Consider the following 53,135-nt stretch of genomic DNA (forward strand, 5'->3'; position numbering starts at 1 on the left):
ACGAGGAACTGCCCTGGTTTAACCTGGTTAATATGAACGGGCGCTTGTACGACCCAACTGTTGGCCGCTTTTTAAGTGCCGACCCGGTAGTACAATCACCCACCAATACCCAGAACTTTAACCGTTACTCTTATTGTTTAAATAATCCTTTAAAGTATACTGATCCGAGTGGTTATAGGATTGAAAAATTTATGCGAGAGGATAGCGAGGATGATATGTATGATGAGACACAAGACGGAGGAGGCTTGTGGTCGAGGTATCATAATAACACATATGGAGGAGGTAGCAGTGGAGGGAACTCCTCAGGGTATACATATAATTGGTTAACAGGAAGATACTATGATGCTAGTGGTTATGAGGTTTCATATAATGAAGTTCATTATAATTACGTGTTACCAAATGCAAGAGCATATTATGTAGGTAAAGATGCACAAGTTCAATTTAAATTAAAGAATAATCTTCCATTAGTGGCATATGCTGTTATGGATGGAATTTTAATGTCCGGTGAATTTAAGGGGAAAACCAGTTCAAAAAAGTCACCTAAGATAATCTATCAAGAAGCTTACTATCAGATAAAGCCAGGATTTACGTATGCAGCCGATGCAGATTCAGACATTGGAGCCGATGCAACTGCGAGTCGATATTATTCTGGATTTATTTCAGTCAAGCAAAACCAAAAAGGAAAATGGTATGCAGAAGGATTTGTGCAAACATTCCCCAAAAATAACTCTAATTTAATTAATGCCAATATGAGATTGATTCATAATGGAAATGAAATAGGGTATCAAAGATTGTCAATGAATAATGAAATAGGTGCACACTTTTATGATTCCAAATGGCAGCAAGATGGATATGCAAGGTTCTTATTACCAGAAAATGGAAATGTTAAATTAATTATTAATATTGTTGTATTTCAAAATAGATGGTGGGGTGGTTCAACAGGACATCTTATTTATCAAGGTTATGTAGAGTTTTAAAAAAAAAGAATATGAAAAGAATAGTATTTGTAATTGTAGTAATGGTTGGTGTTTATGCGTGCATCAGTAAAGATGATAATGAGGCTAGGTCAATTAAGTTAAACGATAAAGCGAACAATATTTATATGAGGATTGGCATTCCAACTAATAGCAATGATTCTGTATTGATAGGTGATGCATTAATGTTATTGGACAGCGCGATACAACTTGATTCACTTAATAAAAGTGCCTATGTCAATAAGATGAATATACTAACATCAACAAAAGAGTATGGTCAAGCTATTAGTGTTATAAGATCGTTACAATTATTAGATTCCCATAATTATTACTATTTCTTCTTGGAAGGGTGTGCGTTATATAAATCTGAGGATTCTAAAAAGGCATTTGATAAATTCACAATTTCATTAAATAAATTTGATTCAAAATATGCCAATACAACAAGTGAGAATATTATAATTCGAAGAGCTGTTTTAATCGCCTTTTTACAAGGCAAAGAATCAGCTATTGAGTATGTCAAATCTTCTCTTGATAGTTCAAATGAATTGAATTTAAATGTTTTCATTGAGAGTGTTCTTGAAAGTTTTGAAATAGAAAGTTTTATTGACAACAGCATCTTTACAAGGTCTGAGCAATTAAAATAATTGTTCTATTGAAACCCGCTACTCTTATTGTTTAAATAATCCTCTAAAGTATACTGACCCGAGTGGTTATCGGATTGCAAAATTTATGCGAGAGGATAGCGAGGATGATATGTATGATGAGACACAAGACGGAGGAGGGTTATGGTCGAAATATGATGCCAGTACATTCGGAGGAGGTGGTGGAGGTAACTCCTCAGGATATACATATAATTGGTTAACAGGGAGGTACTATGATGCTAGCGGTTATGTGGTTTCATATACAGAAGTTTATTATAACTATGCATTACCAAACGCGAGGACAGTATCCGAAGGTAAAGATGCACAAGTTCAATTTAAACTATTGGCAGGTATTCCTTTGGTTGCTTATGGTATAATGGATATGCCTTTACTACCAGGTGTATTTAAAGTGAAAAATAATCAAATCCTAAACCTAAGGGGGTGGAATAGTTATATCGCACCTATGGATAATACGAGAGTTGTTCCCGGTTATTATGGAACGGGTGGAGATCCTACACAAAAGGCTGTTAGATATAACCAAAATGGAGGATTAATTATTTTAGGAAATTCCAATTGGCAGCCAAGAGAGAAAGCACGACATGTTGATGGACGTCCCATTGATATGAGTTATTCTCCTCCATTTCAATATACGTTTGCAGGTTGGTTTAAAGGATTAATGAAACCTCAATCTAACCCTCAGAATTGGAATGATGGAGACACTATTATTTTGAATTGGAATTATCGAGTGGCTCCTGCTTTAACAATAATGAATATCAATAATGTAGATACCACATTTATGCCAATTAGAGATGGAGTAACACCTCCATACTGGTATAAACCTCCAACTTCTTATGATTATTATAAAAGAATAAAATAAAACAAATTGTAATATGAAATTATTTTTTAATATTGTAATTATACTGATAAGTACTTTAGTTTTTCAATCTTGTAACATAGAAAGGGTATCATCCCTTAATGATGGGAGTACTGATTTTGTGTGGTCAGAAGAGCGACTAAGTGATAGTTTAGTGATTCAGCGTTATTTATTTGGAGGTAATTATAAAGAGGTTAAGAAAAGTACTGCCGTATATGGCAAGGTTAATGAAGAATATACTTATTATTATAGGAACGGTAATGTCATGAGTTATAAGTTATATAACGAAGGAGCATTGAGATATTATCGCAATTACGACAGCAAAGGTGTGACAAAGAGTTATGAAGGAAGTGGAGTATTATATGAAGATTCTGTTGTGTATGATACGATTTTTACTGGTGTTCAATACAAAAGAGATATGAAGTTTGTGAATCCTCCAAATACTGAAGTTACCGTAATGATTGGTGACTATATAGAGGATGAGGAAAGTAGAGATTTAAAACAATATCCATTATATTTTTATCCTATAGTAAATTCAAAAGCTTCATATCAAGTAAATTACAGAAATAAAGGTATTAGAAGAGTTGTTGCATACTGGGCTATTGAAGACTTAAAAAGTAAAGACATGCAAAAAGGCCGAATAATCCATCAGTATACAGTCATTCCATCAACTCACTCCAAACTAAAATAAACTGTCAAACCATATAGAAAAAGTCCAGCAAGTCTGGATTTTTTTCAATTATAACGTAGCAATATCTTCATTAAAGAAGTCTTTAAATTTTTTCTTGGTCAGAAAGATATCAATCATTTTAAATACAATGTTTTTTTCTGGGTAGTGAAATAGGTTTACTGTTCAAGTGTTAACCGAAAACTTTATTAGTGTCATCTATGAGCATACCGAATATATCGATGACAGCTATCCGGATAATTTTTATCTTTATGGAGCTAACAGTTTAATAGAAATTAACTTTGTGAGCAGCTCAAGCAACAATATTGCATATGCACTTACTGGTGTGCAAGACTCAATAATAGTCGAGGTTGATGCTGTCGGTACAACTTTATCGCAAGAGTACAGCTTTGATGCCTGGGGCCGCCGGCGAGACAAAGACACCTGGCAATATACTTTAAGTGGCGAACCCGATCTGTTGGCCGGACGCGGTTTTACCGCCCACGAGGAACTGCCCTGGTTTAACCTGGTTAATATGAACGGGCGCTTGTACGACCCCACTGTTGGCCGCTTTTTAAGTGCCGATCCTGTAGTACAATCACCCGCCAATACCCAAAACTTTAACCGTTACTCTTATTGTTTAAATAATCCTTTAAAATATACAGACCCTAGTGGTTATCGGATTGCAAAATTTATGCGAGAGGATAGTGAGGATGATATGTATGATGAGACACAAGACGGAGGGGGATTATGGTCGAAATATGATGCTAGTACATTCGGAGGTAGAGGAGGCAGAATAACAGGCTTAAGTATAGGAGGAGGCTATAAACCTCCTGGATTTGGTATGAACGGAAAAGGATATGGAGGAATGTATTACGACTGGTATTCTAACACCTACCGTTCAACAGATGTTGGAAATGATATTGTTAGCCTTGGTACAGTTCTTAACAGGCTTGATTCATACAGCTTAAAACCATGGGGCTATCGAGTAATTGACTCTAAAACTGGTAAAGTTTTAAAAAATGTTGTGCGGGGGTATAAAAGTGACGCAAATAGTCGGGTGACTCCTTGGATGTTGGCGTAGAGTGGTTGACTGGAACGGGGCCAAGACATCGTGATTTTACTAATGGAGATGTTTTTACAGAAATGCTAAGAGAACATGGTCATGTATTAACTACAAAAGAATCAATCCCAGGTATGATTGCGAATGGAAAGATGAGAGGGAATGCGCCATATGACTTAAGCGGAATCCTGGGTGTTGGTAAGTACATAAAGGATTATTCAACCTTGGCAACCTTTGGTGTAACTGGTAATCTAGCAGTTACATATTTAGGATCATATAATTTGGAGTGGCGAGTAACTGCTGTAAATGGGAGTTCAGCAACAATTCAATTCATGGTAGAGAATTCGTCAACAATGCAATCTGCAATGAGACCTCCAATAATCGGTTATTGGCCAATTTGGCAGAGGACAGCTGGTGCCTGGATTAATGAAACTTTTTCGTCTGGTCCAGGTTCTAAAACATCACAAAAATTTATTTGGACAGATACAATAATATGGTAATGAAAACAATAAATATATTAAGCCTTTCAATAATGATGTTATTATTTATAGGCTGCAAGTCAGAAAATCCTACTACTGATAGTATAGTCGGTAAATGGATTGCAAATGATGGTGCTATTTTTCAATTTAACAAAGAAGGAACTTTTTCTACCCAAGATTTACCAAAAGATAAGTTTCTACCATTTTCGGAAGATTTTGCAGAATCACTATTTAGTGAAACTGGAAATTGGGAAATGAAATATGAACAGGGCAGATGGATTGTGTCTTTGTATTTTGAAAATAGTGAGAGTTTACCAGGAGGATGCGTAACACAAATATATATAGCAGGTAGTAAGGGGATTATGGAAAACCAACCACCATGGTATTTGTTTTTTTGGGAAGAAGAAATTGGAGGTGCAAGATATAAGTTTACTAAACAAGAATGATTTAATAAAGCCCGGTGATCGGGCTTTTCTGGAGGTTATCCTCTATACGAAATATAAGGTGAATTGAATCCTAATTCAGATTTTTGGAAACACCAATAAACGTAGTATGGATAAATTTCTAAGTCGGGTTATTTTAATATTAACCTTGTTTTTAATAATTAATATTGAAACTTATTCACAAAATGAGTATCAACCTATTTTGCATATAAATAAGTTATTAAAAATCGATACAATCGCTTGCAAAACAATCAACATTGGTAAAATCCAAATAACATCAGGTAAAGTAGTAGCATGTGACCCATTAAGTAAGCCAGATTGCTTACCATTTTATTACAATTTTCCAAAAGGAATTTATCCTGTGGAAATTGTAATAGCGGACTTGGAGTATGACCAAAGGATTATAATGGCTAGTATACTATTTTCAAATGATTCCATTGATAATTGGAAGTATTTAGGATATACAAACCCTAAAGAAAGTAGTGAAAACTTAGGTTATTTTGTAGAGTCAGGGGTTGGTAGTTTTATGGATTTAGATGTATGTAATAAAATCGATACACATTATCAATATAATGAAAAGTTTTATGATTATTTAATGAACGAAATGCGTAAAAACTATAAGCATACTCGAGAATGGTGTGTTATATCAGTTGATAAACAAAATATTGCCATCTTCTCTGCTGGATATGGAGATGGGATGTATAGGTCTTATATTGGGTTTAATAAAGATGGTAATATGTGTCGCCTGTCAACATCTTTTTTGGAATAACTAATCAAAAAGATTGAGAAATCGAGCTTTTGCTTTTAAAGCGATACAATATTTTTATTAAAGAAACCCTTAAACTTGGCTTTGGTAAGCATGTATCAACAATATTAAAAAACATGTTTCCTTCTTCTGGTTAGCGAATAGGATTAAACCATTCAACTTTGGTAGTTATAAGCATACCAAAAGTTTGAACATTAACTATCCTTCAGGGTGGGAAACAGAATAGCTTTCTTTATAAGATGGGTAAACACTGTGGTGATATAGTAACTAGTTATTCCAACACAAGAGCAGATATCTATAATATGGAAAATCTTTTACCCGCTAATATATGCATGGTTGAAAGAACATCAGTTTCAATATACAATGGGATGTCTGTGCATTTTACAACTCAAACTTTTTATAAGCCTAATGGCATAGAATTTATGAATATTATTAATATAGTAATGAAAAACATATTAAATACAAAAAAAGCGAGTACAATAATTATTCTAATTTGTTTCGGATGTGTACCTTTTATGAATAAGCAAATGAGGGATATATATGAAGAAAATATTCAAATAGAATTTTGGTGGGGATTATTTGTTATTTGTTCACTAACTTTTTTTCTGAATAACTTAAAACCTAAAGGATTATTTCCATTAGGTGGTATGCTTTTGTTTTTTATTATTCAATTTTCAGCATATAAGTTCCCCAATGTTCACTCTTTTATCTACCTATTGTTTAATTGATTAGTGCATGGGCACTTCAAGCAACAATATTGGATATACACTTACCGATGAGCAAGCCTCAATAATAGTCGTGGTTGAGGCTGCCGGTACTGCTTTATCGGAAGAGTATTGTTACGGTGCCTGGGGCCGCCGGCGCGACAAAGACACCTGGCAGTATACTTTAAGTGGCGAACCCGATCTGTTGGCCGGACGCTGTTTTACCGCCCACGAGGAACTGCCCTGGTTTAATCTGGTTAATATGAACGGGCGTTTGTACGACCCCACTGTTGGCCGCTTTTTAAGTGCCGACCCGGTAGTACAATCACCCACCAATACCCAAAACTTTAACCGTTACTCTTATTGTTTAAATAACCCTTTAAAGTATACTGACCCGAGTGGTTATCGGATTGCAAAATTTATGCGAAAGGATAGTGGGGATGATATGTATGATGAGACAGAATAACAGGCTTACGTATAGGAGGAGGCTATAAACCTCCAGGATTTGGGATGAATGGAAAAGGATATGGAGGAATGTATTACGACTGGTATTCAAATACCTATCGTTCAACAGATGTTGGAAATGAAATAATTGGAACTGCACAAGCAGGAAGAATATTAGATTCAACTCCCTGATTTTCTAAAAGCAACATCTGAATCACCAGGAATTAATCAAGTATTTAAATAGTTTATTTTTATATATACGGGCAGAATTTATAACCTGATCATCGTAATCAACACCAATGACTCACTGCGCAGGGCATAGTTTTTAACTACGTCATTTGTAAACGTTAGTTTACAACCAATAAGGAGAATTAGGAGCGTGTAAAAACCTATAGAAAATCCAGGGAGTAAGGTGGGATTTTTTTATAGTCAAAGCCAAAGAAACAGAGAGTAAATACCAACTTAATTTGGAAAGCTCACGGATCGGATCTTTATATACAAAAACACAAATAAAGATCCGATCCATCTCACATAAAATGATTTTCCCGCTTCCCGAAGAGTAGGGATACGTGGCGAAGGGGGGAGTAAGTAAGCTATTCAAATGGAAATGTTGTTTTGGTTTATTTAAACAACTGCTATTGTATGCCTGACCTCAGTAAGGTAGATGGGGTACCCACTTGATGAAGCGCAGCTAGAAAGAGGTTTGATACCAAGCTGCATATCATTTAATTATTGCGATTAATGAATGCAGTATCAAACTTGTTTGAATAATGCTGAATGGAGCAATAATCATGTAATAAATCTCTTGCGAAGCAAATCATTAGTGGGTCATCGAGTGGTGAAGTCTTGATTCTTTTGTTTACTTTACTCATCAAGGAGAAAAGTAAAGACTTGTTTCGTGTCAAAACGAAAGCCCGTCCGGCTAGAGGACTAAGAAAAAGGAGAGACGTAGTAATCCCCAACTTAATTTGGAAAGTTTACGGATCGTATCTTTAATTACTTATAGCAAATAAAGATACGATCCGTTTCGCCAATCTTCCCTCTACATTCAACATCCCACCAAAAAAACTCAAAAAAAATCACAGGATAAAAATATTGAATATGATCAACTAAAACCTATTTGTAATCAGTGAATTACGTATGCGACTTCTGCATGTAGTTAAATAACGGTTTTTGTGTAATAGCATAATAATATGTGATAATTGATTTGTATATAAAATTTCAATCAATTATATTCATGTTTATGTAATTAGATGACATCACTATTGACTTGATATATTTTCAATACATAAACATTTAATAAGCATAAACTTTAACCAGCGATAAGCTAAAACGTTAGCATCGTCAATTACAAAGTGTATTTATTGGTATAGAATAATTTGGAAAAGCCCTCGCTATTGCGCGTGTTCTCACGCATGGTAAATAATAGCAGCTATTAAGTGCATTTTTTATTATATGTATATTGGGTGGTCGTTGACACCTCCCAATTGTTATAGTAATAAAAGGCACTTTTCTCTTGGGGAGGCATTATTGATATAAAGAAAGCTTCCCTTTTCATTTGGACAGCCATTCTACATATGTAGAATGCTTCCTTTTTTGCTTGGGCACGTTTTCTTCATATGTAGAAAGCTCCACTTTTTTCTTGGACGGCCATTCTTTATTTGTAGAATGCTTCCTTTTTTATTTGGACAAGCATTCTTCATATGTAGAAAGCTTCCCCTTTTGCTTGGGCAACCATTCTTTATATGAAGAATGGCACCCGGCCAATAAGCAGGCAAGTGACACAAGTAATATTGCTTACTTTCCTTCTGCCTGGATTATACATGTATACACTTTTTGATTCGACAAATGCTTAGCAGCTTAGTTTATGGCCTTAAAACTTAATTACTATGACAAAGTTATTATTTATCAACAGGAGAAGTTACATTACCGAAGTAGGAAACACATCAGTGGTAATTGTAGATGCCTCTAAAGAATCTGACTGGTCGGCTGATGCGTATATTACCCGTTTGCTGAGTGATATTGACAGCAACAAAACATTACTGATCAGCATGACCAATAGCGGTTTAATTAAATCGCTGCTTGAGAAGGAAGATGTGCAGCGCGATGACTGTTCGCGTTCGGTGTTTAAGTTAACCGATGCCTATCTTAGTTTTCCTGACGAGGAAAAGCGAGGTGCAGCTTTGGTGGTCAACGAGGTATTAAGCCGTTTTGGCTTAGAAATGATTAATGAGAGCTATGATAAGGAATCAACACTGGTTGAAGCCTTGCTGGCCGACCTGAGCCAGGAAGCCATTAAAGCGAGTGTTGACCGGTTACCTGGCATGGCCGAAGCCATCAGTAACCTGGAGATAGCTCAGGCTAAATTCCGACAGACATCGGCCGATTACCAGGAAGCAAAAATTAAGAAAGATAAAAAGTTAACAGCCAGCGAGCTTAGAGTCATCCTTATTGAGTTACTTAACAAACTGGTGGTTTACCTCAGGGCGATGAGAGAAGCACAACCCGAAGTATATGGTGCTTTTGCCGACCGCGTGGCACAGGCTATCAAAGAAAACAACGAAAAGGTACGCACACGTAATAACCGTAAGAAAGAAGTAGAAGAAGCTTAAGATAAAGTTATGCAGTAGAAAGGGGAGCGTCTGGTGCAGCAATGTGCCGGGCGCTTTTTTATTACGCGTGTATTGATCACTGCAAAATAACCTGTTCTACTAAGGTGACTCGTTAAATACCGATTATCTCCTTATTTGTTGTTGTTGATCAACAAATGTTATTTACTGATCAAGAAATACAGACGTTTTAATTCAAAAATTCTATTTTAGTATTCGCAATTCGCAAATAACTTATGTCATCGAGTGAGAAGGGAAATTGGGATGAAGGTTGTATAGTAAAAGATAGTAATAATGACGTATAGAAATATTTACCATTATATCTGGTAGGACAAAACCAATTATAAAATAGATTAACCTCATGTACATATCCAATTTAAAACTCTGGAATTTTAGAAAATACGGTTCAATCAATGAAATTGAACTTGATAAGCCAGATTTAAACCTAACATTTAAAAGAGGGCTTAATGTTTTAATCGGTGAAAATGATTCAGGTAAAACAGCAATTATTGATGCTATCAAATTAGTTTTAAAAACCCATAGTTACGATTGGATTAAGGTTACTCATGAGGATTTTAATAATGATACGACACGTTTTAGAATTGAGATAGAGTTTCGGGGGCTAATACCCGATGAAGCTAAGAACTTTACTGAATGGTTAGGGTGGGAAACAGTAACAACAGAATCTGGAGATGAAAAATGTAAACAACCATTTTTACGTTTAATCTACGATGTTTCACGAAATATAAATGATTGGTACATTATACCCTCAGACGTAAGAGCTGGAGTTGATGATACTGGATACCCTTTAACAGCTGAGGCAAGAGAATATCTAAAGGCAACTTATCTAAAACCATTAAGGGATGCACAATCAGAACTTATTCCTAAAAGAAACTCACGTTTAGCTCAAATCCTTCAAGGTCATGAAGCTTTTAAAGGTGAAGAAGATTCTCATATACTTGTAAAACTATTTAACGATTTTAATTTATCCGTAGAGAAATATTTTGAAGGAAAAGATAAAGAAGGTTCACCTCTTGAAGATGGTAATAAAAAAGGTAAAGAATTGAAAGATGACATTGATAAATTCATTCAGGCATTTTATGGTCATGATAAAGAATCAAACTTTGGTGTTGTAGGCAATTCATTGAAAAACATTCTCGAAAAACTCGAATTATCCTTAAAAGATGAAATTAATCCAGGCTTGGGTACATTGAACAGGTTATTTATGTCCTCTGAGCTTCTACACTTGCAAAAAAAGAATTGGAATGGAATACGGCTTGGATTAATTGAAGAACTGGAGGCTCATTTGCATCCTCAGGCTCAAATGAAAATTATTGAGTATCTGCAAAAAGAAGATAACATTCAATTAATTCTAACCACTCATAGTCCCAATCTTGGCTCAAAGGTTAAATTAGAGAATCTTATCATCTGTAACAATAGTTCTGTTTTTCCTATGGGGGCAGAATACACAGAACTTGATTCCTCGGACTACACTCACCTTGAACGCTTTTTAGATGTGACAAAAGCAAATTTATTTTTTGCGAAAGGTGTTGTTTTAGTTGAAGGTTGGGCTGAAGAAATACTTTTACCTTCATTAGCAAGGTACCTTAAGTTACAAGGCATAATTCAAAAGGACTTTACAGAAGCCGGTGTTTCCGTTGTAAATATTGGTAATACAGGTTTCTCTCACTATTCAAAAGTGTTTCTTCGCAAAGATAATGCTAATTCATTAAATATTCCTGTTTCGATTATTACAGATGTTGATGTAGGGGCATATACAAAAACTCGTAAAAAAGATTCTGATGGCGTATACTTAATTAAAGACAATGGTGACCCTATTTATGAATATTTAGCTAAGAACCAGGAGGAAGTAGAGACTGAAACATCTACCAAAATGAACGAAATAATTGATAAACTTCAAGCTCAGGAAGTAGATGTATTTGTTGCTCCGTTTTGGACTTTAGAATATTCCCTGTTCAAATCTTCATCTTTAAATCAGGCTTTTTGTAAGACATTCAAAAAAATCCATCCACAAGTAGATGAACAGAAATATGAAGAGGAGCTTGCAAAGAAGCTCATAAATAAAGGTCTAAAGAAAACAGATTTGGCATATGAGCTTGCGAAAGAATTAGAAAATGACCAAGAAATAAAAATATCAGAATCAGATACTGGTATTAAGTATTTAATTGATGCTATAAAGTATGTGTGCGATAATTGAAGTTACTGATAGAGATATTGAATACAGTGAACAAATTCTTCTGAAAGAAGGTCAATCCTTTGATAATGAAAGAAGAGATTTCATTCGTAATCTTTCAACATTGGATTTACAAGCTGTTCCTGGAAGTGGCAAAACAACAGCATTGTTAGCTAAGCTTCTAATATTGGAAAGGAAAATGCCGTTTAATGATGGTTCAGGTGTGCTTGTCATTTCCCACACAAATGCTGCCGTTGATGAGATTACTGAAAGGATTGGGAAGCATACACCCAAACTATTTCAATATCCAAATTTTATTGGCACCATTCAAAGCTTTGTTGATACATTTCTTGCCATTCCGTTTTATGTAAATCAATACAGTCAGAAGCCATACCGGATTGATAATGAAATTTATTATGAGCAAATAGATAAATTTTATCGGACCACTAATAATTATGGACTTAAAGTGTATTTATCCAATAAGATTAATGGTCTTGAGTTTCTTAAATCAGTGAGAATTTCAAAGGATTTACGTTTACAGTCATATGCAAATGGTTCGCCAGATTGTTTTAAACTTAAAAATCCTAATTCGAATTCCTACAAGTCGATTAAGAAACTCAAATTAGGTTTGTTGAAAAAGGGATATCTACATTTTGATGATGCTTATACATTAGCTGAATTTCAACTTAATAATGTTCCAAAGTATAATGAACTATTACAGCGTAGGTTTAAATATGTCTTTGTAGACGAAATGCAGGATATGGATGTCCATCAAATAAAAATTTTAGAGCAGATTTTCTATGTGGATGGCAATTCTATTTCAAACTTTCAACGTATTGGAGATAAAAATCAGTCAATCTTTAATGGTAGCTCAATTCATATTGAAGAAATCTGGAATCAGCGTGAATTAACTTTGGAAATTAATGGAAGTCATCGAATAAATAGTTTAATGGCCCCTATAGTTAAACGATTAGGCATTGAATTCTTTGAGATAGAGGGACGTTGTAAAAATATTGATGGAACAGCAATAAATATAAAACCACATATTCTGATTTTTGATGATGATTCAATCAAGAATGTAATCTCAAAATATGCTGATGTTATCAGAAAGTTGCAAGAGAATAATGAAATTCCTAATCCTTCTCCAAATAAGTTCATGGCTATTGCTTGGCGTAAGGAAAATGATGACGAAGGTAAGCTTGGGCTTTCGGATTATTGGGATGCTTATTCTCACACTTCTGTAAAGACCCAAATAGATTTTAAAGTATTAAAAGACTACCTCCTTTATTTTGACAAGTCAAATAAAACTTTAGAATCAGTAAGAAAACAAATACTAAATGCATTATTAAAAATAATTCGTTTAGAAAACATCTACGATGAATTTGACAGGGTTTATACCAAAAGGAAGCTTCTCAATCATTTTAGAATAAACCATACTTCAGCATATGAGGTTCTTAAACTTACAATATATGATTGTTCTTTACTATGTATAAATGAAGAAATTGATGAAGCTTACTCGGCTATTAAAAACTATATACCTGAATTTCTATCTGTGTTTGATTCTCAAATCTCTAGTTCTGTCAACTTCATAAATGATGCATCAGAAATAGAAGTTGAGGAAATAAATGAGGTTGAAGAATCAAATCTTTTTAAAGATGGTGAAATAGAGATTGGGATAGGTACTGTACATTCAGCAAAAGGTCAAACACACACAGCAACTCTATATATGGAGAGTTTCTTTCAAACAGATGGAAGAGGTGCTAATGCTAAATCCTATGAATCACAAAGATTATGTTCTCAAATATTAGGTAAGGAAATTGATAATACAACTTTAGGTAAGAGAGTAAAGCAATCGTTAAAAATGACCTATGTTGGTTTCTCCAGACCAACACATTTACTATGTTTTGCAGTTCATAAAGACAGATATAATAATTTCTTACAGGACCTAAACATGGATGAATGGGAAATTATTGACATTACAAAATCTAAGAGAAAGGTTATTTCTACGTATGTCCAATTTCCTAATGCCAATAAACAACCCAAATTGTAATGTATTTGTAAGTTTTAGTTTGAATCTGGTATGAGTAATTTGTCATGTGACCTAACTTTAGGCGCCCAGTTTCCAGGCGTTGCCATCTGTTACAATTAATTTGAGAAGTCAACCTCTATTATTTAATTAAAACTAAAGAATCTATTTAAGTGAGAATGGAAATAGAAATCAGAAAAGCCACACCAAGCGATTTAAATAATTTAGCCGTATTAAAACAGCAAGTCTGGATTTCTACTTATGCGATTGACGGATTGATTGAGGAATTTTCAAGTTATGTATTAGCAGAGTATTCTGTCGAAAATGTCAGAAAGTCCATTACCAATAAAGATAAACTAACATTGATAGCCACGTGTAATGGTTGTTTGGTTGGCTGTGTGGAAATATTATTGTCTCCCAAAAACCCGGTAAAGGAGGTTGAACCTTGTATTGAAATATCGACTTTTTACATCCTTGAACGATTCCAGGGAGCCGGAATAGGTAAGAAGCTTCTTACGGAATGTTTAAAAGTAATAGAGCGCTTAAATCACACCAAAGTTTGGTTAAGTGTTTATTACAAAAATCAGAATGCAATTGATTTTTACCTAAGACAGGGTTTTAATCATATAGGAGAGATGGATTTTATTTTGGGGGAAGGCAAGCACAAAAACTATATAATGATCAGGGATATCAAAGAATAGAAACCTCCTTTACTATTTTTATAATCAACGTGGCAAACAAGCATTGACTTGACCAATAACAAACCAAATTGATTTGCCAATACACAATTATCAATCAGAGCAAGGATAGTTGTATTTTTGAGGGGATAGGACTACTTATTTATTTCAACTGTTGATTCACATTAATAGCAATTTGAATGAAGTTCGAAGAAAAAGTTATTACATATAAAGACCGGATCGTTTTTATTAAACTATCCATGCCTTATTTTAGCAGAACGCTAAAGCAGTACGCTGAAGATGAGGCTTGTTTTATGTTTGTTAATAAAGGGGAGGTAAGTGTCAGAACACCGGATGATTATCTGAAACTAAACAAAGATGCAGCCATGCTTGCCAAGTGTCTGAACTATTTCTTTGAGCCGGGCAATAATCAAAAGACTAGTAACAACGGCATTGAATCAGTAGGTGTATTTCTTTATCCTTCCTTGGTCAGGGATTTATTTGATTTAGATATAACTACTTCAGATTATAGAAATGACTATAATGTCAAACAGATCCAGGTAGATTTAATGTTGGATAATTTCAGACAAAGCATTGATATACTGCTAGAAAATCCTGAATTAGCTGATGATGCTATGATAAAAACCAAGCTTAAGGAGTTCGTTCAATTACTGGTAAAATCTCAAAATGCACCCTCACAATTAGATTTTCTGGCTGCCTTATTTAAGCCAAATGAAACGGAGTTTAAGAAAGTTATTAAGCAAAACATTTATGCCAACCTTACCATCAAAGAACTGGCATTACTGACCCATTTAAGTGAATCATCGTTTAAAAGAAAATTCAAAGAGGTTTTTAACGAAAGCCCTAAGAAATATCTCACCCGGAAAAAATTAGAGCGCGCAGCGGAGTTATTAAAATCGAATACGGATCGTGTATCTGAAATTGCATACGATGTAGGCTTTGATTCAGTATCTGCCTTTAATAGAAATTTTACAATTCATTTTGGAAAATCACCTTCTGATTATCGTCTGAACTAAATTGCGCAATCTTTGACCTGAATTGTGTCAGGTACCAAGTCTTTCATCATGATCTTTGTATCAAAATCTAAAGAACAAGGTCATGAACAATTCGAAAATTTTAAAAATTTACCTGTTTGTTTCAGGGTTTATCCTAACAGCCATTGGAGGCTTAACTGCTTTTAACCCTGTTACTATTAAAGCCAATGAAGGCATTCAGATAGCGGAAAATGCAAGTGCATTAAGCGATGTTCGTTCATTTGGGATGCTGTTAGTGGCTATGGCATTATTTTCCTTTTCAGGGAGTATTAAAAGCTCATTAAGGAAACCGGCAACCATATCCTCTTTTCTGCTTTTTCTATCATTAGGCATAGGAAGATTATTAAGTATGTTGCTTGATGGTATGCCTTCTGATGGAATGGTAAAAGCTACCGGACTGGAGATTATTTTAGGTTTGGCAGGGCTTATTCTCTTGATAACTAATAATCAAAGCAAATTTTTTAAACAAGCATAACATGAACAAGTCAATATTAATAACAGGAGCCAATGCCGGAATTGGCAAAGAAACAGCACGACAATTAGCGCTGATAAAAGAAACGGAAGTCATCTACTTAGCATGCCGAAATCCGGAGAAAGCAGAAGCTGCAAAAAAAGAACTGATGGAGTCAACGGGAAGAGATCTATTCAAAACTGTAATACTGGATGTATCGAAACCAGAAACTGTGAAGCAGGCGGTTTTACAATTACCTGGCCCGATTGATGCATTAATAATGAATGCAGGTGGAGCAGGAGGGAAAACGCCGGAAAAACTCACAAAAGACGGTGTAACAGAGTTAACAGCAAGTAATCTTTTAGGACATGTCGTATTGGTTGACGAATTGATGGAACAAAATAAACTGAACAATGTGGCTTTGTTTGCCAGTTCTGAAGCTGCCAGAGGTATCCAGAAGATGGGCATGAAGCGTCCCGATTTAAGCGAAAACTCAATAGAAGAATTTGTTTCTGTTTTTGATGGAACAAAGTTCAAAGGAAATTTCGATCCGTTTCAGGTTTACGGGTGGATCAAGTATGGAGGCACACTTTGGATGAGCAGTATGGCTAAAAAACACTCCAATATTAAATTTATTAGTATGAGTCCGGGAGGTACAAGAGGTACCAATGGAATGGATGATCTACCTCTTTTGAAAAGAATATTTCTGAAACATATTGGAATGAAATTAATTATGCCGTTAATGGGAATGTCTCATTCCGTGCAAGAAGGTGCTAAACGTTTTGTTGAGGGTATCAATAATCCAAAATTCAAAAGTGGTGTGTTTTATGGAAGTAAAGAAAATGTATTGACTGGCAAGGTGATAGATCAAAGTACTATTTGGAAAGATTTGGATAATCAAACTTTTCAAAGTAATGCAGACATGGCTATTCATCAGTTTATTTGATAAGGTAAAACCGTAACCAATTGTATTGGTGCACTGATGGTTGAATGACTGTCGGTGCACTTTTCGTAAAGCTGCAAATAAAATAAGAATATACAGCAGCTAAATCATTATCAGGATATCGTTCTTCAGACTTTAAATTAGTTGATTCAACTTTTGAGTGGTTAAAAATTTAATATTGCTTAATCCTTTTGATCAAAATTGATTTCACGTTCTTCACAATAAACGTTTGATCGGGTGATCAAGCCATCTTCAATAGTATAAATGCACTCTTCGTATATTAGTGCATCATTCAATGTAAAAGACACCACATCGTTAATAAAACTGGCGAAACACACATTTTTTAAGCGGTAATTATTCAAATAGGGTTGTAGTGTTTTTTTAAGTCGAAAGTCCAGCTTGTCGGTATTAATAATAAACAGGCTGTCATTATGTATATGCCAGGTCATTTTAAAATCATACTTTCCCGTAAAAGCATTGTTATAGATGCTTTCCCATACATTACTTTTTCTGATTAAGAAAGGTTTAAGAATTGGCAAATCAAGTTTAATACATTTCTTTTTATAGAGAATGTATTCAGGATTAAAGTTTTTCATTCTGTCATCATAGGACTGTGCATAAGCATTACTTGTTGAAAATATAATTGCAAACAGGATGAAGATATAGAATGATCTATGGTTCATTTGAATGAGTGTTAGTCAGATTAACAGAAAGCAAACAAATATATAAATAAACATAAAAACAATAAGTGTGATAGATTATTGTTTTGTCTTTAAACTATACAATGAAACACTATTAAATGAAACGAACATTAACCCTGATTTTCCTGATTATTTTGTTGACCTCATGTGAGGAAATTATTGAATTATCATTCAACGCCAATTGTGAGGTTGTTAGTGTATCTGATCCTTGGGTGTCAGATGATGGCACTGCCCATGTGGAGGTGAATATTGAAAATACGGGGTCTAATAAGGCTGAAAACGTTTATGTCGATGCGGTATTGTATAATAATGGCAATGAGATTGATCAGGCATATAAAAACGTAGGTTCTTTAAGAGCGAATAAAAGCGTGACTGTGAACCTGACATTCAGACGACGTTATTTCTATGATTTTGGCAGTAGCTTTGATGTTACAGCCTGGGTTCAATATGATGACAGGGAAATTTTTCCTGATGATGAGTAGTACAGTTGTTGGTAAAAAAAACGGGACAATAGGAATTAGACTGGATCCCGATTTCACTAGCCAGCAACTTCTAAATCCATAACTTTTTTTGAAGAAGCAAAAGGTCTGCTCATTTAGCTTATTAAGTTCTATAATCTATATTGAAACATTTAAGCCAGTTTATCATTGATCTAGTATCTGACAATTAATTCAAAGATGCTCTCAATACCAGGTTTCTCAAAAAAATCACCCCTCTAATCATCAAAACATCGTTAGAAGTGTTTACCTTCAAAACAAAACTGAATCTTTCTTTTTAATATAGGTGAACTCACATAACAACCGAATATGTCCAAAACATGCTATCACTGCGGCAGTCCCTCGCAATCCTGGGTACGGCACGATGACAAAGATTTTTGTTGCGACGGCTGCGTAATGGTTTATGATATACTGAAAGACAATGACATGGGTGCTTATTACGACATTGAAAAAGCACCCGGCATACGCAATAAAAAGGTATCCGTCGAGTATTACGATTACCTCGATCAGGAAGATATTAAACGATCGGTTCTTGATTTTTATGATGGTGCCATTGGGCGGATTAAGCTTTATATTCCGGCTATTCACTGTAGTTCATGTATCTGGCTGATTGAGAACCTAAACCGTTTGCATAAAGGCGTCATTACATCTACAGTTAATTTTAATCGGCGCGAGGCCGCTATTACTTTTAATGAAGAAGAGATTAAGCTGAGTGAACTAATGACATTGTTGGCTTCCATCAATTACAAACCGCATATCAAAACCGAGGAACAAAAGAAAACAGCAAAGCGAAGCAAACGATTATTGGTTAAGCTGGGAATTGCCGGTTTTATTTTTGGTAATGTCATGTTGTTGAGTTTCCCCGATTATTTATCGGCCGACATCTCACTAAATCCTGATGTCATTGCCTGGTTTAAGTGGATTAGTGTATTACTGTCCATTCCCGCTATGTTTTACTCTGGTAACGAATACTTTATTACCGCCTGGAAAAACATTAAGCGAGGTATTGTTTCCATTGATATGCCCATTGCCATTGGTATCATTGCGATATTTATTCGTAGTTTGTTCGAGATCATTACCGATGTTGGCTCAGGTTACCTCGATTCTTTAACCGGCTTAGTTTTCTTTCTGTTGATAGGCAAGTGGTACCAGGCCAAGACATACGAAGCTTTAAGTTTCGATAATGATTATAGTTCCTATTTTCCTTTAGGAATTACACGAATATCTGACAACGAGGAAGAAATTGTACCAATTAGTGAATTGCAATCGGGCGATAAAATACAGGTGCGTAATGGTGAAATCATACCAGCCGATGCTAAACTTCTGTCATTAGGTGCCGCCATTGATTATAGTTTTATCACAGGTGAATCAGTTCCGGTTCGAAAAGAGAAGATGGAGCTGATTTATGCAGGTGGTCGTGTGATTGGAAATTCATTGTTGCTGCAAGTCGAAAAAAAGGCCGAAACAGGTTATCTGGCTGAGCTATGGAAGGAGCGGAGTAATGCCGATGAAAAAGAATCGATGATATCGCATACCTTAAATTTGGTGAGTAAATATTTTACCATTGCCATTCTGTTGATTAGTGCGGTGACTGGTTTTTATTGGGCTTTTGAGGATAGCAGTAAGGCAGTCATGGCCTTTACTTCGGTATTGATTATTGCCTGCCCGTGTGCCCTGGCACTATCTGTTCCATTTGCTTTTGGTCACGCTGGGCGTATTCTGGGCAAAAACCATCTTTACCTGAAACTCACAGCTATTATTGAGAAACTAACCAAGATTAATACCATCATCTTTGATAAAACAGGCACCTTGACCGATCCGGATCATTTTGAGGTGAAGTTCGAGGGCGAAGCTCCCGATCATTATCATCAATCACTGATTAAATCGGTTGCGAACCAGTCTCGTCACCCTTTGAGCCGGGCTTTAGTTAAGCATTTATCTGATGCAGGACTTTTTGATGTGGCTTCTTTTACCGAACACGAAGGAGCTGGGGTGGAGGCTACAGTTATGAATTATCAGCTTAAGATGGGATCAGCCTCTTTTGTTGGAGAGAAACAAGATGATTCAAAACAATCGGCACGTGTATACATTACGATGGATGATAAAACGCTTGGTTATTACACTATTAAAAACTATTATCGCCCCAACTGGAAAGAAATGTTGCAAACAGTTAGTCAATACACTGATGTTCATATTTTATCGGGTGATAATGATGCCGAACAAGAAGCCTTAAGTCAAATAATAAAAGATGACTCGAAAATCCATTTTTATCAAACCCCCAAAGATAAGCAAGTCTATGTTGATCAATTAAGGAAAGAAGATCAGGTAGTGATGATGGTAGGGGATGGATTAAATGATATTGGCGCGCTGAAAAAGGCTAATGTAGGAATTGCTGTGGCTGATGATGTGCACCAGTTTTCACCATCGAGCGATGCCATCATAAGTGCTTCAGAATTGATGCGATTACCACAGTTTATGCAATTCTCCAAGTCAGCCTTACGAATTGTTTATGCTGCCATTGGCATATCTTTCCTATATAATATTGTGGGTTTATCTTTCGCAGTATCTGGTAATTTAAGTCCATTGTTTGCGGCCATACTGATGCCATTAAGTAGTGTTTCGGTGGTAGTGTTTACAAGCATTGGTGTCATGATATCAGGTAAAAGAAAGGGATTATAGCAGCCTATAAGTAGTTTCAGAAATTAGGATGTTGATAAAATTGCAGGTTGATTATGAGGTAAATAGGTTTGAGGACGGAAAAAATCTAACAAATGTTAAACAATCACAATGCCCTGATTGTCATTAAAGGCGGTAAAAGTAAAGGAATTAAAATACACAAAAAGACCTTTTAGTCTTAATATATTTTCTACTTTTGCTACGGAATAAAGAGTCGTAAGAATGGAGATAATTATAGTATTAGTGGTGGCCAGTTTATGTGTGGCCCTTGTTTTTTTAGCCTTGTTTGTATGGGCTGTAAAATCGGGGCAATACGATGATGATTATTCACCATCAGTACGTATCTTATTCGATGAAAAAGAGAAGGAGAAAAAAACAAATAATAAAATCCAAAATCTCAGTAAGGTGAGCAAGCAGGCAAAGGCCTGATGAACGACCAATGCTGAATTATTGAAAAAATGTTGAACACATGAAACAAGAGACGTTTTATTACGACAATAAAATTGTCAAATATTTTATGTATGCCACGATTATTTGGGGAACGGTAGGTATGGCAGCCGGAGTTTTGGTTGCTCTTCAAATGGCCATGCCGATCTTTAATTTTGATCTGCCATACACAACTTTTGGTAGGGTAAGACCTATTCACACCAATGCAGCCATTTTCGCATTTGTCGGAAATGGTATTTTTACAGGCGTTTACCACTCCATGCAACGCTTGCTTAAAACCCGAATGTTTAGTGATGTTTTAAGTTATCTGCATTTCTGGGGTTGGCAATCAATCATTGTTTGTGCAGCCTTAACCCTGGCATTGGGTATTACCACAGGAAAAGAATATGCCGAACTGGAGTGGCCGATTGATATCCTGATAGCTGTTGTATGGCTTGTCTTTGGATGGAACATGTTTGGTACCATTATGAAGCGCCGTGTTAAACACTTGTATGTGGCAATCTGGTTTTACCTGGCAACATTTATTACGGTTACCGTTCTTCACGTTGTTAACTCAGTAGAATTACCTGTTACTTTTCTGAAAAGTTATTCGTGGTATGCAGGTGTTCAGGATGCCCTGGTGCAATGGTGGTATGGACACAATGCTGTGGCCTTCTTCCTGACGACGCCTTATCTGGGGTTGATGTATTATTACATTCCGAAGGCATCTAATCGCCCTGTTTATTCATATCGTTTGTCGATTGTTCACTTCTGGTCCTTCCTGTTTATTTATATTTGGGCTGGACCACACCACTTGTTATATACTGCTCTTCCTGATTGGGCACAGTCATTAGGAACAGTGTTCTCCATTATGCTTTTAGCTCCATCATGGGGTGGTATGCTTAATGGATTATTAACCTTACGAGGTGCCTGGGATAAAGTGCGTGAAAGTGCAACACTTAAATTCCTTGTTGTCGCCGTTACCGCTTATGGTATGGCTACTTTCGAAGGTCCTCTTTTATCACTGAAAAATGTCAATGCGATCAGTCACTTTACCGACTGGACTGTAGCACACGTTCATGTGGGAACATTAGGATGGAACGGATTCCTGACCTTTGGTGTATTATACTGGTTGGTACCTCATTTATTCAAAACAAAACTGTATTCAGAGAAACTGGCCAATGCCCACTTCTGGATTGGTACATTAGGTATACTGTTCTATGCAATTCCAATGTACTGGGCTGGTTTAACTCAAAGCTTAATGTGGAAAGAGTTCACAGAAGAAGGTTTATTGGCATATCCTAACTTCCTTGAAACTGTAACTCAGATTCGTCCAATGTACTACATGCGTGCTTTCGGAGGTTTAATTTACCTGGTTGGTGCCATATTAATGGGATATAACCTGTTTAAAACAGCCGCTACTGGTAATTTAATAGCCAACGAAGAAGCAACTGCTGTGGTAGAAGATATAACCAAGGGCAAAAAAGGTGAAAAACCTCATGGATGGTTAGAAAGAAAACCAGTACAGTTTATGGTCATTTCTTTAATAACAGTGCTTATAGGTACTTTCATCGAGTTAATACCAACCTTCCTGATTAAGTCCAACGTACCAACTATTTCAAGTGTACAACCATATACGCCACTAGAATTAGAAGGACGCGACATATACATTCGCGAAGGATGTTATAATTGCCATTCTCAGATGGTTCGTCCGTTCCGATCAGAAACAGAGCGCTATGGAGAATACTCTAAAGCAGGTGAATTTGTTTATGATCATCCGTTCCAATGGGGATCAAAACGTACAGGGCCGGACTTAGCTCGTGAAGGAGTGATGACTGGTAAGGTGTATAAACCGGACGCCTGGCATTATGAACACATGCTAAATCCACAAAAGCTTAACGAGAATTCGATCATGCCAAAATATCCTTGGTTGATAGAGGACGATTTGGATGTGTCTGACCTGCCTGCTAAAATACGGGCTATGCAAACGCTTGGTGTACCATATCCGGAAGGTTATGATGAAGTAGCAATTGACGATTACAATAAGCAAGCAGATAAGATTGTAACAGGTCTGAAAGCTGCTGGGATTGAATCATCACGTGAGAAAGAAATTATTGCTCTGATTGCCTATTTACAGCGATTGGGAACAGATATTTATAAAACGGCTCCTGAAGTAGCTGAAACGGAATAGGAGGGATTGATATGAAATTAGTAAGGCATTATTTAGAGTCGATATCGGGGGTTGAAATATACCCCATTATATCCTTCATAATATTCTTTGTCTTCTTTTTGGTGGTTACTTATATGGTAATTCGAATGAAAAAAGAGTATGTGGAAGAAGTATCGAATTATGCAACAGATAAGGCCGATGAAGTGCCGGTATCTGATCAAACTTTTAGCGATTAAATTTGAAATGAATTTGTAGTCTGAATGGTTGTGTTTATGAGAGTTTTGCGATGTGATAGAGAAAATAGACTACTACCAACTGACTAAAAACTTACAGACTATATATCTATGGAAGAGAATAACACGCATAAAAAATTACCGGAAATTGATCCATTAACCAATGATAAGTTTGTGCCGGAGCATGAATTTGATGGTATCCGAGAATTAGCTAATAATCCGCCATGGTGGTTGACTTTTATATTTATCTTCTCAATTTTATTTGGATATGTATATTTGGCTAAATACCATTTTTATGGAGATGGTGATTTACAGATTCAGGAATATGAAAATGCCATGTTAGCTGCTAATCCAGAAGAGGAAGAAGAAGCTGCCGGAGGTATTACCATTGAGATGGAAGACATTGATTATTCTGTGCCATTGGCTGATGCCGCTGGGTTAGATAAAGGTGCCAAAATCTTTAAAACCAACTGTGCTGTTTGTCACCTGGCCGAAGGTCAAGGATTAGTCGGCCCTAACCTGACGGATGAATATTGGATTCATGGTGGTAGCTTTGAAGATATCACACGCATTATTAACAATGGTGTGGTAGAAAAAGGTATGATCGCCTGGAAAGGGCAATTATCAAAGAAGCAAATTCATCAGGTGGCCAGCTATATTACAACTTTACAAGGTACCAACCCACCTAATCCAAAGGCACCAGAAGGTGAGAAATATGTGCCGGATGCTGAATGATGTTAAACTGTTGATTGTCGAATTGTTGATTTGATAAGACCATAACGTATTTAGATTGTATATGATAAAGCTAGCATTTCAAAATATGTTAGCTTTATTTGTTTTTAATTCAGAAAAGATTCTAACCTGATTAACCTAGGTTTATAATGTATACTTATAGTTTTGAAAAGCTTGAAATCTGGCAACTTTCAAGGAAACTGGTTAAAAGGATTTATCAAACGACACAATCGTTTCCTGATAATGAAAAGTATTGCTTAACGAACCAACTTAGAAGGGCAGTTGTTTCTATTTCATCTAATATTGCAGAAGGTAACGGAAGGAGCACAAACAAAGATAGAGCCAGATTTATTGAGATTGCATACTCCAGTCTGCTTGAAGTTTTAAATCAATTGATATTATCAAATGATCTTGAATTTCTATCAAATGAAGAGCTGGAGAGTTATAGAATAGACATTAACGAATTGTCAAACAAATTAAATGCTTTTCGAAGGAACCTTCTGAATGAATAATCAGATTGACAATTAGACAAAATACATCTCGACAATATAGGATATGAACAACGACCAAAACTCTTTTCGCGACAGAATAGTCACGATGAATGAAGAAGGCAGACGAAACTGGATCTATGCCAACCAGCCTAAAGGAAAGCTATACAATGCTCGAACAATTGTTGGAGTAATATTACTGGCATTTTTGTTTTTGGCTCCGCATATAAGGGTAGCTAATGGTGAACCACTGCTATTATTCAATATTTTACAACGAAAGTTCGTATTGTTTGGTGTTGTTTTCTGGCCTCAGGACTTTCATTTATTTGTTATTGGATTAATTACCATTATTATTTCGATCGTTACGTTTACAGTAGTTTATGGCCGCGTTTGGTGTGGATGGGCTTGTCCGCAAACCATTTTTATGGAGATAGTATTTCGTCGCATTGAATATTGGATCGAAGGTACCGGAGATCAACAGCGGATAAGAGCGAAAGGCGAAGATACTTTTGATCGTGTTGGAAGAAGCGTACTGAAGCATCTGATTTTTATCTTGATATCATGGGCTATTACGCATACTATGATGGCTTACATTGTAGGTGCTGAACAGGTGCAGCAATACATTGTGAGTTCTCCTGCCGAGAACTTAAGTGTGTTTATCGCCATCATGGTATTTACAGGAGCTTTTTATTTTGTATTTGCCTATTTCAGAGAACAAGTGTGTTCACTAGTCTGTCCTTACGGTCGCTTGCAAGGTGCTCTTCTGGATAATAATACCCTGATGGTGACTTACGACTTTAAAAGAGGAGAGGGGCGAGCACCGATGCGTAAAGGTGAAGATCGTGCTGCAGCAGGGAAAGGAGATTGTGTTAATTGCTACAAGTGTGTGAGTGTTTGTCCGACAGGTATAGATATTCGAAATGGTATTCAATTAGAATGTATTAACTGTACAGCTTGTATCGATGCCTGTAACAGCACTATGCGTCGATATCAATTACCTGAAGGCTTAATTCGTATTACCTCACAAAATAATATTCTTAATGGATCGGCATTCAAGTGGACACCTCGAATCATTGCTTATACAGCACTAACAGCTGCTCTTATAGGAGCGTTGGTGGTACTATTTACATTACGTTCGAGTTACGAAACAACCATATTGCGTGTTCAGGGATCCTTATATCAAAAGCCTGATGAAGGTAATTACTCAAACATTTACAACTATAAAATTGTCAATAAAACAGAGAAAGAAGGTAACCTGAGTATAAAACTGGTTTCACCTAATGGAACGGTCGAGCTGGCAGGCAGCTCCATGCTGGTTAAAAAACAGGAAAGAATACAAGGAGCCTTTTTAATCAAACTAAACGAAAAAGAACTGACCGGTAAAAGCACCAAGATTGTATTGGGGGTGTATAATGGAGATCAATTAATTGAAACCATCCACACTACGTTTGTCGGTCCTTAATAGTCATCCATTTATTAGATATTATATGAAACGAACATGTAATTTTTAAAATCTCTTGTGAGTTACATATGACAACTGAAAGAAAAATTAAACATATGAAATTTAATTGGGGACATGGTATTGTTTTAGTCATCGTTACAGGTGTAATAGGTTTTTCAAGCCTTGTGTTTATCACAACGCGAGAGAAGATTGATATGGTTACTGAAGACTATTATCCGAAAGAACTGAAGTACGATGAGCAAATTACGAAAATTAAGAACTATAATGCCTTGTCAAAAAAAGTGGTTATCAAAAAGGAAAAAGATATCCTAATTCAGTTTCCTGATAATATTGCCGACGCTAACCAGATATCCGGATTAGTGCATTTATATCGGCCATCAGACAAATCGTTGGATGTTGAGAAAGATATCAAGCTCAGCAACGATTATATAATGACGCTTTCATCAGATAAACTTGCCAGTGGTAAGTATGAATTAATTATTGAGTGGGAAGCAAACAGTCAGCCATACCTGACTAAAGAAGTTCTATACGTTGATTAATAGGATATGTACATAATAGAAGGTTTTATATATGGATTTTTAGGCAGTATGCATTGTGTTGGCATGTGTGGCCCATTGGCTCTGGCATTGCCTTTACCAACCAGATCGGTTGCACAAAAAGCATCAGGAGCAGTGTTATATAATGTTGGACGTGCTTCTACCTATGGGTTATTAGGGCTTATTTTCGGTTTGTTAGGAGCAGGATTAAAGTTATCAGGTATTCAACAATGGGTTTCGATAGCCTGTGGTGCCATTATGATACTTAGTGTCATTTTACCTGGGGTAATAAAGCTTCCTAAGTCAAGCAATAAGGTATCAACATCTATTTACTCAACGTTGAAAAGGAAGATAGGTGATTCATTAAATAGAAAGAAATTAAGTAATTTGTTGGTAATTGGGGTATTAAATGGTTTTCTTCCATGCGGATTAGTTTATGTTGCAATAACAAGAGCTGTTACATCAGACACGATAAATGACAGTGTTTTGTTTATGGTAGCTTTTGGTTTTGGAACATTACCTCTGATGTTTGCAGTAGCATATTTTGCCAATATCATCAAGAGCCGGTTCTTACATCAACTAAGAAAAACTATACCAATGTTTATCATCATTTTAGGCGTACTGTTTATTTTAAGAGGAATGAATTTAGGAATTCCATATGTTAGTCCTGAATTTGAGGAAGAAACACAAGAGGTAAAGTGTTGTCACTAATTGTTTTTCGATAATAAAATGTACAAGAAGACTGGCTTTAGAGCTGGTCTTTTTTATTTAAAAACTTTCTAAAGAAGAAAACATTTATGTGCTAATAATTTTTTCATCTGATCAATTCCATTACTTTTGCCCACGATTTGGTTCATAAAGCATATATCAATGCCGAATGATAAAAGGGAATGCCGTGAAAGTCGGCAACAGTATCCGCTGCTGTAAGTTCCAACCGGAGTTTTCCGGAAAATGCTGTAATCAACAAAGCCACTGTTCATGGGGACGGGAAGGCGATTACAGTGGGATAAGTCAGAAGACCTGCCAAAGAAATTCAATTGTTCGTGTCATTCGGAATAAATGCAGAGCGATACTTATTTGTATTCAATATCCGTTTTGTCAGGACAGTTTATTAAACTCAAAATTAGATGAGGATTAGACTGTTAATGATATTTTTGATGGCTTCATTGGTTATAATGGCTGATGGTGAAGTGCGTGATTCTGTGAGGGTGAAAGAGGTTGAGATTACAGCTTCGCGGAAAAAGCATTTTAGTGATGGATACCAGCATGAAGAAATATCAGGTGAAATTTCAGGAAGTTATTCTTACAGAACTTTAGGCGAAGTATTGAAACATAATGCAAACATTAATATTCGTTCTTATGGTTCCGCAGGGGCGTCAACTTCTATTTCATTTAGGGGGCTTGGAGCTTCTCAAACACAAGTTAACTGGAATGGTTTTCCAATTAATTCGGTAACATTGGGATCGGCAGATGTTTCAAATGTCATGTTATTGCCCAACAACTCAATAACAATGATTCCCGGTGCAGGGGGTGTAACATATGGAAGCGGAACTTTTGGCGGTGTTGTTAATATTGGTTTCAACCCAAGTGGTATTGAAAGAAATAATGGGATTATAGATCTAAATGCAGCCTCATTTGGTACCTTTAAAGTTGGTGGTAGCTACGATTTAAAAATCAATAAGCTGATACTAAGTGGTAGTATTTGGGGTGATAAATCGGATGCTGATTATAAATACTTCGATCAGATAAAACAGACAACTTTAAAGCGACAGAATGCAGATTACAATCAATACGGTTTTCAGCAATATATCACCTATAAACCAGATGCATATTCAGAATTAATCGCAGGAATTTGGGGGCAGGTCAAGGATATGAATATACCTGCCATCGAAGGTGCCTCTTTAAAGAGTTATGAAAACCAAAAGGATTCTACTTTACGCGTTTTCATGAGTTACAAGAAAGTATTCGAACGAAGTTCAATAAATATAAAAGGGGCATGGTTTTATGCTGATCAGCATTATGTCCAGAAAGACAGTGCGGATGCACCGCTCACGATGATTGATTCCAGAATTAAGAGTAAATCATGGTTTGGTGATTTTAATTATCGTGTTTATCTCATTGACCGTTTAAGTCTTGATGCAGGTTTGACGTATAATCATACTAAAGGAATTGTTGATGCCTACGAGGGTACTCAGAATGATGAAGTAATTGGTCTGATAGCTGGTGTCAGGTATGTAAATAAATTAAGCGCGAACTTTGCTTTAAGAAAAGAGTGGAGTAATAATGTTGACTCTGATATTCTAATTAATACCGGTTTTTCATTTCCATTAACGAAACAATTTATTGTAAGGGGAGCTTATTCGCAAAAATTCAGACGCCCTACGTTTAATGATTTATTTTGGGTGCCAGGTGGTAACCCGGAGTTATTGCCCGAACGAGGCTACTCAATTGAGATTGGTGGGCAATATTTGATAGATTCGAAAACGTTAGGAGAATTTACTACTGATCTATCTGTTTATTATAGTCCGATTGAAAACATGATTGTGTGGCGACCTGAAGGTGCCCTTTGGTATGCAAAAAATTATAGTGATGTATTAACACGTGGGATTGACCTAAAATTAATGCATCATAAAAAAATTAATACTATAACCTGGAAAACAACAGGAACACTGGGTTATAATCAGGCAACGATTGAAAGCATTGCGGAAAATAATAAATCTAAAGAAGGCAGACCATTGTATTATGCTCCAAAGTGGATGAGTAATATCAACTCTGGTATTACAACAGAAAATGATTATCAATTTTTTGTGAGCTGGAATTTTGCATCAGAACAATCCTATGATGATTCGGATGACACTATTGAACCATATTGGCTGCTAAATGCGCAAATTGCAAAAAATATAAAAATCAAAAGAAGCCAGTTATTCGCACAGGTTTCTGTTGAGAACCTGTTCAATAAATCATACCAAACGGTGAGATCTTATCCAATGCCGGGAAGGATGTGGCATATAAAATTGAAGTATCTAATTAATTAATTTATAATCATGAAAAAAGTATTCAAGTTTCAAGTTCTATTTGCACTACTGGCTATTTGCCTGGCTTCATGTTCAAGTGATGATCCGGCTCCGGTTTATCCTTCTTTAAAAGGTGATTTTGTTGTGAGTGAAGGAGGTTTTGGAAAAAATAACGGAGCAATTGCATTTTATAATGAGGAAGTTAGTGATAATGATATTTTCTTCTCGGTAAATGATCGTAAACTAGGTGATATAGTTCAGGATTTTGAAATGGTTGACACACTGGGTTTTATTGTGGTTAATAATTCACAAAAAATTGAAATAGTTAGAATGAGGGATTTTAAGAGTGTAGAGACAATTGACGATGATCAATTGACATATCCACGTTTCGTAACTCAGGCTACAAATAGCACGGTGTATATTACCAATGGCTCAATGGATGGAGAAGTGTTAATATATGATTTTAAGAAGTTTGAGTTTGCAGGTTCCATTGCTGTTGGTAAGGGACCTGAAATGATGGCTAAAGTTGGAAATAAAATGTATGTAGCCAATTCCGGAGGATATGGTGTTGATAATACGGTTTCTGTTATTGACATCGAACAGAATAAAGTTGTCGAAACTATTACATTAGATGAAGGTAGTGTAACATTAAAGTTAGATAATAATAACGATGTATGGGTTTATAGTAAAGGAGCCCATGGAGGTACCTGGACTTGGTCTGACGCTAAACTTTACAAGATTAACTCTAAAACCGATGAGATTGCAAAGACTTTTGAGTTGAATGGAACTATAGGAACTTATGGCAGTAACCTGTTTTCAATATCAAAACAAGGAGAAGTTTTCTATATGACTGATGCGATATATAAAATGGATATTAATGCAACAGATGTTCCTGCTGAAAAATGGTTAGATAAGACGTTCTACGGAATTGATATAAATACCGAAACAGGCCAGGTATATTGTTTTGATTCTGTTAATAATGAAGTGGTGATAATTAATAAAGAAGATGGGGCTGAAATCAAAAAGATCACTGGTACTGCTCCAAATCCTCGGGCTGCAATTTTTAATTATTAATATCACTAAGGATTCACGCTATTCATTTGGTTGAAATTCGAATTCAACTCCCTAGCATACCCCTCACTAATGAGGACAGTTTCTATAAGGTCGGTTTTGCCGGCTTTTTTTATTCTTTTATTCAATCATTGAAATATTTGGAAAAGGAATAATATCTTTGGCTGTTTAATTTAGATGACGATTATAATCAATAAATATGAAGAAACTTTTCCTTGCCTTAGGAGTTGTCGCCTCCATTGGCTTAAGTAGCTGTAATGATGTTAACGTTTATAAGTTGGAAGCGCATCAGGGAGCGTTTGTGTTAAATCAGGGAAGCTCTAAAAGTACTATAAGCTATTATAACTATGAGCGAGAAGAATGTACCAACGATTACTACCAGTTAAAGAATAATGGTGCAAGTATTGGTGCGGGTGCAACAACTATGGCGATTAATCGAAATAGTGATTTTCCCAGAGGTGTGGCTTATGTTACTGTTCCAAACGATAATAGCGTTGAACTAATCAACCTTGATGGATTCATTGATGCAGGTAATATAGATGACTATACAAAACCCAATGATGTTTTAGTGGCTGGGGACACGACTATTTATGTCAGTCATGAGAATAATAAAGTATCAGAATACGATGTGATGAATAACAATCCTGTCAGAACTTTTGATCTTGATGATCAACCTCAAAAACTAATCTCATCAGGTAAGTATCTTTATGCAGCTTGTAAAGGGGATGCAAATGGTTCTAATGTGTTTGTTGTCGATATGAGTAATAACATCTTAGTAGATACGGTAGAATTGAGCCATAATAACCCAATCGATATGGTGGTTGATACCGATCGACGGGTATGGATATATTGCAATAGTGATGAACAGGCATTAGTAAGACTTGACCGGGAATTTGTTACCAAAGTATTGGATGAAGGTGAAGAAACTGAACGTGACACAATTTTTATAACTAATGAAGCTACCACCTTTGTATTAGGAGAAAAATCAGTTGATTATGCCAAGCCTTTAACAATCTCTCCGGATGGACGTACATTGTACTACGTTTATGGCAAGCTTTGGTCCAATTCTGTATACATAGAAAACGAGGATGAATTAAAGAAAAATGCAGCTGTTACTGGTAATTACTCCGAGGAAGCCTTTAATGGTATCGATTATGATTCTCGCAGAAATCGTTTGATGGGCTTAACCACTGGCAAACAGTTGGTAGTTTTACGGAATACTGATGAAGGATGGACAGATGATGAAGTTTATACAGTTGGAGATAATCCGATAATGACGAGTTTTAACTACTAGAATAAATTGTTTTGTGAAAAAATAGAAGAGGCTGTCTCCAAAGGACGGCCTCTTTTCTTTTATCCACTATGTTCTTCAACAAACGTTTTATGGCAAACAATATAACGTTCGTGAGCTCCAATACCAATTGAATCGCCGTCCTTGTTCACCATGGCAACATCAAAAAACAGTTTTTTCCCTTCCATAAACTTAAGATGAGCTCTGCAAATAATTTCCTCACCAACCTTGGCAGTGTGCAGGTGTCTTACATTCATTTCAGTACTGACAGAATCGTAACCAACTGGTAGATTGGGATCGATAAGTGCAACACAACACTGTTCCATATAAACGATCATCGCGGCAGTAGAAATAAACGGAACTTTACCTGTCTTTAAGTAAGTAGCTAAATCATCACTTCTTACAATGATTCGTTTTTCTGTCTGACTGCCAACTGAGAGATGATAATTACTGGGAGGAGCTCCTTTATACTTTTTGTCACAATCTGTACTCATAGCTATAGGGTATTTCTATAAATTTAAACCTTTTTAAAGGGAAATAAAACCTTTGAGCAATAAAAGTATAGGAGGTAAGTCCGATTTAAATTATTCGTTAATAAATAACTGAGGTTTAAGAGGAACTTAGTTATAGGAATATTAGAAATGAGGATATTATGAAGAAATATCCTCATTTCATTTGAATATTATTTTTCTTTTCTATTAACGTCATAAATAGTACCATCTGAGTACATATTCTCCAATTCGGTACGCGACATCATGTAAATATCCTCTGTATAGCAAGAATCTACATCAATTTCTTCTATGCCAGTCTTTTGAGAATAATCGTAGTTATTGTATAAAAAGTATAAGCTATCCTCACTAACTGCAACCACCTTCAAGGTAGAATATCGATTAGGACCATTCTCATATTCATATACATCGCCGGTTATAGGAGCATCAATGTATTCCTTTTCAGTTTTTGCTTCAGCATTATCAGAAATAACGAATAATCCGATGATCAAAGCAATGACCAATACACCTGAAAAGTGCCAGAAAGGTATTTTTGTGTCACCTTTCATTGTTTTATAGGCGCGCTTCATATCATCATTCATTTCTTTTTTACTAAAGGACTTTTGGCAATGGGTACAGATTGCTCTGCCAGTTTTACCAATTGAGATAGTTGGTATCCAGAATATATGCACATATCGGCCAAAGACGCTATTAACGATCGTGCCAGTTTCACCACAATGAGGACATGTAACTCGATTGTTAGGTTCAGATTTAATGTGTGATGTTCGCCATCCGTAAATTACCATGTGTAGATTTTTTTAAAAGTTAGTTCTTAAAAGTAATTACCTTATTGAATTGTTGAAAAAAACTTTGGCTTAGATTTATTCTGAATAGTGAACTATTAAATAAACAGGTAGATATGAAGTTTAAATAGCACAAGTAAAAAGAAATACTGAATAAAAATATTTGCATAATACAAAATCAATCATTTACTTTGAATTTCAAAGAACTTTTAAAATGAATACACAAGAGCATTTGAGTCAATTGTCAGAGATTAAATCCTTAATGGAACGTTCTAGTAAGTGTCTTTCTTTAAGTGGACTATCAGGAGTGGCTGCCGGTTGCATTGCTTTAATATGTGGAAGCTATGCCTGGTGGTATGTTGGAGGCAATCAGTTTGCGTCACCTGTTGACGTAACCAATCACTTCTTTGGTTACCCCATTACCAGTCGACCATTTATTCATGTTGTGTCCATTGCTACCATTACTTTGGTTTTAGCCATTGGTGCTGCATTCTTTTTTACCTATCAAAACAGCCGGAAGAAGGGGTTAAAAATATGGGATGCTTCAACTAAGTATTTTCTCATCAATTTGTTTATCCCCATTATTACAGGAGGTTTATTTTGCCTGTCCTTGATTTATCATGGTGAATTGTATCTGCTTTCGTCTTGTACCTTGATTTTTTATGGCTTAGCATTACTCAATGCCAGTAGATACACACATCAGGAAATAAGATATTTGGGAATATCTGAAATAGTTCTTGGACTAGTTAGCACCTTCTTTATTGGATACGGTATTGTCTTTTGGCTTTTTGGCTTTGGTGTGCTCCACATTGTTTATGGTATTGTGATGTATTTAAAGCATGAGAAATAATAAAAACCTCTTCTCATGAAAAACATCATCGATAATTTAAGCAAGCTTTTTGAGAGTCGTTTACGGTTGGGAATTATGGCTATCCTGATGGTGAATGAAAAAGTAGATTTTAACTTCTTAAAAGAGCATTTAAAGGCTTCGGATGGCAATCTGGCCAGTCACCTTAAAGCACTGGAAAAGCATGAATTAATTGTGGTAAGTAAGCAGTTTGTTGGCCGAAAACCTAAGACCACCTACCAGGCAACGGATCTGGGGAGAGCCCTTTTTAAGCAGCACCTTGATGGCTTAAATAATTTGATACTGAATATAGGTACATAATTTTTTTCAACTTTCACTTTGTATTTCAAAGTACTTTTAGATTATTAATAACGATAATACATTCAATGCTGCTAATCAAATGGAACAGGTGTTTCAGGCGGTTAATCAGGCATTGGAATGTCAATTAAAACAAACTTAAACATGAAAATTCAACTAACCCCTGTGCAACAAATCGGAATGGTGTTACTACCTGTCACCATGGTGATTTATTATTTTGTTCCTCAAAGCAACTCTTCATTGGAGGGGATGGCACTGATTAACTACGCTATAGCTGTTTTGTATTTCTTTCTGTCATTTGGCGATTGGCCAACTAAAACCAATTTCTTTCGACTGGTACGACCGCGCATTAACTGGCACATCCTAATGGCCATATTACTCGTTAGCTGTTTCAGCCTCAATAAAGATATTCATGTATTTGCCCTGACGCCACTTTGGCTCGAATTGTTTCTAATACCTCTATTATTTGCTTTTGTATTAATTGCAGTCAATGAGGAGTTGCCTTGGTGGCAGTCGGTTATGTTATCTTTTATTACTGGGTTGGGTAGTTTAGTTCTGGTTTATTATACCATTGTTCTATTGCCTACAATACCTATTGCCATTATCGGGCTTATACTGTTAGGGCTTTCCATTCATTTGGTAGTGCCTTTTATAATGGTTGGTATGCTTATTACATGCGTCGTTAAAGAAAGCTGTGTAAATGCGAGGGGGAAGTTTATTGCAGCAGGAATGGTGGCCGGTTTATTGTTACTGGGGACCTTTACTGGTTTGTACATACATCACGCCAATAAAATAATGAATGCTCGGGAAGATATTGTTTTAAGTGAAGGTTCGGAATTGCCAGAGTGGGTGTTATATGCTCAGAAATGTCATTCAACATTTTGGGCTAAACGAACCATTGGACTGGGCTTATTATACGACAAGCATACAAGTGATTGGTGGGGATTGGATTTTGGTCGTGGTTCTTTTTCTGAAATTGCTGAGCACGACCCTTTAGTTGCAACTGCAGCTTTGGGACAGAGAACCATTGAGTTAAGCAATAAAGAAAAAGTTAAAATATTGTCTGCCAGTGCCAATACGCGTCATTATGCCTATGAAAAGCTATGGTCGGGGCGTGATTTAAAAGTCAGTAAGGTATTGAAAGATATTCGAGTGTACCCCGCACACCGTTTGGCTTTTAGCGAAAATACCTTCTGGATAGAAAACACAAATAAGTCGGATTGGAGTCAACAAGAAGCCTTGTTTACTTTTTACCTGCCCGAAGGCGCGATGGCTTCGTCATTATCATTATGGATTGATGGGAAAGAAGAGAAATCAAGACTAACCACACGTAGAAAGGCAGCAACTGCCTATCGGCAAATTGTTGGTGTCGAAACACGAGATCCGGTGGTGTTGCATTGGCAGGAAGGTAACCGCTTAACCGCTACAATATTTCCTTGCACACCAAGTGAGGCGCGACGCGTAAAAATTGGGATCACCTCTCCACTAAAACAAAAAGGGTCATTGTTGTATTTAGAACCATTACAGGTTGCAGGTCCTGATGATAAAGGTGCAGATGAAGTGATTCACTTAAAGGTGATTGGTGATGCTCAGCGACTAAGATTACCAAACGCTTTTGAAAAAAAGGCGAGGAATCAGTATTTGTACAACGGTAGCATTTATAAAGACTGGCAAGCTAGTTTGCCGGCGATACCTCTAAGTCATGAGCCATTTGTGTTTAAAGATAAAGCCTACCAAGTGAAGGCATTGGATCATAATGGCTTTTTAAATCCGGATAAGGTCTATTTAGATGTTAACAGCCAATGGACAAAAACCGAAGTGGAGCAGGTGTTGATTAAAGCTGGAGATTGTCCAGTGTATGTCTATACACATGAGTTTGCGAAACTTGATTTGTCAAATTTGGATGATGTTTATAAAGCTTTGTCTGAGAAAGCATTTAGTTTATTTCCAGTGCATAAGGTAAAATCAATTGAATCGGCATTATTGGTGAGCAAAGGACAAAAGAATTCACCATTACCATCAGAGTTGGAAGGCTCCGGTTTTTACAAAGGTTTGCGTTCATCTTTGAAAAACTACCAGAAACCTTTGGCTTGTGTCGTTATTGACGGGGAACAATCGGATTATATTTCAAGCCTCGAGCAGTACAAATTATTAAGCTGTCAGCCATTAAGCAAGTATGCACTGGAGCAGAAAGGTTTGGATGAATGGTATCGCTTGCATGAAACAGATGATAATTCAATTGTTTTGCCAAACGCAGACATAATGATAGAGTGTTGTGATGCAGGTAAGTCTTTGTCAAATAGCGGTATTGCCCCAACTCACTTAATGCGCTTATATAACTACCATATGGTAATACAAAAGGCTGGTCATTTATTATTGCAGAACAGTGAGTTGATACCCGATGAAGTGTATGTTTTGTGCGACGAAGCCTACATTGTATCTCCTGTATCAAGCTTAATTGTGCTTGAAACACAAAAGGATTACGACCGCTTCGATATAGATGAGAGTGTCGATAGTTTGAAAAATGCCGATCTGAAAGATTCCGGTGCTGTTCCTGAACCTCATGAATGGGCTTTAATAGCAGTTGTTTTAGCCATCATCACTTTAGTTTATCTCAAATTTAAGTAAATGATGCAATACAGGCATATACGTCAGCTGGCGCTTAACTTTTGCTTAAATCATACTTGCTTATGCGAAAAGATTTTAAAGTTTGTAGGTGCGGTGGCTGACTTAACCACTGGTATAAGCAGGTTGTTTTCAAACCTTAATGACAGAGTCTTTTGGATCTTATTGTTAATGGCTTTAACTGCAGCTCCCGTCATACATAAGTATGGCGGACTCCGCTTTGAGCAAGTATTATTTCTTATGGTTTTACCCTTTACCCTGCGCCGTCAGGGAATTAAGTTTGAACGCTTAAGTCTTATCTGGGCCATTTTATTTATATTATTATACTATTTGCTGCACGTTTACAGTGCCTTTTACATTGGTCTGGGATTGGCCGTTATGGCTGGTTTATCAGCAACGGCTTACCAGCCAACACGCTTATCGTACATGCTAATTGCCATTACCACCCCGGCTTTGCAGTATCTATTTCAGGTATTTAGCTTTACTATTCGTTTGCAACTGACAAACTTGGCAGGTATGGTACTGAAATGGTTTTATCCGGCCATAGAGATGGCTGGCAACTGCCTGGTGCTAAAAGGTGTTAACTATACCATAGCGCCTGAATGTCTGGGCTTAAATATGCTCTCGTCTGCCTTGGTAATGGCGGTATTTGCTTTGGCATTTTGGGGTAAACGCTATCAATCGCAGGCCGGATTGCCCGTCATTGTGCTGTTCGCTTTGGTGGCTTTTACCCTTGTGTCAGCTGGTAATGTGGTTCGGATCATTCTGACGGTCATGTTTAGTGCCATGCCCGATACCTTAATGCACGAATTGATTGGTTTATTGGTCTTTATTATCAATACTTGCCTGCCATTGTTACTATTAGGAGCCTGGGCTAGTCGATTCTTTAAGCTCGAAGCCACACAAAACCTGCAACCGAAGAAGTTACCAATGTTATTGACTGTTTTGTTAGTAATGCTTACGGGTGGTGCCTATTTTATTGATAATAACCAGGTTCAGGAGGCTCAAGCGCCTTTGGAACTTAACATTATAGGCATGCAGCAAAGTTGCAGTACCGATGGTGTGGTGAAGATGACAAACGACGAAGTGCTTATCTACCTTAAGCCACCAGCCTTTTTCCTGGGTTCCGATCATCATCCGTTTATTTGCTGGCGAGCGAGTGGTTACCACATCAAAAATGAGAATGTCAGCCAAGTTGCCGGTCATGAGGTTTACACATTTGAAATAGAGAAAGACGGGGAAGCTCCTTTGTATTCATGCTGGTGGTATTCCAATGGCAAGCGGCATACCTGCAGCCAGTTGCAATGGCGCCTGGCAAGCTTAAAAGGAGATAAGCCTTATAGTGTTGTGAACGTATCAGCCAATGATAAAGATAGATGCCTTCAGATGGTTGAAGAAATATTAACGTTACTTTAACCAAAATAATGAGTAATGTATATAAGTGATTGAAGTACAGTTATATATTGCACTTTGTGTGAGAAACATTAGAGTAATGATAAGACCGAAACATAAAATGAATAAAAAGACTCTAAAGTGCTTAATTATAGGATTAATAATAGTTGTGGGTTTATCTGTTTTGATATACCTGTTAAGAGGAGTATTTGCATTTATATTTTTCTTTATATCAATGGATAGTTCAAGTAAAAATGAATTGATAGAAAACTATGAGTTAAATAAAACCGTAATTCATGAACTCAAAACAACTTATGATAATATTGTTCCAGAGGGATTTAGAATATATATAGAGTTCAATAACAAAAATAGTATTGACTTATGGGTTTATGAAAAAGCAGATTCGGAAGATAAAAATATGATTTGTTTGTTCCAACAGTGGGATATTAATCCATATGACTATGTTATGGAACCAATGACCAAATATGACAGCTCAGAATATGCTCCTAAAACAAAAGATTTAGATTTAGTCAAAAGAAAATTGAATTGGACTGAAGGTAGATTCGTTGAGATTAAGGAAATACTTGATAATGCAAATTGTATTTCAATTAAAAATGGTGAACCGTCAGAAATAGGATTTGCTCGAAGTGGAATGGGAAAATACTTCTATCACATCTTTCATGACCCAATCCCTGAAAAAGAAATTGAAAATTGGAACGACAGCTGTTCCTATATTTATTATGAACCAAAATTGGTGTTAGGATATGCAGGTGGAGCGATTGGCGCTCAATGTTTTCCTGACTCCGATTAATTAATAACTATGCTCAAGTAATTTTATAGCAAAGCAGGTGCAGTCTTGAATTTTTGTAATTAGCGAATGCTGAGCCAAGTTCATTTAAGCTACAAAAAACGGTAAATTGATTAGCTACTAATTTGATAATAAATAATATAATGCAATAGAACTTTAATAATAAACTAATCCATAATGTCATGATTAAGATTACCAAATACTTACTGTTCCAACTACCTGAATTTTATCTAATTACAATAATTCTGCTAGTCGGCTATTGTTCACCATTTTCATTTACACCCTTTGTCATTGTAGTTGCTTTTATCATTTTGCTTCAAATTATTTTTAAAAACAGAATCAGCGGTATAATATTAGCCAGTCTTCTGTTCCTTCTCAACCTCTATTTCTTAGATGTCCTATTGTCTGAATTCAAGGAATTTGAGGCTTTTAACATGAATACTGAAAGGATGTTGATAGTAGGTATTCCTCTCTGGCTGTCTAATATGAGTGTTTCTGGAGTGATGTTTTACAAGTATAGCAAAAGGTTTTGATATAATTGAATAGTGAACTGGCAAGGAATTGGATACTTCCGGCCAAAATTAGGTAATAAACCAACTATTGTGATATTTTATTTCAACGAAAAAAATGACACAACTTTGTGACATTTTGAAATATTGTCTATATTTGTCACATGAAAGAGACAAAAAATAAAATTTTACAAGCTGCCATTATCATTTGGGGAAGTGATCTGGCTGCAACTCTAGACGATATTGCCAGCCATACAGGTATTTCAAGACGCACGCTACACAGGCATTATGAAGGACGCGAGGACTTAATGAAGTCTGTATTGAATTATATTATTGAGAAGTATCTGGAGTATACAAAAGACTTGCAGCAAAATACTTCAAGTGATCAAGAGTGTTTAAAAAAACTCCTTGAGTATGATATTAAAAGTGGCAGTGTATATAAGGTATTTTGTCAATTAAGGCGAACGAATTACACTGAGTTCGAAACGGATGATGAAAACTTTAAAGAGTTATACGCTTTTTACATTGGCCTGTTCGGGCGTTTAAGGTCTGATGGACAAATAAGGAATGAGTTATCAATCCAATGGCTGGAAACCTTTTATATGGCAATAGTTGAAGCTTGTTTGGGAGTTATTGATAGTGGAGTAGACGAGAAAGAATGTATGCATATGACCTGGACTACCTTATGGAATGGCATTAAAAGTGAGAAATAATATAGGCTATGATGTAAATAATAAATTATTCTTTGTCTCTGAAGAGCACATGGGTTTAAGTGCTTGATTCAAAATTAAATTCATACTGAAATCGTGTTAGTTGATCAGCTTTACAGCTTGGTCAGCCTGGAATTGTTGTGGCTTTTTTTATAAGGTTTTAAATCAGGAATTTCAGAAAATATATACACATAAACACAGATAAAATGTTAGACTTTAAAGTATCAAAATCAGATTGTGTCCGTTGCGGACAATGTGCTCTCGAATGTCCTGTAGGAATAATCGAGATGCAGGAAGAACCAAAGATAGCACCAGAAAAAGAAGCCTATTGTGTAAAATGTCAACATTGCTTGGCGGTATGTCCCACGGGAGCATTGTCTATCTTAGGTAAAAATCCGGCAGATAGCCAAAAGAATAATTTCATACTACCAGACCCGGAAGCTATGGGCGAAATGATTAAAATGAGACGATCAACGCGCCGATATAAAAAGGAGAGTCTTGATAAGGAGTTAATCAGGGAGCTATTAGAAACTGCATCATTAGCACCAACTGGTCATAACGACAACAGTGTGCAATTTACGGTTGTAGATGATGCTGATACAATGGACAAACTAAAAGACTTGTTTTACGCATCACTGAATGATATGCCAGAAACCAACATCCCGGAAATAAAACGTGCTTATCTGCAGCAGGTTTCCGATATGTGGAAAGCAAATGGTGTGGATATCATGTTTAAAGATGCTCCACATGTGCTGATTGCTTCTGTTCTTAAAAACTGTATGACGCCACAACAGGACGGTATAATCGCACTAAGTTATTTTGAACTACTAGCCAACGCTAATGGTATTAGTACTTTATGGACCGATATGGTAAAGACCGTTATCGAAGATATTAATCCCGACTTGCGTAAATCAATAGGCATACCTGAAGATCATCTTATAGCCTTTACTATGCTGTTTGGCAAACCAGCCGTTAAGTATGCACGATCTGTTCAGCCTGAAGCCGCAATAATTCAATCAGTTCATTTTTAATTCTTTATAGTAGAAATAGTAATAATTTCAGATGATGAAAAAGACAAATAACAACCTTAATCAAAAGTATAGTAAAACAACCATCGTAACCCATTGGTTATCGGCCCTTCTTATATTGGTCTTAACAATTCAGGGCTTTTACATGAAAGATCTGGTTTATGCAGATAAAACGGGTTTAGTAAAGCTACATGCTATTATGGGAGCTTTCTTGTTATTAATCAACATTCCAAGGTTTTTTTCCTTATTTATAGCCAGGCGTCCTGACCATTTGGAAACCGGCTCGCCATTCAATGATAAGCTTATAATATGGATTCATAACGGCCTATATTTCCTTATCTTTTCAATTATTATCTCAGGTATATCAACAACCTTGCTAGGTGGTTATGCCAAAGTTATTCAAACCGGTTTAGTTGACAACATAATACCATCAGAAAAGCTACTTCCTTTACAGATCCATAGTATCATGAGTATCTTAATAACAGTTTTGGTATTTATACATGTTGTGGGCTTTTTTAAACACTGGCTGATTCAAAAGGAGAATACCTTAAAACGCATTTTATAATCACACCATTAATATTAACAAAATGATGAGTCTGGGACACGCCATTGCAAGGGCTGCTTTCACACCAAAGCGTCATAATAAAAGGACTTTAATTAAGAATTCAAACCATAAAAAGTAGAAGCATGAAGAATAAAAATATTTTAATACTCGGAGCATCGGGAGGAGTTGGAAAATGGGCCTTAAAACTAGCCCGGGAAAGAGCTTATAACATTACAGTAGTGGTGCGCTCGGCTCAAAGCATACAGCACACTGATGACATTAGAGTGATTGTAGGAAGTGTATTGGACAAAGAAGTGTTGGAGAAAGCCATACAAGGTCAGGATATGGTATTATCTTGTCTGGGTATTAAACGCAAAAACCAGAAAAACCCTTGGTCTCCATTGGTATCACCCGAAAACTTTATGGAAAATGTGATAAACAACACAATTGAGTTAATGCAAAGATACCAGGTTAACCGCTTGGTAACTATTAGTGCTGCTGGTGTTGGTGATAGTTGGCAGTCTGTTAGTTCATTTATGAAATTCATGATTAAATCAAGTAATGTAAAATATGCTTATAATGATTTTAATAAGATGGAAAACATCATGCGCAGCAGTGATATAGATAGCCTATCCATCCGTCCTGTTGGCTTAAAAGATGGGCCTCCTGAGAGTAAGGCTAAAATTGTCAATCGATTTGATATGAGCACTTATATTACTAAAAGCGATGTGGCAGGTTATATGCTTGATGCCTTGGAACGTCCGGAACAATATGGTAAACCGGAGGAGATGATTGGTTAATTTCAAAAATTAAATTCATGATACTACAAAATATTGATCCTGCTTTCTCGCACGATTCATTTGTTCATGGGTATTATAAAATGAAAAATACAATCCTATATGCACATGGCCTAAGATCAAATAAGGGCTGGTTCTTACAAGCATTTCTATATTAACTGCGTTGCCACCATTGATCGTAGACTAAACAAATTGTTGAATAACAGTTTATGGAATATCAATGGGTGGATAAATAATGGTATAAAGCAATTGATTAGTATAGAGTATTCTTATCTTTAATTCGATTAACTAATTGTTTACCTGTATTAAAGACGTTTCATATGAGAACTACTCTTTCCCTTTTCCTGTTTACATTAGCGGTTCAGGCAATTGCCCAATCTACAATTCGGAACGAAGACGGATTGACTTTTAAAGATTTATTTAATGCCAAAAGCAACGCAGATGTATCATGTTATCGTATACCGGCTATTGTAACGGCGCCTAATGGTGATTTAATTGCAGCAATTGACGAACGCGTACCTTCGTGTGGAGATTTAAAATGGAGTAAAGACATCAATATTGTTATACGACGTAGTTCTGATAACGGCCAAAACTGGTCCGACATTGAAAGGGTAGTGGGTTATCCCTTTGGTCAATCGGCCTCTGATCCTTCCATGATTGTGGATAAGGAAAAGGGCAACATCTTCCTTTTTTTCAATTATATGGATTTAGATAAAGAGAAAGATATTTACTATTTAATGTATGTCAAGAGTGAGGATAATGGAAAAACATGGAGTGAACCACAAGACATCACATCACAAATTGCAAAGGAAGAATGGCACAATAACTTTAAGTTTATCACATCGGGTAGAGGTATACAAACACGTGATGGCAAGTTACTGCACACATTGGTAAATCTTCAGCACAGTCTGTTTCTGTTTGCGAGCGATGATCATGGTAAGAACTGGTACTTAATTGATACACCTTTGAAACCAGGTGATGAGTCCAAGGTAATCGAATTGGATAATGGAAACTGGATAGTTAATAGTCGTGTTAATAAGAGCGGCTTGCGTTACGTTCATACTTCAAATGATGAAGGAAAGAGTTGGATCTCTAAACCCGATTCTGTATTGATTGATCCAGGCTGTAATGCCAGTATCATCCGCTATAGTTCTGTCAGCCAGGGTGACAATAAAAACCGTCTACTATTTGCTAACGCAAAGCATCCTGATAAACGTGAAAACATGACGGTAAGGATAAGTTATGATGAAGGTCAAACATGGACCCAAGGAAAAACCATCTATACAGGCGGTGCAGCTTACTCATCCATGACGGTTTTGAAGAATGGTGATATAGGTCTCTTTTTCGAGAAAGATAATTACACTGAAAATGTTTTTGTTAGGTTATCACTGGATTATCTGACAGATGGTAAAGATACAGGGAAGTAATACGAGAAGGTTAATCGCTGTTAAAGACGAAGATTGTATTTATGATCCTTTTGATCAGATTCAATTGAAAAGTATCATGGGTATTGAAATAGAGGAAGTAGTGTTGACAGAAACCTTAAAGCCTTGTTAAATTCTGATATTAGGACTTAAAACAATATAATTATTTATAGATTTGTGATGCTTTAGAAATGGAGGGTTTAATAATGTAACATCTATACTGGACATACGTATTTAAACCGTTCAATGTTAATTAATTAAAACTTAACTTTTAATAATGAAGAAGTTATTTATACTTTCAGTCTTATTAGGTACATGTCTTTTGGCAACTAAGGCGCAACATGCCAAACCCAATCTGGCTTTTGATAAGGTAATCCATAATTTTGGTGAGGTAAAAGAGGATGGAGGAACCAAAACATTTGAGTTTAAATTTAAAAACACAGGTGGACAACCATTGGTACTGCACAATGTAAAAGCATCATGTGGTTGTACAACGCCACAATGGACACGTAAACCAATACCTCCCGGAGGAACAGGATTTGTGAAGGCGATATTTGATCCAAGAAACCGTCCGGGTAACATTAATAAAAGTATTACGGTTGTATCAAATGCACAAAATTCAACAGTTATTCTTCGTATCAATGGTAAAGTGTTACCAAGAGAGAAAACTGTAGCGGATATTTATCCACGCAATATGGAAGTCATCCGATTAGAGTCATCTCATTTGGCTTTCACCAAAATGACACCTTCCCAAGTGAAAGAAGAAACATTAAAGATTATCAGTACTTCAGATAAACCTCTAAAATTAGGTTTTCTTAATGTTCCGCCACACATTAAAATTAAAAGTACCCCTGAAGTTTTAGAGCCTGGAAAAGCTGGAATTATTACTGCTACCTATGATGCTAAAGTTAAAAATGACTGGGGCTTTGTAACTGATAACATCTTCATAATTTTTGATGATGTAAGAAATTACTCTAATAGGTTAACAGTGAGTGCTTCTATTCAGGAAGATTTTTCTGCATGGAATGAAGAAAAACTTAAAAACGCTCCAATTGCCTCCATTTCGGAGAAAAAATGGAATTTTGGTGAAATAAAGCAAGGTGATGTGGTGAAACATCAGTTTGAGGTTAAAAACACGGGTAAAAGTGAGTTGATTATCAGAAAAGTTAAAGCATCATGTGGTTGTACTGCTATTAAACCGGCTAAAACGATTTTAGCTCCAGGTGAAACGACATTGATTGCAGCTGAGTTTAACTCAAAAGGTAAGAGCGGACGTCAAACAAAAACAGTAAGAATTGTTTCGAACGATCCAAAAAATACAAGTATGACCCTGATGATTACAGGTAATGTTTTAATCAACTAGAAAAATATTAGATGATGAAATAGGAGAGTTAGCCTGGCTTTGCTCTCCTTTTCTGTTTTTAAAGACCATGATTAATAAAGACGAACACAATCATATTGAAAACGATCCATCGTACAAAGGATTAAAGGTTAATAAAGGAGTTGAAAATGCTCCTGCTATTAATCCTAACGCGAATAAACGTCTTATAAAAAGGAAAAAGCAACTTAGTGTTGATGAATATGTTGAAGGCATTCTGAATAGTAATGTTACCATTTTAAGCCGGGCTGTCACAATGGTGGAAAGTTCGCTTCCTGAACATCAGAAAATTGCACAGCAGATCATAGAGAGGTGTTTGCCTTATGCTGGTAAGAGTATTCGACTGGGAATTACAGGAGTACCAGGAGCAGGAAAAAGTACTTTCATTGAATCGCTTGGGATGCACATCATCAAAAAAGGAGGCAAATTGGCAGTACTTGCTATTGACCCTTCGAGTGAACGCTCCAAAGGAAGTATTTTAGGTGATAAAACCAGGATGGAAAAACTGTCAGGCGAACAGAACGCTTATATTCGACCTTCTCCATCTGCAGGTTCATTAGGTGGTGTTGCACGGAAAACACGCGAAACAATTATTTTGTGTGAAGCAGCAGGCTTTGATACCATATTTATTGAAACGGTCGGAGTGGGACAGTCAGAGACAGCAGTACATTCGATGGTTGATTTCTTTCTATTGCTCATGCTTGCCGGTGCGGGAGACGAGCTTCAAGGTATTAAACGTGGTATTATGGAAATGGCTGATGCCATTACAATTAATAAAGCTGATGGACAAAATGTAAAACGTGCAGCTATGGCTCAGGCTGAATATCGTAGTGCTTTACATTTGTTTCCCCCAACCAAATCAGGCTGGACTCCTGAAGTAAAAACCTGTTCAGCGCTTTTTCATCAGAATGTCGATAAGATTTGGGACATGGTACTGGAGTATGTTCAACTAACCAAAGGTAACAACTACTTCGATCAAAACAGGCGATCGCAAGCCAAATATTGGATGTTTGAATCCATTAACGAGCAATTAAAAAGCAATTTTTACAATCATCCAACTATAAAAAAAGCATTGAAAGAGAATGAGCAATTGGTTTTAAACGATGAGAAAAGCTCGTTTGTAGCGGCTAAAGAGTTATTGGATGATTACTTTAAACGAATATAAATCAATAATAATATGGTCTGTAAAAGGCCTTTAATTTACTACTCATGAAAAAAGTATTGTTAGCAATCTTAAGTGTTGCAATGTTGGTTGCTTGTCAGCCAGAGTCATATGAAATAACTGGAACACTTGAAGGTGCTACAGCTGAAAGAGTTATTCTAAAAAAGCTACGTAAAGGTCAGCCTGTTAATGTGGATACCACTGAAATGGTTGATGGGACTTTCACTTTCACTGGAAGTGTTGAAGCTCCTGAATTATACATTTTAACTGTTGATGGAAAACAACAGCCTGCCGTGTTCTTTGCATCTAACGATAAAATTACAATAACAGGTAATGTTGATAAACTATCTGAAGCTGAAATAACAGGATCGAAATTAACCGATCTATTAAAGCAATTTAATGATGGTGTTCCCGGACAAGAGCGTAGTGAAGAGCTACAGCAAGAATTTCAGATGGCTTATATGAGTAAAGATCAGGATAAGCAAAAATTATTGCAGGAAGAAATGCAATCAATAATGGAAGATCAGCGCGCCTATTTCAAAAACTTTGTTAATGAAAACGTGGACAACGTGTGTGGTTTGTTTTTAGCTGGTCAGATGGCTCCGTCATTAGAATTGGATAAAATGCGTGAACTGATTGCCAAATTTGAACCGGCAATGGCAGAACATGTATACTTTATTGAAATGAAGGAATTATTAGGACCACTTGAAGAGTATGAGAAAGCTCAGGCTGCCACAGCAGAAGGTTCTGAAGCTCCTGATTTTACTTTACCTACGGTTGATGGTTCTGAAGCTACTTTAAGCAAATTCCGAGGTAAATATGTTTTAGTTGATTTTTGGGCAAGCTGGTGTAAGCCATGTCGTAACGAAAATCCTAATGTGGTTAAAGCCTTCAACGAATTTAGAGATAAAGGTTTTGAAGTCATTAGTGTGTCTGTTGATCGCGACGAAGCTGCATGGAAAAAAGCAATTGAAGAAGACGGTCTTACCTGGACTCAGGTTATTGCAAACGAAGAATCAGGTGTTGCAAAAACATATGCCATTCAGAGTATTCCAAGCACTTTCTTATTAGATAAAGAAGGTAAAATTATTGCTAAAAACTTAAGAGGTGAAGCTTTAGAAGCTAAATTATCTGAGCTTCTTAACTAGATTGTAGTCTAAAATATTCAGTAAAAAGTCATCTTGTTACGAGGTGACTTTTTTATTACGCCATTTTGATATAAACAATTGTGCAAGTATATTTAAACTCTCGTATTAAACAACCCAGATCATGAAAACATGACTCATCGATCTAAAAACATTCATCAAATGAAGAACCTATTTTTATTTGCAATTTCGGCCATAATGGTAATGGCATCATGTCAGCCTAAAGGGCCTGAATTCAAATTAAGCGGTAAGCTGGAAGGTGCTGCCGACAAAACAGTCGTAATTAGTATTTATGACAAAGATGGTGTTAATGTGAAGGATACATTAAACATTGTTGATGGAGTATTGAACTACTCAACAGAATTAAGCGAACCTGTTTTAGTTATGATAGGTGAAGCAGAAACAAGGAAAACAGTGAATTTCTTTGCTGACAATGTTGCTTATACTATTAATGGCTCATTGGAAAACATTACTGACGCAGAAGTGACAGGTGGTGAAGTTTTTAATGTGTACAAAACAGTAAGTGATGCATTAAAAGAAGTAGGTGAGAAAAATAATGAATTAAAGAAAGCTTACGGTGAAGCCGGTCAGGCTGGTGATACAGCTAAACAAAAAGCTATTTACGAAGAATACCAAGCTAACCAGGAAAAATCTGAAGAATTACAACTTGACGTGGTAAAAGCTAATCCAACATCTCCGGCAGCAGCATTTATTGTTTCCAATGTATTCGGTTATGGAAGCATTGACGAAATGAAAGAAGGATTGGCTATGTTGGATGCCACTCTTGCCAATTCAACGTACTATAAAGCTGTTAGCGAAAAGATTGAAAAGCTTGAGGCTGTTGCAGTTGGTAAAATAGCTCCTGATTTCACAATGAACGATGTGGAAGGAAATCCTGTTTCATTATCTTCCTTTAAAGGGAAATACCTATTGGTTGACTTCTGGGCAAGTTGGTGCGGTCCTTGCCGTCGTGAGAACCCACATGTGGTTGAGCTTTATACTGAATTCAAGGATAAAGGATTTGATGTTCTTGGTGTTTCCTTAGATCAAAAGAAGGATGCCTGGTTAAAAGCAATTGACGATGATAAATTAACATGGAACCATGTTTCTGACCTGAAAGGCTGGGGTAATGAAGCTGCCAAATTATACGCTGTTTCTGGTATACCTCATACTGTTTTGTTAGATAAAGATGGAAAAATCATCGCCAAGAACCTTCGCGGTGACGAGCTTAGAGCAAAAGTTGCAGAGCTTTTAAATTAAGAGATTAATTTATAAATCCAAATAGAGAAGGAGGTGTATAGCCTCCTTTTTTTGTGCCTAATAGTTAGGTATTGTATTAAGGTTATCAGAGGATTATTGGTTTGACAATTTGCATTAGATTTTAATAAATCCCAAGCGATTAGAAATTAAACTACTGTCTTCTGATTGAAGGACAAACCAACTATTAATCCCAATACTTGATATTTATCGTTTTATTCCAAACTCTTCGCGGCTAATTTTGTTTATGTAATCGATGTGTCATTTTTATGGCATTATAAATTTTATACATTTGTTATTTGAAACTCGTCTAAATAAGAAAAGTAAAACATAATAAAATGAACTACGATTTAATAGTTATCGGAAGTGGTCCGGGTGGATACGTTGCTGCAATCAGAGCGTCACAATTAGGTTTAAAAGTAGCAGTTGTTGAACGATCTGAGTTAGGAGGAATCTGTCTTAACTGGGGATGTATTCCAACTAAATCACTATTGAAAAGTGCCAATGTATTTGAATATTTAACACATGCCGCTGATTATGGTATAAGTATTAATGGTGAAGCAAATGCCGATTTTGAAGCCATGGTTAAGCGGAGTCGTGATGTTGCAGATGGCATGAGCAAAGGCATCCAGTTCCTGCTTAAAAAGAATAAGGTAGAAGTAATTCAGGGAACAGGAAAACTTTTGGGTAATAAGCAGGTTGAAGTAATTAATGAAGCAGGTGAAAAAACTGTTTATTCTGCAGAACATATCTTACTGGCAACCGGAGCAAGAAGTCGTCAACTTCCAAGCCTACCTCAGGATGGTGAAAAAGTAATCGGCTACCGTAAAGCTCTTACATTGGATAAACAACCTGAATCTATGATTGTAGTTGGTTCTGGTGCAATCGGAAGTGAGTTCGCCTATTTTTACAACGCCATTGGAACAAAAGTAACCTTAGTTGAATATATGCCAAATATTGTGCCCGTTGAAGACGAAGAAGTATCCAAACAATTAGGACGATCGTTTAAAAAGGCCGGCATCAAAGTAATGACTAAAGCTGAAGTAACACAGGTTGATACCTCAGGTGATAAAGTGAAGGTTGTTATTAAAACCAAAAAAGGTGAAGAAAACCATGAAGCAGATATTGTTTTATCGGCTGTTGGTATTACTCCAAACATTGAAAACCTTGGTTTAGAGGAAGCTGGTGTTCAGGTTGAAAACGGACGCGTTAAGGTAGATGAATTTTACCAGACCACGGCTCCTGGAGTATATGCAATAGGAGATATTGTGCCAGGACAGGCTTTAGCTCACGTAGCATCTGCAGAAGGTATTATTTGCGTTGAAAAAATTGCAGGTCATAGCCCAGATCCTATTGATTATGGTAATATTCCGGGATGTACGTACACTTCACCTGAAGTAGCTTCTGTAGGTATGACAGAGCATGCAGCCAAAGAGGCCGGATATGAATTAAAAGTTGGTAAATTTCCATTTTCAGCTTCCGGAAAAGCTAGTGCAGCAGGTCATAAAGACGGATTTGTAAAACTTATCTTCGATGCTAAATATGGTGAATTACTTGGTGCTCACTTAATCGGAGCCAATGTTACAGAGATGATTGCTGAGTTGGTAACAGCCCGTAAACTTGAAACAACAGGTCATGAAATTATAAAAGCTGTTCATCCACACCCGACAATGTCAGAGGCAGTAATGGAAGCTGCAGCAGCTGCATATGACGAAGTGATACATATTTAAAAAGAAACTCGTATTGATGTAAGAGGCTATCAGTATTTGGTAGCCTCTTTTATTTTTGCTCTGTGGTTTCTGTTTCAGGCTTTTGAAAAGCAATAATAAATGTACTGCCTTTGCCTACTGTACTTTCTACTCTAATTTGAGCATTATTTTTTTCAGCCAGTTCTTTACACAACAACAGTCCCAAACCAGTTCCAGGTTCATTATTGGTTCCCGGAGTTGAAATGTTACTTTCTATATTGAACAGATTTCCAATTTGTTGTTCAGTCATTCCAATGCCAGTATCCTGAATTTTTAGCAGGTCAAACTTCTCTTCGCTTTCGGTGAAAATTGAAATAGTACCGCTGTTATTCGTATATTTTATCGCATTAGACAATATGTTGCGCAGTATGGTTTTAATCATATTTCCATCTGCACAAACAGTTACCATTGGATCCACATTATTAACCAACTCAATTTGCTTATGGGCAATGTTGTGAGCTAATATTGCTTCTGCTTCTAATACCATTGTTGTCAAGCGAACAGGAGCTACTTGCTTCTTAATCAAATCGCTTTGTTGCTTTGACCAATCCAGTAAGTTGCCAAGCAGATCAAGTCCCTGATGAGCCGAATGTTGTATTGTTTTAAGTATATCCTTAATATCGTCTTTCGAATATTGTGAATAATCCGACAGTATTAATTCAATAATAGAAGTTTGCGCCGAAAAAGGTGATTTTAAGTCATGTCCGATGATACTAAACAGTTTATCTTTAGTAAGGTTAGCCTGTTGAAGTTCTTCTTTCTGATGTTCGATTAAGGCTTTTTGATCAGCTAATTTTTTGTTTAAGCGTTTCTCTTTTCTTAATTGTAATATGGCTAATTCCTTTTTTTGTTTTTCAAGCGCTAAATTCAGTTCCGAACTCTTCCTGAGATTGACTGTCGTCAGGTGCTTTTGATTGATTCGGTTGATCATTTTTGGGATGCTATATAGAAAATATCCCATTACCAGAAAGTAAGCACTTTTATAAATCTGTCCGGCCCAATCGGCAGAAGCTACCTGCTCAAAAAGCTCTTGTTCAATGTATGGAAACCGGATATAATAAATCAAGTTGAAACAAAAAACCGAATATAAAGCAGAAAAAATTACCAAACGTTTATCATATCTCAATACTGAGAGTAATATCAAAACCGGATATAAAAAAACTGACGCTGCTGTAGTTACAGCAATAGGTTTAAATAAAAAGGAGTAGTTAAATATATGAACGGTAAGAATAGAAATATCAATGGTTGCAGATAAAAAACGTATCCAGGTAGCACTGCCGTATTTGCGTAAAAGAATGTTTAAGATTGCATTATAAAAAATGTATATGCTGGCTAATAAGAGAGAAGTTAGTGCCCGGTCAGTATCTCCCGAATAATAGATATAGCCTATAAAAATCAGTATAAGGGCAATAAGCACCCACCTGAATTTAATTACTTCGTGCTCTCCCCAAACAGCATCTTCTTTGAATAATTCAGCAAACTTTTTGGTGTTAGGTTTATCCATGCTTCAATTTTAACCAAACAAAAGTAATTTATTTTTGATGATCATCAATAATCGCTGAATTGAATTTAAAAGGCATTGTAAGTACTGATGTTTTTTCGTGAATTATCCCTATAAATTTGGTTATATCAGGTCCAAAAACAATATTTGTAACAATCTTCAATATTGAAATTACAATCCATAATCTATGCAGGCATTAAACGAGTTTTTGAAACTAATTGATTCATACATTGGTGGACACTTTTGGTTTGTCTTATTCCTATTACTTACCGGTGTCTTTTTTACAATCTATTTAAAATTTCCTCAAGTTCGTTTCTTTAAATATGCCATTAGAATTGTAAGGG

The 53,135-nt window shown here is 36.2% G+C and carries 51 protein-coding genes and 1 riboswitch; of the genes, 47 read left to right on the plus strand and 4 right to left on the minus strand.

What is annotated here, in order from left to right; translation table 11 throughout:
* The 18 genes from AC4MRQ_RS05865 to AC4MRQ_RS05950 form a co-directional block, all read left to right on the plus strand.
* Positions 1–977 (plus strand): RHS repeat-associated core domain-containing protein (locus AC4MRQ_RS05865; protein ID WP_491196721.1); only part of this gene is annotated, 977 nt, incomplete at its 5' end.
* A gap of 11 nt (positions 978–988) precedes the next feature.
* Entirely contained in the window at positions 989–1,618 is a 630-nt protein-coding gene (locus AC4MRQ_RS05870; protein ID WP_491196722.1) for a tetratricopeptide repeat protein, read from the plus strand.
* 85 nt (positions 1,619–1,703) lie between these two features.
* Positions 1,704–2,492, plus strand: a complete 789-nt coding sequence (locus tag AC4MRQ_RS05875; protein WP_491196723.1) for a hypothetical protein — start codon at positions 1,704–1,706, stop codon at positions 2,490–2,492.
* Positions 2,493–2,505: 13 nt separating this feature from the next.
* Positions 2,506–3,180, plus strand: coding sequence for a hypothetical protein (locus AC4MRQ_RS05880; protein WP_491196724.1), 675 nt, complete (start codon positions 2,506–2,508; stop codon positions 3,178–3,180).
* Positions 3,181–3,346: 166 nt separating this feature from the next.
* Complete coding sequence (locus AC4MRQ_RS05885) at positions 3,347–4,240, plus strand: RHS repeat-associated core domain-containing protein (RefSeq protein ID WP_491196725.1); 894 nt, start codon at positions 3,347–3,349, stop codon at positions 4,238–4,240.
* Positions 4,225–4,719, plus strand: a complete 495-nt coding sequence (locus tag AC4MRQ_RS05890; RefSeq protein ID WP_491196726.1) for a hypothetical protein — start codon at positions 4,225–4,227, stop codon at positions 4,717–4,719. The genes AC4MRQ_RS05885 and AC4MRQ_RS05890 overlap by 16 nt, the downstream gene beginning before the upstream one ends.
* The gene (locus AC4MRQ_RS05895) at positions 4,719–5,144 is read left to right on the plus strand and encodes a hypothetical protein (RefSeq protein ID WP_491196727.1); all 426 of its coding nucleotides are present in this window, start codon (positions 4,719–4,721) and stop codon (positions 5,142–5,144) included. Before AC4MRQ_RS05890 ends, AC4MRQ_RS05895 begins: the two co-directional genes overlap by 1 nt.
* 106 nt (positions 5,145–5,250) lie before the next feature.
* The gene (locus AC4MRQ_RS05900; protein WP_491196728.1) at positions 5,251–5,910 is read left to right on the plus strand and encodes a DUF4241 domain-containing protein; all 660 of its coding nucleotides are present in this window, start codon (positions 5,251–5,253) and stop codon (positions 5,908–5,910) included.
* Positions 5,911–6,209: 299 nt separating this feature from the next.
* The gene (locus AC4MRQ_RS05905) at positions 6,210–6,635 is read left to right on the plus strand and encodes a hypothetical protein (RefSeq protein WP_491196729.1); all 426 of its coding nucleotides are present in this window, start codon (positions 6,210–6,212) and stop codon (positions 6,633–6,635) included.
* Between the two features lie 7 nt (positions 6,636–6,642).
* Positions 6,643–7,077: an RHS repeat-associated core domain-containing protein gene (locus tag AC4MRQ_RS05910; RefSeq protein WP_491196730.1), complete on the plus strand. Its 435-nt coding sequence runs from the start codon at positions 6,643–6,645 to the stop codon at positions 7,075–7,077.
* A gap of 44 nt (positions 7,078–7,121) precedes the next feature.
* Positions 7,122–7,247 carry a hypothetical protein gene (locus AC4MRQ_RS05915; RefSeq protein ID WP_491196731.1) on the plus strand — a complete coding sequence of 42 codons (126 nt, stop codon included), beginning with the start codon at positions 7,122–7,124 and terminating at the stop codon, positions 7,245–7,247.
* A 1,697-nt stretch (positions 7,248–8,944) separates the two neighbouring features.
* Positions 8,945–9,667, plus strand: coding sequence for a DUF6261 family protein (locus tag AC4MRQ_RS05920; protein ID WP_491196732.1), 723 nt, complete (start codon positions 8,945–8,947; stop codon positions 9,665–9,667).
* A gap of 358 nt (positions 9,668–10,025) precedes the next feature.
* Positions 10,026–11,882 (plus strand): ATP-dependent nuclease, encoded by a 1,857-nt coding sequence (locus AC4MRQ_RS05925; protein ID WP_491196733.1) that lies wholly within the window; start codon positions 10,026–10,028, stop codon positions 11,880–11,882.
* Positions 11,866–13,908: a UvrD-helicase domain-containing protein gene (locus AC4MRQ_RS05930; protein ID WP_491196734.1), complete on the plus strand. Its 2,043-nt coding sequence runs from the start codon at positions 11,866–11,868 to the stop codon at positions 13,906–13,908. The genes AC4MRQ_RS05925 and AC4MRQ_RS05930 overlap by 17 nt, the downstream gene beginning before the upstream one ends.
* Before the next feature lie 155 nt (positions 13,909–14,063).
* On the plus strand, positions 14,064–14,585 hold the full coding sequence (locus AC4MRQ_RS05935) for a GNAT family N-acetyltransferase (protein WP_491196735.1): 522 nt from the start codon (positions 14,064–14,066) through the stop codon (positions 14,583–14,585).
* A gap of 176 nt (positions 14,586–14,761) precedes the next feature.
* The gene (locus tag AC4MRQ_RS05940) at positions 14,762–15,598 is read left to right on the plus strand and encodes a helix-turn-helix domain-containing protein (RefSeq protein WP_491196736.1); all 837 of its coding nucleotides are present in this window, start codon (positions 14,762–14,764) and stop codon (positions 15,596–15,598) included.
* Between the two features lie 82 nt (positions 15,599–15,680).
* On the plus strand, positions 15,681–16,091 hold the full coding sequence (locus AC4MRQ_RS05945) for a DUF4345 domain-containing protein (protein WP_491196737.1): 411 nt from the start codon (positions 15,681–15,683) through the stop codon (positions 16,089–16,091).
* Position 16,092: 1 nt separating this feature from the next.
* On the plus strand, positions 16,093–17,013 hold the full coding sequence (locus AC4MRQ_RS05950; RefSeq protein WP_491196738.1) for an SDR family NAD(P)-dependent oxidoreductase: 921 nt from the start codon (positions 16,093–16,095) through the stop codon (positions 17,011–17,013).
* A 179-nt stretch (positions 17,014–17,192) separates the two neighbouring features.
* On the opposite strand, the gene AC4MRQ_RS05955 is transcribed toward AC4MRQ_RS05950, so the two are convergent.
* A complete protein-coding gene (locus AC4MRQ_RS05955) occupies positions 17,193–17,693 on the minus strand; it encodes a hypothetical protein (RefSeq protein ID WP_491196739.1) in 501 nt (166 codons plus the stop codon).
* A 116-nt stretch (positions 17,694–17,809) separates the two neighbouring features.
* On the opposite strand from AC4MRQ_RS05955, the gene AC4MRQ_RS05960 reads away from it, so the two are divergent.
* From AC4MRQ_RS05960 to AC4MRQ_RS06015, 12 genes are all read left to right on the plus strand, one after another.
* The gene (locus AC4MRQ_RS05960; RefSeq protein ID WP_491196740.1) at positions 17,810–18,193 is read left to right on the plus strand and encodes an FxLYD domain-containing protein; all 384 of its coding nucleotides are present in this window, start codon (positions 17,810–17,812) and stop codon (positions 18,191–18,193) included.
* 324 nt (positions 18,194–18,517) lie between these two features.
* Positions 18,518–20,887, plus strand: a complete 2,370-nt coding sequence (locus AC4MRQ_RS05965) for a heavy metal translocating P-type ATPase (protein WP_491196741.1) — start codon at positions 18,518–18,520, stop codon at positions 20,885–20,887.
* 219 nt (positions 20,888–21,106) lie between these two features.
* The gene (gene ccoS / locus AC4MRQ_RS05970; RefSeq protein ID WP_491196742.1) at positions 21,107–21,313 is read left to right on the plus strand and encodes a cbb3-type cytochrome oxidase assembly protein CcoS; all 207 of its coding nucleotides are present in this window, start codon (positions 21,107–21,109) and stop codon (positions 21,311–21,313) included.
* Between the two features lie 40 nt (positions 21,314–21,353).
* Positions 21,354–23,501 (plus strand): cytochrome-c oxidase, cbb3-type subunit I, encoded by a 2,148-nt coding sequence (gene ccoN / locus AC4MRQ_RS05975; RefSeq protein WP_491196743.1) that lies wholly within the window; start codon positions 21,354–21,356, stop codon positions 23,499–23,501.
* A gap of 323 nt (positions 23,502–23,824) precedes the next feature.
* On the plus strand, positions 23,825–24,448 hold the full coding sequence (locus tag AC4MRQ_RS05980) for a c-type cytochrome (RefSeq protein WP_491196744.1): 624 nt from the start codon (positions 23,825–23,827) through the stop codon (positions 24,446–24,448).
* Between the two features lie 146 nt (positions 24,449–24,594).
* A complete protein-coding gene (locus AC4MRQ_RS05985) occupies positions 24,595–24,957 on the plus strand; it encodes a four helix bundle protein (RefSeq protein WP_491196745.1) in 363 nt (120 codons plus the stop codon).
* 43 nt (positions 24,958–25,000) lie between these two features.
* The gene (ccoG, locus tag AC4MRQ_RS05990; protein WP_491196746.1) at positions 25,001–26,395 is read left to right on the plus strand and encodes a cytochrome c oxidase accessory protein CcoG; all 1,395 of its coding nucleotides are present in this window, start codon (positions 25,001–25,003) and stop codon (positions 26,393–26,395) included.
* A gap of 95 nt (positions 26,396–26,490) precedes the next feature.
* Positions 26,491–26,934, plus strand: coding sequence for a FixH family protein (locus AC4MRQ_RS05995; protein ID WP_491196747.1), 444 nt, complete (start codon positions 26,491–26,493; stop codon positions 26,932–26,934).
* Between the two features lie 6 nt (positions 26,935–26,940).
* Positions 26,941–27,642, plus strand: a complete 702-nt coding sequence (locus AC4MRQ_RS06000) for a sulfite exporter TauE/SafE family protein (protein ID WP_491196748.1) — start codon at positions 26,941–26,943, stop codon at positions 27,640–27,642.
* 121 nt (positions 27,643–27,763) lie between these two features.
* Positions 27,764–27,973, plus strand: a riboswitch (cobalamin riboswitch).
* A gap of 85 nt (positions 27,974–28,058) precedes the next feature.
* Positions 28,059–29,966, plus strand: coding sequence for a TonB-dependent receptor plug domain-containing protein (locus AC4MRQ_RS06005; protein ID WP_491196749.1), 1,908 nt, complete (start codon positions 28,059–28,061; stop codon positions 29,964–29,966).
* Positions 29,967–29,975: 9 nt separating this feature from the next.
* Positions 29,976–31,019 carry a YncE family protein gene (locus AC4MRQ_RS06010; RefSeq protein ID WP_491196750.1) on the plus strand — a complete coding sequence of 348 codons (1,044 nt, stop codon included), beginning with the start codon at positions 29,976–29,978 and terminating at the stop codon, positions 31,017–31,019.
* 196 nt (positions 31,020–31,215) lie between these two features.
* Positions 31,216–32,310, plus strand: a complete 1,095-nt coding sequence (locus tag AC4MRQ_RS06015) for a YncE family protein (RefSeq protein ID WP_491196751.1) — start codon at positions 31,216–31,218, stop codon at positions 32,308–32,310.
* Between the two features lie 59 nt (positions 32,311–32,369).
* Here the strand turns inward: AC4MRQ_RS06015 and AC4MRQ_RS06020 are convergent, their stop codons facing one another.
* Positions 32,370–32,801 carry a thioesterase family protein gene (locus AC4MRQ_RS06020; RefSeq protein ID WP_491196752.1) on the minus strand — a complete coding sequence of 144 codons (432 nt, stop codon included), beginning with the start codon at positions 32,799–32,801 and terminating at the stop codon, positions 32,370–32,372.
* Positions 32,802–32,989: 188 nt separating this feature from the next.
* Positions 32,990–33,601: a hypothetical protein gene (locus tag AC4MRQ_RS06025; RefSeq protein ID WP_491196753.1), complete on the minus strand. Its 612-nt coding sequence runs from the start codon at positions 33,599–33,601 to the stop codon at positions 32,990–32,992.
* A gap of 211 nt (positions 33,602–33,812) precedes the next feature.
* Here AC4MRQ_RS06025 and AC4MRQ_RS06030 point away from each other — a divergent pair, with 211 nt between their 5' ends.
* The 16 genes from AC4MRQ_RS06030 to lpdA all read left to right on the plus strand — a co-directional run bounded on the left by AC4MRQ_RS06030 (position 33,813) and on the right by lpdA (position 51,272).
* Complete coding sequence (locus AC4MRQ_RS06030; RefSeq protein ID WP_491196754.1) at positions 33,813–34,448, plus strand: hypothetical protein; 636 nt, start codon at positions 33,813–33,815, stop codon at positions 34,446–34,448.
* Between the two features lie 15 nt (positions 34,449–34,463).
* A complete protein-coding gene (locus AC4MRQ_RS06035) occupies positions 34,464–34,766 on the plus strand; it encodes a winged helix-turn-helix domain-containing protein (RefSeq protein ID WP_491196755.1) in 303 nt (100 codons plus the stop codon).
* Between the two features lie 141 nt (positions 34,767–34,907).
* Positions 34,908–37,391 carry an XrtN system VIT domain-containing protein gene (locus AC4MRQ_RS06040; protein WP_491196756.1) on the plus strand — a complete coding sequence of 828 codons (2,484 nt, stop codon included), beginning with the start codon at positions 34,908–34,910 and terminating at the stop codon, positions 37,389–37,391.
* On the plus strand, positions 37,392–38,804 hold the full coding sequence (xrtN, locus tag AC4MRQ_RS06045; protein ID WP_491196757.1) for an exosortase N: 1,413 nt from the start codon (positions 37,392–37,394) through the stop codon (positions 38,802–38,804).
* Positions 38,805–38,901: 97 nt separating this feature from the next.
* Positions 38,902–39,591 (plus strand): hypothetical protein, encoded by a 690-nt coding sequence (locus AC4MRQ_RS06050; protein WP_491196758.1) that lies wholly within the window; start codon positions 38,902–38,904, stop codon positions 39,589–39,591.
* Between the two features lie 670 nt (positions 39,592–40,261).
* Complete coding sequence (locus AC4MRQ_RS06055; protein ID WP_491196759.1) at positions 40,262–40,810, plus strand: TetR/AcrR family transcriptional regulator; 549 nt, start codon at positions 40,262–40,264, stop codon at positions 40,808–40,810.
* A gap of 203 nt (positions 40,811–41,013) precedes the next feature.
* Positions 41,014–41,838: a nitroreductase family protein gene (locus AC4MRQ_RS06060; RefSeq protein ID WP_491196760.1), complete on the plus strand. Its 825-nt coding sequence runs from the start codon at positions 41,014–41,016 to the stop codon at positions 41,836–41,838.
* A gap of 31 nt (positions 41,839–41,869) precedes the next feature.
* Positions 41,870–42,400 carry a cytochrome b gene (locus AC4MRQ_RS06065; protein ID WP_491196761.1) on the plus strand — a complete coding sequence of 177 codons (531 nt, stop codon included), beginning with the start codon at positions 41,870–41,872 and terminating at the stop codon, positions 42,398–42,400.
* Between the two features lie 122 nt (positions 42,401–42,522).
* Positions 42,523–43,179 (plus strand): NAD(P)H-binding protein, encoded by a 657-nt coding sequence (locus tag AC4MRQ_RS06070; RefSeq protein ID WP_491196762.1) that lies wholly within the window; start codon positions 42,523–42,525, stop codon positions 43,177–43,179.
* Positions 43,180–43,496: 317 nt separating this feature from the next.
* Positions 43,497–44,603, plus strand: coding sequence for a sialidase family protein (locus AC4MRQ_RS06075; protein ID WP_491196763.1), 1,107 nt, complete (start codon positions 43,497–43,499; stop codon positions 44,601–44,603).
* Complete coding sequence (locus AC4MRQ_RS06080; protein WP_491196764.1) at positions 44,581–44,733, plus strand: hypothetical protein; 153 nt, start codon at positions 44,581–44,583, stop codon at positions 44,731–44,733. The genes AC4MRQ_RS06075 and AC4MRQ_RS06080 overlap by 23 nt, the downstream gene beginning before the upstream one ends.
* Before the next feature lie 144 nt (positions 44,734–44,877).
* A complete protein-coding gene (locus AC4MRQ_RS06085; protein ID WP_491196765.1) occupies positions 44,878–45,963 on the plus strand; it encodes a DUF1573 domain-containing protein in 1,086 nt (361 codons plus the stop codon).
* Between the two features lie 67 nt (positions 45,964–46,030).
* Positions 46,031–47,143: a methylmalonyl Co-A mutase-associated GTPase MeaB gene (gene meaB / locus AC4MRQ_RS06090; RefSeq protein WP_491196766.1), complete on the plus strand. Its 1,113-nt coding sequence runs from the start codon at positions 46,031–46,033 to the stop codon at positions 47,141–47,143.
* 44 nt (positions 47,144–47,187) lie between these two features.
* On the plus strand, positions 47,188–48,288 hold the full coding sequence (locus AC4MRQ_RS06095; protein WP_491196767.1) for a redoxin domain-containing protein: 1,101 nt from the start codon (positions 47,188–47,190) through the stop codon (positions 48,286–48,288).
* 159 nt (positions 48,289–48,447) lie between these two features.
* Entirely contained in the window at positions 48,448–49,545 is a 1,098-nt protein-coding gene (locus AC4MRQ_RS06100) for a redoxin domain-containing protein (protein WP_491196768.1), read from the plus strand.
* 335 nt (positions 49,546–49,880) lie between these two features.
* Positions 49,881–51,272, plus strand: a complete 1,392-nt coding sequence (gene lpdA / locus AC4MRQ_RS06105; protein WP_491196769.1) for a dihydrolipoyl dehydrogenase — start codon at positions 49,881–49,883, stop codon at positions 51,270–51,272.
* Positions 51,273–51,321: 49 nt separating this feature from the next.
* Here the strand turns inward: lpdA and AC4MRQ_RS06110 are convergent, their stop codons facing one another.
* On the minus strand, positions 51,322–52,794 hold the full coding sequence (locus AC4MRQ_RS06110) for a sensor histidine kinase (RefSeq protein ID WP_491196770.1): 1,473 nt from the start codon (positions 52,792–52,794) through the stop codon (positions 51,322–51,324).
* 184 nt (positions 52,795–52,978) lie between these two features.
* Between AC4MRQ_RS06110 and AC4MRQ_RS06115 the strand changes: the two genes are divergently transcribed.
* Positions 52,979–53,135, plus strand: a 157-nt coding sequence (locus AC4MRQ_RS06115; protein ID WP_491196772.1) for an alanine:cation symporter family protein, incomplete at its 3' end; no start/stop codon positions are given.

This window comes from Carboxylicivirga sp. (assembly GCF_982718395.1).

Coding starts and splice junctions, on each gene's coding strand:
- AC4MRQ_RS06025 (WP_491196753.1), bottom strand. CDS start 33,601: ATGGTAATTTACGGATGGCGAACATCACACATTAAATCTGAACCTAAC.
- AC4MRQ_RS06035 (WP_491196755.1), top strand. CDS start 34,464: ATGAAAAACATCATCGATAATTTAAGCAAGCTTTTTGAGAGTCGTTTA.
- AC4MRQ_RS06015 (WP_491196751.1), top strand. CDS start 31,216: ATGAAGAAACTTTTCCTTGCCTTAGGAGTTGTCGCCTCCATTGGCTTA.
- AC4MRQ_RS06060 (WP_491196760.1), top strand. CDS start 41,014: ATGTTAGACTTTAAAGTATCAAAATCAGATTGTGTCCGTTGCGGACAA.
- AC4MRQ_RS05950 (WP_491196738.1), top strand. CDS start 16,093: ATGAACAAGTCAATATTAATAACAGGAGCCAATGCCGGAATTGGCAAA.
- AC4MRQ_RS06070 (WP_491196762.1), top strand. CDS start 42,523: ATGAAGAATAAAAATATTTTAATACTCGGAGCATCGGGAGGAGTTGGA.
- AC4MRQ_RS06110 (WP_491196770.1), bottom strand. CDS start 52,794: ATGGATAAACCTAACACCAAAAAGTTTGCTGAATTATTCAAAGAAGAT.
- AC4MRQ_RS05960 (WP_491196740.1), top strand. CDS start 17,810: ATGAAACGAACATTAACCCTGATTTTCCTGATTATTTTGTTGACCTCA.
- ccoS (WP_491196742.1), top strand. CDS start 21,107: ATGGAGATAATTATAGTATTAGTGGTGGCCAGTTTATGTGTGGCCCTT.
- AC4MRQ_RS06085 (WP_491196765.1), top strand. CDS start 44,878: ATGAAGAAGTTATTTATACTTTCAGTCTTATTAGGTACATGTCTTTTG.
- lpdA (WP_491196769.1), top strand. CDS start 49,881: ATGAACTACGATTTAATAGTTATCGGAAGTGGTCCGGGTGGATACGTT.
- AC4MRQ_RS05980 (WP_491196744.1), top strand. CDS start 23,825: ATGGAAGAGAATAACACGCATAAAAAATTACCGGAAATTGATCCATTA.
- AC4MRQ_RS05925 (WP_491196733.1), top strand. CDS start 10,026: ATGTACATATCCAATTTAAAACTCTGGAATTTTAGAAAATACGGTTCA.
- AC4MRQ_RS06100 (WP_491196768.1), top strand. CDS start 48,448: ATGAAGAACCTATTTTTATTTGCAATTTCGGCCATAATGGTAATGGCA.
- AC4MRQ_RS06055 (WP_491196759.1), top strand. CDS start 40,262: ATGAAAGAGACAAAAAATAAAATTTTACAAGCTGCCATTATCATTTGG.
- AC4MRQ_RS06000 (WP_491196748.1), top strand. CDS start 26,941: ATGTACATAATAGAAGGTTTTATATATGGATTTTTAGGCAGTATGCAT.
- AC4MRQ_RS05935 (WP_491196735.1), top strand. CDS start 14,064: ATGGAAATAGAAATCAGAAAAGCCACACCAAGCGATTTAAATAATTTA.
- AC4MRQ_RS06080 (WP_491196764.1), top strand. CDS start 44,581: ATGGTAAAGATACAGGGAAGTAATACGAGAAGGTTAATCGCTGTTAAA.
- AC4MRQ_RS05965 (WP_491196741.1), top strand. CDS start 18,518: ATGTCCAAAACATGCTATCACTGCGGCAGTCCCTCGCAATCCTGGGTA.
- AC4MRQ_RS06065 (WP_491196761.1), top strand. CDS start 41,870: ATGATGAAAAAGACAAATAACAACCTTAATCAAAAGTATAGTAAAACA.
- AC4MRQ_RS05940 (WP_491196736.1), top strand. CDS start 14,762: ATGAAGTTCGAAGAAAAAGTTATTACATATAAAGACCGGATCGTTTTT.
- AC4MRQ_RS05945 (WP_491196737.1), top strand. CDS start 15,681: ATGAACAATTCGAAAATTTTAAAAATTTACCTGTTTGTTTCAGGGTTT.
- AC4MRQ_RS05895 (WP_491196727.1), top strand. CDS start 4,719: ATGAAAACAATAAATATATTAAGCCTTTCAATAATGATGTTATTATTT.
- AC4MRQ_RS05985 (WP_491196745.1), top strand. CDS start 24,595: ATGTATACTTATAGTTTTGAAAAGCTTGAAATCTGGCAACTTTCAAGG.
- meaB (WP_491196766.1), top strand. CDS start 46,031: ATGATTAATAAAGACGAACACAATCATATTGAAAACGATCCATCGTAC.
- AC4MRQ_RS06030 (WP_491196754.1), top strand. CDS start 33,813: ATGAATACACAAGAGCATTTGAGTCAATTGTCAGAGATTAAATCCTTA.
- AC4MRQ_RS05870 (WP_491196722.1), top strand. CDS start 989: ATGAAAAGAATAGTATTTGTAATTGTAGTAATGGTTGGTGTTTATGCG.
- AC4MRQ_RS05955 (WP_491196739.1), bottom strand. CDS start 17,693: ATGAACCATAGATCATTCTATATCTTCATCCTGTTTGCAATTATATTT.
- AC4MRQ_RS05905 (WP_491196729.1), top strand. CDS start 6,210: ATGGAAAATCTTTTACCCGCTAATATATGCATGGTTGAAAGAACATCA.
- AC4MRQ_RS05915 (WP_491196731.1), top strand. CDS start 7,122: ATGAATGGAAAAGGATATGGAGGAATGTATTACGACTGGTATTCAAAT.
- AC4MRQ_RS05910 (WP_491196730.1), top strand. CDS start 6,643: ATGGGCACTTCAAGCAACAATATTGGATATACACTTACCGATGAGCAA.
- AC4MRQ_RS06095 (WP_491196767.1), top strand. CDS start 47,188: ATGAAAAAAGTATTGTTAGCAATCTTAAGTGTTGCAATGTTGGTTGCT.
- AC4MRQ_RS05875 (WP_491196723.1), top strand. CDS start 1,704: ATGCGAGAGGATAGCGAGGATGATATGTATGATGAGACACAAGACGGA.
- xrtN (WP_491196757.1), top strand. CDS start 37,392: ATGATGCAATACAGGCATATACGTCAGCTGGCGCTTAACTTTTGCTTA.
- AC4MRQ_RS05920 (WP_491196732.1), top strand. CDS start 8,945: ATGACAAAGTTATTATTTATCAACAGGAGAAGTTACATTACCGAAGTA.
- AC4MRQ_RS06010 (WP_491196750.1), top strand. CDS start 29,976: ATGAAAAAAGTATTCAAGTTTCAAGTTCTATTTGCACTACTGGCTATT.
- AC4MRQ_RS06075 (WP_491196763.1), top strand. CDS start 43,497: ATGAGAACTACTCTTTCCCTTTTCCTGTTTACATTAGCGGTTCAGGCA.
- AC4MRQ_RS05900 (WP_491196728.1), top strand. CDS start 5,251: ATGGATAAATTTCTAAGTCGGGTTATTTTAATATTAACCTTGTTTTTA.
- ccoN (WP_491196743.1), top strand. CDS start 21,354: ATGAAACAAGAGACGTTTTATTACGACAATAAAATTGTCAAATATTTT.
- AC4MRQ_RS05930 (WP_491196734.1), top strand. CDS start 11,866: ATGTGTGCGATAATTGAAGTTACTGATAGAGATATTGAATACAGTGAA.
- ccoG (WP_491196746.1), top strand. CDS start 25,001: ATGAACAACGACCAAAACTCTTTTCGCGACAGAATAGTCACGATGAAT.
- AC4MRQ_RS06040 (WP_491196756.1), top strand. CDS start 34,908: ATGAAAATTCAACTAACCCCTGTGCAACAAATCGGAATGGTGTTACTA.
- AC4MRQ_RS06020 (WP_491196752.1), bottom strand. CDS start 32,801: ATGAGTACAGATTGTGACAAAAAGTATAAAGGAGCTCCTCCCAGTAAT.
- AC4MRQ_RS05880 (WP_491196724.1), top strand. CDS start 2,506: ATGAAATTATTTTTTAATATTGTAATTATACTGATAAGTACTTTAGTT.
- AC4MRQ_RS06005 (WP_491196749.1), top strand. CDS start 28,059: ATGAGGATTAGACTGTTAATGATATTTTTGATGGCTTCATTGGTTATA.
- AC4MRQ_RS06050 (WP_491196758.1), top strand. CDS start 38,902: ATGAATAAAAAGACTCTAAAGTGCTTAATTATAGGATTAATAATAGTT.
- AC4MRQ_RS05995 (WP_491196747.1), top strand. CDS start 26,491: ATGAAATTTAATTGGGGACATGGTATTGTTTTAGTCATCGTTACAGGT.